The following is a 57,671-nucleotide window of genomic DNA, read 5'->3' as shown; positions in this document are numbered from 1 at the left end:
GGCGACGCTACTACGGGTGATCTGCGTTTCCAGACTATCGGTACAGCTCCTAACCGTACACTTGTGGTACAGTGGACAAACTACGATGATTATCCCAGCTCAACCGGAAGTGATGTCTATAACTTCCAGATCCGTCTTTCGGAGAGCAACCACAATGTGGATGTAGTATATGGCAACACAAGCAGTCTGCAGCTTGCAGGCTTGTTTGAGGTTGGTCTGCGCGGCACCGGTTCTGCCGACTACAATAACCGCGTTGTTTCCAATGGTCTTCACACATGGGCAACTTCAATTGCAGGCACTGCCAACAACGCAACCTGCGAAATGAACTCAACCCTTGCGCCTGCCAGCGGACAAACCTACACCTGGGCTCCTCCGGCTGCTCCGGCTGCTCCCACCACCCTTACCTTTACGGCAGTTACAGCTACTGCAATGACGCTGAACTGGGTGGATAACTCAACCAACGAAACGTCTTTCTTTGTGGAGCGTTCGCTCGACAACATTACATTCGTTCCGGCCGGTACGGTAGCCTCAACCTCATCTGCAACAACGGGTACAGGTTACACGCTTAACCAAACCGGTTTGTTCAACAACACGCTTTATTATTACCGTGTGTATGCGGTAGCCATTACGCCCTCACTGGCTGTTTCAGGCTCGCAGGCTACACTGCCGGGTACACTTTGCGGTACGTTTACCGTTGGACCCACAGGTGCCTATACCTCACTTACCGCTGCTTTTGCTGCGGTAGCTACAAACGGTGTAAGCTGTCCGCTGGTATTCGACCTTCAGGCTGCTTACGTGAGCACGGTTGAAACCTTCCCGCTTACCATTCCGTTCCTCGGCAACAGCCCGGCAAACACCATTACCGTTCGTCCGGAGCTTGGCGCCACCAACCTTTCAATCACCAGTAACGCCCTACAAACCATTAACTTCAATGGTGCCGGCAACATTGTGTTTGATGGTCGTCCTGGTTCAGTAGGCACCGTAATTCAGCTTACACTTGCCAACACGTCAACCACCGGTGCAGTTGTACAGGTAGGCGGCGATGCTTCAAACATCGGTTTGAACTATGTAAACGTGCGTTCTGTAAACACCGGTCTTGCACTGGGTGCTGTACAGTACACTGCCCCTGCAACCGTAAACGGTTCAAGCGGCCACTTCATCACCAATTGCGATTTTGCAAACGGTGCCACCAACCCGCAGCAGTTCATTTTCTCTGCAAATGGACTCGCCAACTCGTTCATTTCATCGGTAACCATCAGCAACAACCTGTTCCGCGACTGGTTTATTGCTACCGGTCAGAATGCAGCCATGAACCTTGGCGGTAACATCCGTAACTGGACAATTACCAACAACAGTTTTTACCAGACAGCTACCCGCACGTTTACCACAGGTGTGCTGCACTACGGTATTCTGATTTCAGGTACAGCTTCTGGTTCAGGCGGGCATAACATTTCCGCTAACTTTATTGGTGGTACAGCACCCAACGCCGGCGGCACAGCATGGACCTATGCAGGTGCGGCAGCAACCCGTCTGGTGGGTATTTCTGTAAACGGTAACAGCTCAGGTAACCTTACACCTACCAGCATTCAGGGCAACACCTTTACCAACATCAACCTTACCACCACAAGCGGTGCAACCACAAGTCCGGGTATCATTTGCGGTATCCAGACACTGGGTACCACACATAACCTGAACATTGGTACGGTTACTCCCAACGTAATCGGTTCTACCACTGCGGCTGGTGCCATTGTTACCTCTTGCTCTACTTCAGGTGGTTTAAACATGGGTATCAGCAACACTTCGTCAGGCGCTGTAGTAATCAGCAACAACCTGGTGGGTGGCTTTACCTGCAATACCTCACTGCCCACCATTTCCAGCAGCTTTACCGGTATTCAGAGCACCAGCGGTGCTCCGTCAACCATTTCCGGCAACACCGTGGGCAGTCTTACCGTGCCCAACAGTGTGGTTACTGCACCTAATAGCAGTACCACTGCTTCAATTGTAATGGGTATTAACAGTTCGGCATTCAACAACGTAAACATTACCAACAACACGGTAATGAACCTTACGAGCCAGTATGCCGGTACTTCAACCGGTGCTGTGGTACGTGGTATTTATTCCACCAGCGGTATCAACACCATTACCGGCAACACCGTTCGCAACCTTGCTACTCTTGCGCCCAACGCGAGCACAGGTGCCAGTGCATCTATGCAGGGTATTACACTGGCCACATTCAGCACCAGCACCAACGCGGTAAACAGCAACACGGTAAATACACTTGCCAATGGTTCAGCAACTGGTAACGTAATGGTTAGCGGTATTACCATTGCAGGTTCTACCGGCACATTTGCGAATACAGATGTTGCTTACAACAACGTAGCCGGCATGGGCGCTCCGCTCACCAGCGGCACTCCGGTTGTGTATGGTATCAGCCTTGTGGGTAACCCGACCCGTGTGTTCAACAACTTTGTGAACCTCGGAAGCGATATTACCGGTGCGGCTATTACTGCTCCGAACAGCTTTATCGGTATCAACAAAGAAACCAGTGCTACTGCTGCAGTTAACTTCAACACCGTAAACATTAACGGTGCCGGTGTAGCCGGCGGTGCAGCAAACACCATTGCTTACCGTCGTGTAACCACTGCTGTTGACGAACTTCGCAATAACATTCTGGTAAACACCCGTTCTAACGGTACTTCTACCGGTACACACTACGCAATGAGCCTGAACAACGGCACCACCTTTACCAGCGATAACAACGATTATTTCGGTAACGGTACAGGTTACCAGACCGCAGTAATTAACGCGGTAAACGTAACCGGTGTGAGCGGCATCATTCTGGCCATTGGCGGCAACGGCAGCTCTATTGCCGTAAACCCGAACTTTATTTCGGCCACCAACCTGCGCATCAACAATGCTACTGTAAGCCCGCTCGAATCGCGCGCTACCACACTTTCTTATGTGCCCAACGATATCGACCTTCAGGTGCGTCCGGGTCCCACAGCCGTAAACGGTGGTGGTACAGCCCCCGATATGGGTGCCGACGAATTTGACGGTATTCCGCTTAACGTGGATATCGGAGCCTTTGCATTCCTGCAGCCTGCTGTACCGGGATGTTATTCGCCCACACAAACCATCCGTGTGCGTGTACGTAACTATGCCAGCTCAGCCCTTAACATGGCGCTGCCCGGCAATGGTGTGACCATTAACGTGAGCGTTACCGGCCCGAACCCGCAGAGTTACACACTCGGACCGATCACCAGCGGCATTATTCCGGCCAGCGGTTTCCTTGATACCACCATTACCACCACCTATAACATGGGTGCTGTAGGTACGTATGGTTTCAGCGCAACTGCAACCACCGGTACTGAAGTACTTACCCTGAACGATGCTTTCGGCCCGCAAAACATTGTGGTTGCTGCCGGTACTGCACTCGCTTCAGGCGGAGGCCGCATTTGTCTTGGCGATCAGGGTACACTCAACGTATCCGGTTTCACCAACGGCGGTACCATCCAGTGGCAGGAATCGCCCGACAACATTACCTGGACCAACATTGTAGGTGCCACAAACACTTCACTCTCAATTATTCCGACTGACACCACCTACTACCGTGCAGTAATCTGCGGCCAGCACAACTCGGCCATTGATACACTGTTCCCGCAGTTTGTGGCTCCGCCCACCGTTGCCGGTGCAACACGTTGCGGTACAGGTCCGGTTACGCTTACCGCTACAGGCTCAGGCACCATCCGTTGGTACAACCAGCCCACCGCTGGTACACAGCTTGCCACGGGTAACACTTATACCCCCACGGTAAGCACCACCACCACCTTCTATGCTGAAAATGCAACCGGTACACCGCCAACCACCATCACCACCACATTTGCTGCGGGTAATGGTTCATCAGGTAACGTGTTCCGTGTTTCGGCTATCAACACCATTACCATTACCGGTATGGACGGTCACATGACCTCGGGTACTGCTACATGGGAAATCTGGGGTCGCCCGGGTGACTACACCCTGATCCCCGGTTCTACCACAAGCAACGTGGGCTGGACACTGCTCGGAACTGCTTCCAACGTAGTAGCTGCAGGTCTTGGTGTACCCACTCCGCTGCCCATCACGCTTAACGTAACCATTCCTAGCGGTACCGACTACTCGTTCATTGTAACCACTACAGGTCCCACACTGAACTATACCAACGGTACTGCAGTAGGTAACCCGCTCTTTACCAACGGTGACATGATTGTTCGTGAAGGACATGGTGGCAGCTACTTTGGCTATACCATCACCACCCGTAACTGGAACGGTCGTATCCGTTATTCTTCGGGCTGCGCCAGCACACCGCGTACACCGGTTATTGCTACCGTAACACCAGCACCGACCATTGCGGCTTCTACCTCTAACACCATTTGCGGAACCGGTTCAACCACCCTTACCGTAGCAAGCAGCAATGCTAGTTATGATTACACCTGGACACCTGCCACTGCGCTTAACGTAACTGCAGGTGACACTGTAATTTCAACACCTGCCAACACCACTACCTATGTAGTTCAGGCTACCGACACCGCCAGCGGCTGTATCACTTTTGATACCATCCAGGCTGTAGTAGCTCCTGCTGTTGTGGGCAATGCTTCTGTAAGCAACGACACCATTTGCGGTGGTACTCAGGTACAGCTTGATGTAACGTTCCCGCCTGCCACCTTCACCGTGGGTACACAGAACGTGCTTAACACCACCACCAGCTATCCCTCGCCGTTTGGTCAGTTCTACTGGGGTGCCAAGCACCAGATGCTGATTACCGCTGCCGAACTTACCGCAGCCGGTATGACACCTGGTTTCTATAATGCACTTGGTTTCCAGCTCCCGGCTGGTTCAAACACACCGGCACCGTCGCCTGCGCTGCAGAACTTTGAACTCAAAATTGCCAACACAACTTTGACTTCAATGACCACTGCATTCCAGATGACCGGTTTCACCAGCTACTTTACCAACGCTGCACTGAACCCGACCACCGGTATCATGACCCTGAACTTCAACTCAAACTGGTACTGGGATGGTGTTTCGAACATCATCGTGGAAACCTGCTTCAACAACAATTCATTTACGTTGAACTGGGTATTCCGTCAGTCAAGCACCTCGTATTCTTCTACAACCGTGCTTAACCAGGATGCTTCAGGTGTATGCGGTGCTTCATCAGGCTTCAGCACCTTCTTCCAGCGTCCGAACATGATCTTTACCCGTGCAAGCGGTAACAACTCATACGTTTGGTCTGGTGGTACGGTATCGAACCCGAACATTCAGAACCCGACTGCGGCTCCGTTTACCAGCAGCAGCTACATTGTGCTGATTACAGACACCCTTTCAAGCTGTACACTTACTGATACCGTTTCAGTACACGTACTGCCCACACCGATGCCGAACTTCGGAGCGGACACCGTGATCTGTTCAAACACACCGTTGCTGCTTGATGGTACGGCTGGTAACTACACTTACCTGTGGCAGGACAGCACCACCACACAGACCTATTCGGCCTCATCGTTTGGTGTGTACAACGTACTTGTTACCGACACCACCAACGGATGTACCGGTACCGATACGATTCTGATTGGTGTGAATGCGGCTCCGGCCTTCTCACTGGGTGCTGACGTAACGCTTTGCGCCGGTAACTCGGCCACGTTCTCTGGCCCGTCGAGCACAAACTACACCTATGTGTGGTCAACCAGTGCCAACACCACCAACGTGGAAAGCGTGAACACTGCAGGTAACGTAGAGCTGCTTGTAACCGATACCACCAACGGCTGCTTTGAAAGCGACACCGCTGCGGTATTTGTGAACCCGCTGCCTGCACAGACACTGGGCAACGACACAGCCTACTGCTCGGCCAGCACGCCGGTAGTGATTGCCGGTCCTTCTGGTCCGTACAGCTACCTCTGGCAAGACAGCACCGCCACACAGAACTACACTGTAACCGGCACCGGTATTTACAGCGTACTCGTTACCGACACAGCCACAACCTGTTTCAGCAACGACACCGTAGTAATTACTGTAAATGCTACCCCGGCTCCGGCTCTTGGTAACGATACCGCAATCTGCAGCGCCAATGCTCCGCTTGTGCTTGCTGCTCCTTCTGGTCCGTTTAACTACCAGTGGCAGGATAACTCAGGCAACGTTACTTATTCGGTAACCACCACAAACGCTTATTCGGTGCTTGTAACTGATTCGGTAACCGGTTGCGCTGCCAGCGATTCAATTAACATTACTGTAAATGCATCGCCGGTAGTTGCGCTTGGTAACGACACCACCTTCTGCGGAACCAGCATTGTACTGAGCGGCCCCGCAGGTAACCTGAGCTACGCCTGGACACCTGCTGCCAGCACACAAACCATTACTGCAACCACTTCTGGCAACTACGCCCTTGTAGCTACCGACACCGCAACCGGCTGTTCGGGAACCGACAACATCAACGTAGTAATCAACAGCCTGCCTGTGGTTACCGTGTCGCTGAGCTTTGACACTGCCTGTACAACCGACGGCCCCCGTCCGCTTACCGTAGCTACACCTGCTGGTGGTAACTGGAGCGGCCCCGGCACTGGTGGTGGTAACTTTAACGCCAGCACACTTACACCGGGTACTTACACCATTACCTACACCTACACCGATATTAACGGCTGTACCAATCAGGCTTCTGATCTGGTAGTTGTTGATCCCTGCGTAGGTATCGAAGAACAGGCTGTTGTATCAACAGTTACACTGTTCCCGAACCCGAACAATGGTGCATTTACGCTCTCTATGAAAGGCGTTGATTACACCGAAATGAGCATTGAAGTGCTTACCGTACAGGGCCAGATCCTGTGGTCAGACATGGCTTCAAACGTTCAGGGCGATGTAAACCGTCAGCTTGACCTCACCAACTACGCAAATGGTATTTACTATGTGCGTGTAGTGGCTGATGGCAAGACGTTCATTCAGAAAGTAGTAAAGCAGGACTAATTACTGCACAATAACATGGCAGGGCGGCACTGAGCAATCAGTGCCGCCTTGTTTTTTGGTGCAGGCAGTGTTAGCAACAGTTTGCTTAACTTTGCAGCAATGAACGAAGGCAATACACCACAAAACGAGGAAGCCGTTAATCAGCCAAACTGGTTTTCCCATCAGACTGAAAATTTCAGCAGCCTGTATTTTGGTAAGGTACCTGACCATATAGCGAAACAGCAGGATGGCGGTGCAAATGCCGCACAGATTGCCAATGCGGTAAAATTGCTTACCGATCCGGCCAGCCGGGATATTCGCCATGAAGTACTGGATGCGTTAAAACGCAATGATGCGCGTGATTTTATGGTGATGCTTGTGGAAGATAAAAGTCTGCTCAAACACCGCAAGGCATTGCTCACTGCCTGCTGGGAAACCGGACTCGATTTTTCGGCCTACCTGATTAATTTTGCAAGGCTGGTACCTGATGCTGATCTTGAGTCGTGCATTGAAATTGCCACAGTAATTGATGAAATGCACGGCCCGTTTGAAGCCGCGCAACTGAATGAAGCTAACTCGCTTCTTTTTGCAATAAACGACGAGGCTAAAAAAGCAATTCTCGAACCGGCATTGTTCCGGCTGAAATCAGCTCAGAATTAATCCTTTCATTTTCAGGCAGATAAAAAACTGTTAAGAAAAACAAGTAATAATATGTCGATACATATATTGTAATGACATAAATTTGAACTACCAAAAACAGAAAACATGAAAAAAGTTCTTCTTTCACTCTTTATCCTTGCTGGTGCAATGACCACTGGCAACGCACAAACCGAATGGAGCTGTGATAACTCGCATAGTTCTGTAATGTTTGCCATTGAGCACATGACCGTGGCAAAAACCATGGGCTGGTTCAGCGATTACGAAATCAAGATGACCACCAACAAAGCTGATTTCAGCGATGCGGTGCTTGAAGTAACCATTAAAACCGGCTCAATTAACACCGGCAATGAACAGCGCGACGGTCACTTGAAGGGTGCCGACTTTTTTGATGCCGAGAAAAATCCCACCATTACCTTCAAAAGCACTTCATTTAAAAAAGTAAAAGACAACCTGTATGAAGTGAAGGGCAATCTTACCATGAAAGGTGTAACAAAAGAGATTACGCTTGAAGCGGTATATGGCGGTGAAAAGAAAGACCCTTACGGAAACGTAAAATCAGGCTGGTCTGTCCGCACCAAAATTGACCGTACACAGTTTGGTATTGCCTGGAATGTACCGCTTGAAGGCGGCGGCACCATTTTGGGCAATATGGTGGAGATTATGTGTGATATTGAATTGATGAAAAAGAAGTAAAACATTCAGTTTTTTTCTATATCTGGTAACTGGGACATATATTTGTATGTCCCAGTTACATTTTATGAATTCTATCCACCAAACAAGTCCCGTAAATTTATACGGGCAGGCCGCTGAACAAATTGTAAGCATTGGTAGTAAACTGATTTACACTTTAAACAACGCCCTCAAACCTTACCAGATTACTTCTCAGCAATTTGCAATTCTGAAGATTCTGAACGATGCACATCCCACACCCGTATCCATAAAGCAGATACGCTCGCAGATGCCCGATAAAATGTCGGATGTATCTCGCATTGTGGAAAAGATGCGCACGAAGGGTCTTGTGAGTCGCGAAATTAACCTGGATGACCGCCGGAATGTGGATGTGACCATTTCTGACGAGGGGAAAACAATTCTCAGCCAGTCGGCTAAGGCCTATTGTGATTTTGAAAAGCATCTCAAAACATTGTCTGATCAGGAAATCACACAGTTGAGGGAGATTCTTCGGAAGCTTCAATAACCGGCTTTTCTTATTTTTTCTGAAATTATCAGGACATATACCTTGATGATATGCTTTTTATGCGCACAATAACCTGATTCAGATCATAGTGCTGAACCGTATTTTTTATTCTTTTTGGTCAAAACCTGCACATGATGACCGAGAAGGAATTAGCAGACGAGTACTGGCCTGAAGTGCTTACGCTCTTAGAGCGGGGCGAAAGCAATGATGCGATTCTTGCTTACCTGCACAAAAAAGGGGTGAGTGAATCAATTACCACCTGTCTTGTTGATCTGATCAGAAAGGAGCGTTATGCCATTCGCCGGCGCAGAGGTGTTAAGCTCATGCTTGCCGGGGCTGTAATGTTGCTGTTGGGTTTTGTAATTACGCTGGCTTTTGTGTACAACGATAAGTCGATTGATTTTGTGATGTATGGCATGACGTTGGGAGGAATTATAGTTTTCCTTTGGGGCGTGGTGGACGTATTGGGGTTTTAGAAGCAATATCATTTTCACATAAAATAGCATTTACGGGGATAAAGAGGTAAAAAAGCGGCTCGGTTGAAATAGTTATCTTTACCGCAGTTGTGAAAACACTGCATCGCTTCATTTTAAGGTCGTACCTGCCGCCGTTTCTGATGACGTTTGTCATCTCGGTGTTTGTGCTGTTTATGCAGTTTTTGTGGAAATGGGTAGATGAGCTGGTGGGCAAGGGCCTTGACACGGATGTGGTGATTGAGCTATTTTGTTATGCAGCACTCTCAACCGTGCCGCTTGCGTTGCCTATGGCCGTATTACTTTCGTCGCTCATGATGTTTGGTAACCTGGCCGAAAACTATGAACTGGCGGCGCTGAAGGCTTCAGGCATTTCGCTTTTCCGTTTATCGCGGCCGCTCATTGTGTGTACAGTTGGCATTGCAATGGGAGCCTTTCTTTTTTCCAACTACCTCCTGCCCTATACCAATCTGAAAATGCTTTCGACCCTGTTCGACATCCGGCATCAGAAACCGGCCATGAACATAAAGGAAGGTGTGTTTTATGATGATATTGACGGCTACAGCCTGCGCATCAGTAAAATTGGCAAAGACGGACAAACGCTGCGCAATGTGATGGTGTATGACCATACGGATCAGATGGGCAATACACAACTCACTATGGCCGAAACGGGCAAAATGTTTATGAGTCCCGACCAGCGTTATCTGATGATTGAGCTTTACAACGGCAACACTTACCGCGATGTATGGAACCAGCAAAATGCAGCCACGCGGAAACCGTTTATGCGCATGCACTTCAAAACGCAGCAGGCCCGGCTTGATTTATCGGGGTTTGAGATGCAGAAAACGGATGAAGATCTTTTTAAAGACAATCATCAGATGCTGAACGGCCAGCAACTTCTCTCCTATATTGACACGATGAAAATGGAGATGAATGAAGACCGGGTAAAGTTTTACAACAACCTGAGTAACGGCTACATGAGCCGCACCAAAAAATATTTCAAGCTGAACGATAGTTTAAAGACCATACCGGCACAGGGAAATTTCCTGAATGAGTTTACGCGGCAGGAACGGCAAAAGGTTTTTGAAGTAGCATTAAACACGGCGCGCAACAGCAAAAGTGCCTGCGAATCGAAAATAAATGAACTTGAGGGAGAGCACAATTCAATTACCCGTTTCAGGATTGAATTCTGGCGCAAGTTTACCCTGTCTGTGGCCTGCCTGATTATGTTTTTTATTGGTGCACCGCTTGGCGCCATTATCCGCAAGGGCGGACTGGGCATGCCAGTGGTGATTTCGGTGGGTTGTTTTATTTTGTTCTGGGTGCTGAGTATTACGGGCGAAAAGCTTTCTAAGGAAGGCACTGTTCCTCCGCAGTGGGGTATGTGGCTGGGCTGTGCGGTATTTATGCCTTTGGGAATCTGGCTTACGCGCAAGGCGACTGCCGATTCACCGCTGTTTGAAAGCGAAAACTACCAGAAGCTGTTCAGCCGTATTGGCAAACTTATTCCGCGCCGTAAAAAAACACTGCAGACTGAAGCGAGACCGGCCAATCCGTTTACGCAGGACGACGGAACCGACGAAAACTAAGCCGCTTTTTGCAAAGCCACTCCACTCATGCGCATCCTTCAACTTTGCCTTAAACCACCGCTGCCTGCTGTTGACGGCGGCTGTGTAGCTATGCAAAGCATTACGGAAGGGCTGCTGGAAGCCGGCCACCAGGTGAAGATTCTTACATTGCATACCCATAAGCATCCGTTTCAGCCCGATGCCATTCCGCCGGCTTTTCGCGAAGCCACCGCTATTGAAGCTGTTTTTGCAGATACGCGGGTGAAGCCGTTTTCGCTGCTGCTCAGCTTAGCGGGGCGCAGTTCATACAACCTCAGTCGTTTTGATGTGCCGGCTTTTCATACCAAACTTACCGCGCTGCTTGCGAAGGATGAGTTTGATGTGATCCATCTTGAAAGTTTGTACATGACGCCGTACATCGCCACCATCAGGCAGCACAGCAAAGTGCCGGTAGTGGTGCGCACACACAACGCCGAACATCAGCTCTGGCAGCGGCAGGCCGCCGAAAACCGGTCGTGGCTGAAACGGCTTATATTTAATCGTATTGCTGCACAGCTGAAAAAAGCCGAGCAGCATTATCTGGCTCAGGCCGACGGCCTTGCGGCCATTGCCCAAACTGATGCACAACTGCTTAGCCGCCTGCTGCACGAGCGCATACCGGTTGAATACATTCCTTTTGCACTCAATCTGCCCGCGCCCGACACGTCCATAAAAAAACAGCCCTTTACGCTTGCGCACATCGGCGCTATGGACTGGGCGCCCACAGCCGAGGGTGTGCGCTGGCTTTGCCGCGAAGTGTGGCCGCTGATTTATGAAATAAATCCTGAAGCGCGGCTGCTGCTGGCCGGCAGGCACCTGCGCGAAGACGATTTGCAATGGAGCGGACCCGGCATTGTGGTACTTGGCGAGGTGGAAAATGCACACCGGTTTATTCAGCAGGCTGCTGTAGTGGCTGTGCCTGCCCGCAGTGGCAGCGGTGTACGCATTAAACTGGCCGAAGCACTGGCGCTGGGCGCTGCCGTAGTAAGCACAACTACCGGCGCCGAAGGCATTCCGGTACACGAACACGAGCACGTACTGCTGGCCGACGATGCACGGGCCTTTGCACATGCCGTAATCCGCCTGTTTGAACACCCCGAAACTGCCGGAAAACTTGGCGAAAATGCACGTAATCTGGCTGCCGAAACGCTCAACAGGCATCGCGCAACCGAAAAATTATGTGATTTTTACACCCGCATTACCCGGCACTGATGAAACTGTTTGTCATTACATCGCGCATTCCGTGGCCGCTCGAAAAGGGCGACAAACTGCGTATGTATCATCAGCTACGCTTACTGGCACAGGAACATGAAATTATTCTTTGCGCACTGAACGACGGCAAACTGCACCCCGATGCCGATGCCGAACTACGTAAATTCTGCAAACACATTCATTACATCCATTATTCGAAACTCACGCTGGGCTTAAATCTTGTGCGCACACTTTTCGGAAAACTACCTTTTCAGGTGGGATATTTCTGGCACCGGAAAGCGCAAAAATTAGTGGACAGTTTCATTACATTCTACAAACCTGATCTGATTTACTGCCAGCTTATTCGTACCAGCGAGTATGCACGCAAACATAAACGTGTGCCGAAAGTATTGGATTATATGGATGTATTTTCCAAAGGTACCGAGCGGCGGATGGAAAAAGTAGCGCCGTGGAAACGCTGGATTTTTAAGATGGAATGGATGCGTTTGCTGAACTACGAACGCGACGTTTTTACTGATTTTGACGGCCATCTTATTATTTCCGATCAGGACAGGCATTTGTTACCCGTAGCGGATCAGCAGCGGATTGAAGTGATACAGAACGGGGTGGATATGAATTTTTTTCACCCGATGGAAGTACCCAAAACGTACGACATACTTTTTAACGGCAACATGAGCTATCCGCCCAATGTGGAAAGCGCACAGTATCTGGTACAGAAAATTCTTCCGCTCGTGCATGCCCGCAGGCCCGGTGTAAATGTGCTTATTTCAGGCGCCACTCCTTCTGCTGCGGTGCTGGCGTTGAAAAGTACACATGTAACTGTAACCGGCTGGGTTGATGATGTGCGAACAGGTTTTGCGCAAAGCCGTATGCTGGTAGCACCCATGCAGTCGAGCATTGGCCTGCAAAACAAATTGCTTGAAGCAATGGCCATGCGTATGCCCTGCCTTACTACTACGCTCTCCAACAATGCGCTCAAAGCCGAAGCCGGGCACCAGATTATTGTAGCCGATACACCCGAAGCATTTGCCGAAGCAATTCTTACCCTGCTTGATCATACCGATAAAGCCAATGTACTTGCACAGGCCGGTTATGAATTTGTGAAGCAGCAATTTAGCTGGGAAGGCAGTATCCGTAAACTGAACGCGGTATTTGAAGCTGCCGTAAATTCGAAAAAATGAGAACTGCCGCCTTGCTTTTTTCAACCTGCTTTGCACTTTTGTTTTATCAATGTAAGCCACAAACTGCCGCTGCAAAGCCACAAAAAGCAAACGCCGGATACATTCTTACCGATACATTAAAGGTTGCCGAACGAAGCTATTTTCAATATACGCTCCCACAAAACTATTCTTTCGATTTTACAGTTTCACGCCCGGCAATGAAAGATACCTCCGTGCTGTTGTGTGTGGCCGCAGCGTTTACAAGGCAGGACAATGGCGGCATTGACGGACTTTATGCTGTAAACGGAAATGTACAAGGCCATGTAAATAAGCGACTGGGCGGAGGCTGTTTGCTGCTGCCCGGTTCGGGTGTGGTAATTGAAGGCACACGTGATGGTAGTTTGCTTTCGCAAGGCTGGATTGACACCAACATCACAGCTAAAAAAGCGGCTTATTTCCAGCAGCTTCAGCTCGTACGCAATGCACAGGCGTTGCGTTATGGCAAAGACATGTCCTTGTTTCAACGCCGTGCGCTGGTCACATTTGCCAGTAAACCGGCGGCTGTGGTGGAAAGCGCAGGCGCTGTTACACTACAGCAATTTGCCGATGATCTGCTGATGCTTGGGGCGGTTGATGCGCTTTATCTCGACATGGGCGGCTGGGACGAAGGCTGGATAAGAAACAGCCAGGGAAAGTGTGCGCGCATCGGCTTAATGTGTTCACAAACAAACCGGCAAAGCAACTGGCTGGTGATTGTGCGCAAACAGCCTCAAACCTCCTCCAAAAACCCGAACTGATTTTCTGGCAGAGCGGCATCACAGAACGCAATTCTCTTTCAAGCGTTCAGACTGTTCGCGTTTACTGCCGGCTGATGCCGAACGTATTTTTTTCGGTCTTACCCGTTTAGCAAAGCCAGTAAAAACAACTGTGTTTCCGCGGTAAACGATCGGGTAAAAACCCGATGTGTAAACTTCATCAAGAAAACGCGTAGGGAATTCTACGTCAGCCAAGCCCAAAGCTCCTGCACAATAAATTCATTATCAATCACCTAAATCAATCTGATAATTCGAAAACTACCGGGAGTGTTTATCTGCATAACTAATCTGTACTTGCATCAACCAAAATACCAGTCCCCTGATGTTCACACGCTCATTTTCCACACGTTATGTGGCGGTGCTGTTCAGTATGCTGATCAGCGCATTCAGCATCGTGCTTTTATCGTTTTCCACGCCAGCGGGCAGCTATCGTTTCCTGAATCCGGAAGTGGTGACAGATCTTACGCCTTACACCAAGGCGCTGGAAGTGGCCGACATGGACCGCTACCGCTACATGGATGAGCGGAATACACTTTTGTTTGAGGGCGGACTGAAGGTGGAATTGCTGTCGGCCAACGAAATGACTGCGCTGGGCATGCCGGTGCGTATGGAACGGGTGCGCACGGCCAAGCCGGGGTTTGATACCGGATCGGTTTTTAAACTTACTGCCGACGGCGTGCTTGTGGAAGTAATGACTAAAACCAAAGTGAAATGAAGAAACTGCTTACACTTCTGGTTCTTATTCAGACCGCATTTTTGCATGCACAGGTAGCCAACGACGACTGTTTTGGCGCACAGAACCTGGGCTCACTTGGCACGCCGGCGCCCTGCCCCAGCGGCCTGGGCGCGGTAATGACGGTGAACAACCTCACCAACGTAAACTCAGTTACCGAACAGCCTTACACCACACTCATAAACTGCCAGCCCACAAACAACACGCCCATGGCTTCACCCGCCACCGATGTGTGGTATGCGGTTACGGTTACAGGCAATGAACTTATCATCAACATAAACGGAAACATAAGCACGCCTAACGTGGCCGTGTATCAGGGCAACTGTGCCGGACTTGTGGGGCGCGGCTGTGCCATTGGTTCGGGCGGCACACTTTCGGCCAGCTTTGATCAGATGGTGCCGGGCAATACTTACTACATCCAGATCAGTGGCGGCACTCCCGCCGATCAGGGTACGTTTACCATGACCCTGCAAAACAACAACAGCTGCGACGATTGTTTGCTGGCCTCCAACCTTACTGTAAACCCCGCACCGGTAAACGGAACCTATCAGGGTGGCACTACGGTAACGTTTTGCTATACCATTACACAGTGGGATCAGCAAAACACCAACTGGCTGCATGCCGTTATTCCCACTTTTGGAAACGGCTGGGATCTGAGCACCCTTACCAACCTGCAGCCCGCCAACACCTGCGACAACGGCCCCGGCGTGTGGCAATGGTTCAACAACGTAAACACGCCCAACGGAAACGGCATTATGAGCGGCTTTTTCTTCGACGGCGATGTGGTACAGGGAGGCCCCAACGGCAATCCGGCAGATAACTTTGGCGACAACTGTGACGGACAGGTAAACTGGCAATTCTGCTGGACAATCACCGCCAAAGACTGTCCGCCCGGAAACACCGGCGACGACCTGGGCATTATCATTAACACCTTCGGCGACGGCGAAACAGGCAACTGGACCAACATAGCCTGCGTAGGCGATCCGGTGTATCAGTTTAATGCCTCGCTTTCGTGCTGTATGCAGCCACTCATGCAAATGACGGCGGTTGACTGCTACGGAAACAGCAACGGTTCCGTTACTGCCACCGCGCAGGGAGTGGGGCCTTTTGATTATGTGTGGACCGATGCCGGCAATACCGTACTGCTTACTCAAAACGGCATACCCGGCCCGAGCACACTCAACACCCTGCCCGCAGGCGTTTATACTGTTCAGGTTACCGATAACAACGACGGCTGCGTTACCACCCAATCCATTACCGTAACACAGCCCACCGCGCTGCAACTGCTGGTTGGCTCCACTTCCGCATCCTGCAACCAGAACGACGGCACGGCCACGGTAACACCACAGGGCGGAACCGGGCCGTATGATTTTATCTGGACAGATGCCGCCAACGTAACCATTCAAACGGCCAACAATCTTAATGGCGCCAACACCGCCAACAACCTCGCTGCGGGATCATACAGCTGTCAGGTTACCGATGCCAACGGTTGTGTAGCCAACGTGAATATTCCGGTGGCCGGCAACAACGGCAACATAAACGTGGCTTTCGTCACCACTGATGCCTCATGCTTTGGCATTTGCGATGCGTCGGCCACTGCCACACCCGCAGGCGGCACGGCGCCTTACGATTTTTCGTGGACCGATGCAAATAACGTAGTGATAGGTACGGCTACAAACCAGAACACACATGCACTCAATGCCTTGTGCGGAGGCACCTACACCCTGCTGGTTACTGATGCAAACGGCTGCACCGATACACAGAACGTGCAGGTGAATGAGCCTCCTCAGGTAACGGCACTGCTTACCGCCGCGCCGCAAACCATTTGTATTGGCCAAACCACCACACTCACCGGCACACCGGGCGGCGGCAGCGGCGGCCCCTACACCTTCAACTGGTCGCCGGTGGTAACCGGCAGTGGTGCTGTAGTAACCGATACGCCCAATGCCACCACAACCTACACACTTGTGGTGCGAGACATTAACGGCTGTGCTGCGGCTCCGGTAACCATTACCGTTACCGTATATCCTCCGCTCAGCGCACAGCTTTCGGCCAATCCGGCTGCAGTATGTGTGGGGCAGCCATCCACACTTACTGCGGTGCCCGGCGGCGGCAACGGCGGGCCTTATACCTACACCTGGCTACCCGCCGGAACCGGTGGCAACTCCGCTACGGCAACAGTGAATCCGGCGGTAACTACTACCTACACCGTAATTGTTGACGACGGCTGCACCACACCTACGGCCAGCGCCACGGTTACGGTAACGGTTAATCCGCCGCCAACCGTAAGCTTTACAGGCACACCGCTCAACGGCTGCGCTCCGCTTCAGGTGGTATTTACAAACACATCAACCGCAGCCAACAACCCGAATTGCTTCTGGGATTTCGGCGACGGCTTCACCTCCGCAAACTGTAATCCTACCCATATTTACACCGCAACCGGATGTTTCGATGTCACACTTACTTACACCGACGACAATGGCTGCCAGGCCACTACCGTAATGCCCGGTTATGTGTGTGCCAATCCCAGTGCCGTGGCCGATTTCAGTTTCTCGCCCGTAAATACCACCGTGCTTAATCCAACGGTAAATTTCACCGACCTCTCCACGGGTGCCACCACATGGACCTGGGACTTTGATCAGCTGGGCAGTTCAACCGACCAGAATCCGGTATTCACTTTCCCAAGCGAAGTGGCAGGCTGTTATGATGTACAGCTCATTGCAAACAACACCTACAACTGTCCGGATACTTCGGTGCAGGAAGTATGTGTGCTGCCCGAATTCATTATTTATTTCCCCAACGCCTTTACCCCGAATGCAGATGGTGAAAATGAATTCTTTACCGGATACGGAATCGGGATAGCCACATTTGAACTGTATATTTTCGACCGCTGGGGAAATATGATTTATTTCACGGATGATATGAACCAGGGTTGGGACGGCCGGGTGAAGGGGCAGCCCGACATTTGCATGCAGGATGTGTATGTGTGGAAATGTAAGGTGGTGGATGTGCTCGGACAAAAGCACGCATACATTGGTCATGTAACGCTGATACGTTAACGTGAAACAGATCTAAAAGATAAGATCCTGTTTTAAATCGGGGCATCGTGCTAAGTTTGGCACGATTTTGCTACCATTGCAGTAAATACCACATGTTATGAAACGCTTTTACGCTTTTGCCACTGCTGCACTTTTTGCAGTTGCCATTAACGGATGTAAACCCAAAGCCGCAGTGAGCACCGCTCCTCCGGTTCCGGCTACGCCTGTAGCCACCAATACGCCCACACCGCTTCCGCCTGATACCGACAGCATAGATATGGAAAACGACTCGTTTTTTGTACACGGCCCTGCACGCACCGGAGCTGGCGGCACTACAACCACTACAACTACTACAACTACGGGTACCACCACCGGCACTTCTACGTCAACCGGCACAACCCAAACCACACCGGCTGCAGAAAACTATCGTCTGGTCGTATTATTTATCAGTAAGGGAAGCGGAATAAATGAAAAAGCCCGTCAGGAATTTGAAGCCTGGCTGAAAAACCAGAGCAAGCCCGTGAAATGGGAAAATACACGCTGGGGCCGCGAGGGTGAACAGAGTTACTGTTTAAAACTCGATGAGTTTTCAACATCGCGTGAACAGGACAAATTTGTACAGGATGCGCGTATAGCATTGTCTGGCAAAGACTTAGTCTTAATTCAGGAAAACGTACCCTGTAAAGGCAAACGTTAGTGCTATAAGTTAATGGCTCCGGTAAAGGAGTTATACTTACCTTTGTGCCGATTTTTTCATTATTTCTTCATCCGCGGGTAACGCCGATACTGGTTTCAATTACCCGCAAAAAGAAAATGTTCAAATGAACGAATTCGGTTTCAAAGCCAAAACTGCTTCACTTGCCCACATCGGTTTGAGCAATGTAGGAGCTGCTTACTGGAATCTTACCCCGGCCGAGCTGGTGGAAGATACCCTCCTTCGCGACGAAGGAGTACTTACTGACAACGGTGCGCTTGCCATTGATACCGGCGAGTTTACCGGCCGCTCTCCCAAAGACAAGTTTATTGTGCTGGACGACATCACCAAAGATTCGATTTGGTGGAGTGACGTGAACATTAAGTTCGATGCCGGTAAATTTGATGCACTTTACAACCGTGTAGCCGCTTATCTGGCCGGGAAAGAAGTGTATGTGCGTGATGCTTACGCCTGCGCCGATCCGGCCTACCGCCTCAACATCCGCGTTGTGACTGAGTTCCCCTGGTCGAACCTGTTTGCCAACAACCTTTTCCTGCGCCCCACTGCCGAAGAAATTGCGGCTTTTGCGCCCGACTGGCACATTGTATGCGCACCGGGTTTCAAAGCCGACCCGGCCATTGACGGTACCCGCCAGCACAACTTCGCCATTCTGAACATGACCCGCAAGGTTATTCTCATTGGCGGCACCGGCTACACCGGCGAAATCAAAAAAGGCATTTTCACACTGCTCAACTACATCCTGCCCCATGAGCGCGGTGTACTGAGCATGCACTGCTCGGCCAACGAAGGCGAAAACGGCGACACCGCCATTTTCTTCGGTCTTTCCGGCACCGGCAAAACCACCCTCAGCGCCGATCCTAAACGCAAACTCATCGGCGACGATGAGCACGGCTGGGCTGAAAACAGCGTGTTTAACTTTGAAGGCGGATGCTACGCAAAATGCATCGACCTGACCAAAGAAAAAGAGCCGGAAATCTGGAACGCCATCAAATTTGGCGCGCTGGTTGAAAATATCGAATTCCACGAAGGCACCCGCTCGGTTGACTACACGAACACCTCCAAAACGGAGAATACCCGCGTAGCTTATCCGATTCACCACATCGACAATGCCAAAGAACCCTCAATGGGTGCGGCTCCGAAGAATATTTTCTTCCTCACTGCCGATGCGTTTGGCGTACTGCCTCCCATTTCAAAACTCACCACCGAGCAGGCCATGTACCACTTCATTTCGGGCTATACCGCAAAGGTAGCCGGCACCGAAATGGGAATTACCGAACCGCAAACCACCTTCTCGGCCTGCTTTGGGAAGGCATTTTTGCCCCTGCACCCCGGCAAATACGCCGAACTCCTGGGCAAAAAACTCAACGCAAACCCGGATGTAAACGTGTGGCTGGTAAACACCGGCTGGACAGGTGGCGCTTACGGAACCGGAAGCCGCATTAAACTGGCCTACACCCGCGCACTCATCACCGCAGCCCTCGAAGGAAAACTCGACGGCGTTGAATTTGGCGAAACTCCCTTCTTCAAACTCCGTTTCCCCAAAGCATGCCCCGGCGTTCCCTCCGAAATTCTTGAGCCCCGCAATACCTGGACCGATAAGGCTGCTTTCGATGCGCAGGCATCTGATCTGGCCGCCAAATTCGTCAAGAATTTCGAGCAGTATGCTTCAGGCGTTTCAAGCGATGTACTGAGTGCAGCCCCCCTCGTGGCTGCCGTAAATGCCTAACATTCAACAGTACAACATCAAATATAAAGCCATTACCCGATACCGGGTAATGGCTTTTTTGTACACTTGTACTCATGCAAAACCCTGATTTTGATATTATTTTTAATATTTATCAGGAAAAAATTATAACTTACTGCTCAGCCTTTCGTAAAAGTCCCCTGATAGCTGAATCGACCCATGAAATTAGCCCTGCGTGCCCCCGTTTGGGCATTGTTACTTAGTGTAACAATGCTGTTTGCCTTTGTACCTGCTCCTCCTGTGGTTTTGGAAGAAGTAATCGTGCAGGTGCCTTCAACCACAAATAAAAACGTAACGGATATCCGGACACGTCTTACCGCTATTCCGGGCGTGTATGTGAACGGATATTGTGAAGATCTTCAGATTTACCTGATCCGGGTTGATCGTGCCCTGCAACCGGGTAACAGCTTTCTGGAAACCGTTTTTCACGATCACTATCAGTTTTCCTACTATATAAAAGAAAGCTGTACAATAGCCCAGGTGAGAACCATGTGCGGCATGCCTGCCGAAGGCACTGATCCGGCTCAAAATCCTCAATAACAAAACGGCATGAAAAAGAACTACGCCATTCCTTTCCTGCTGTTTTTGCTTTTTGTCCCCTTCATTGCAAAAACACAAACCACAATTGTGAACCCCGCCGGCGACGGTGGATTTGAATCAGGTCCCACACTTGCCTTAAATAACTGGACGGTTGTACAATCAACCGGTGGTACACACAACCGCTGGTTTGTGGGCAATGCCACATTCAATAGTGGCACACGTTCCTGTTATATCTCAAACAACAATGGCGTGGCTAATGCCTACACGGTTACCGATGGCCGTGTACAGCATTTCTACCGCGATATTACCATACCCGCCGGCGAAAGCAACGTGACGCTCACCTTCAACTGGAAAGGCGAAGGGCAGTCAGGACAGGATTATCTGCGTGTATTTTTGGCGCCTACCTCAGTTACGCCGGTAGTTGGCACTCAAATGAATACAATTTATCAGATTGGTGCTACACTCAGCAACCAGCCTGCCTGGCAAACCTTTACCGCCACATTGCCCTGTAACATTGCAGGAACCACCCAACGCCTTATTTTCAGCTTCCGCTGCAACACCAGTACCGGCACACAGCCTCCGCCTGCGGTGGACAATATTTCGGTGGTATCTTCTGTGCCGCCGGTGTGTAATACAATAATTGGTGCCTTTACCAATGTGGCCACACTTCCTTACAGTTCAGGAGCCGGCACTACCTGCGGCGCCGGCGATCAGATAAACGCAACAACTACTTCCGCAACCTGCGCCGGTACAACCTACTCGGCCGGCGAAGATCAGGTATGGCGTTTTGTGCCTTTAACAAGCGGGGCAATAAACATTAATCTCAACGCCAACACATCAGGCGGCAGTCTTTCGCTTTATACGGGCTGCGCGGTGGGCACCAGCTGCGTTTCCGGAACCTGCGTGGCCTCCACGTTTGGCGGAGGCTTATCGCTGAATGCCTGCGTAACTGCAGGTACTGAATACTGGCTTGTGCTCGACGGTACGAGTAGTCCGGGCTGTTTTGCCTATTCAAACCTCACCATTTCGGCCCCCTATTCAAGCTGTATTACAGCACTTGGCACTGGGGTGATAAACGTGGGCGCACTTCCCTATACTTCTACTGGCCGCACCACCTGCGGAAGAATGAATGATATACGCGCCAACAACGTCTCATCCGTTTGTGGTTCGGCAGCTTCTTACGATGGCGAAGATGAAGTGTTTTATTTCACCGCCCCTTCTTCAGGAATTGTTCAGATTTCAATCACTTCAACCGGTTCATATACCAGTGTAATGGTCTATGATAACTGCCCGATTAATCTTCCCGGCGGCTGTATTACTTCTACAGCAACCTGTGTGGCGTTTCAGCAAAACTCATCGGGCAACAAAGGACTTTGCATCAATGCGGTGGCCGGCACCACGTATTTTGTGGTGGTTGACTCAGACTTTCCGCCGCTTTGCAACAATTACGACATCAGCATCAGTGCACCGCAGGCCACGCTGGCCGGTTCGGTATGTTCAAATGCGCCTGCAATTACATTGCCCTATACAGCTACCAACCACACTACCGCCTGCTATGGCAACGATTATACCTCGGCCAGCACGGGTTCCTGCAATTCGGTGTATGAATCGGGCGAAGACCGGATTTATGCGCTTACCGTAACCGGCTCAACCTGTATTGGTGTGGAAGTAACCAATGCCAGCACAGCCAACATTGCCGCATTTGTGTACAATGGCTGTCCGGGTGTGGCAGGCACAACCTGTTTGGGTGGTTATGGAGCGGCCACCACATTCAACGGTGCATTTACGCTGCCTGCGGCCGGCACCTATTACATCAGCATTGATACCTGGGCCGCTCCGAGCAATGCCACATATAACTTATCCATTACCGATTACGGAACAGGGCCTGTAAATGACCTCCCCTGCAGTGCCGATGTGCTTGCGCTGAATGTAAACCTTGCGGGCGACAACACCTGTTCGGGCTCTGCATCTGAGCCGGCTGCACCGGGATGCTGGACAAACGGCAGCATTAATACGGTTTGGTATTCAGTAGTAGCGCCTGCGTCGGGGCAGTTACGCATACGAACCACCAATGGCACGCTTCTCAATACACAAATTGCACTTTACAGCGGCACCTGTGGCTCGCTTACCGAAATTGCCTGCAACGACGATGCTCCTTCCTGCGGTGCTTCATCCTACACCAATTCTGAAATTACGGCACTGGGACTTACAGCCGGCGCTACCTACTACATTGCTGTAGATGGCTTAAATAACCTTACCGGTACGTTTAACATTATGGCGGTGGACGGTGCGGTAGGTTTCCCGGCTGCGGCGGGTTCAGACTGTTCGTTGCCTAACCCGGTGTGTGCATCAGTTATTCCGATTGGTAACCCCGGTTATCAGGCCTACGGCAATACCTGCGATTTTTCAGGCGCCGGTATTTGTCTGGCCGATGGCGAACGAGGATCTGTTTGGTACACCATTCCGATTAATGCAGCCGGTGTACTGGAGTTTGACATTGTACCCAACGACTGGCTGGGAGCGCCCAGCACGGCATCAACCGACTATGACTTTGCCATGTGGAAAGTAGCGGGCGCAGGCGCCACCAACTGTGCCGGTATTGCCGCCGGAGTACTGCCCGTAGCCTGTGATTTTGATCCGCTGGGCGTTACCGGATGCTTTGGAACCGGTAATTCGCCACCCTCCTATCCCGGTTTTAATGCTTCCTACCACCCCAATATTACCGTGGTTGCCGGCGATGTGTATTTGCTTGTAATCAGTAACTACACCAACTCCACATCCGGTTTTACACTGTATATCAGTGCCGGATCGCCGGTAAACTATACGGTGCCTACCTCGGTAACCTGGACAGGCGGCAACAACACTACAGCCTGGGCACCCACCGCCAACTGGGGTGGTTGTGCAGCGCCAAACTGCGGCGTGGATGCGGTGATTACTCCTTCTGCAGCAGTGCAGCCTGTGCTTCCGGCCGGTACATACAATGTGCGCGATCTGACCATTAATGCAGGCGCTACGCTTACGCTCAATTCGGGTGCGACACTCAATATCTGCGGCAACTTTATAAACAACGGCACGCTGAATGCGCATCCCAATTCAACCATCATTTTCAATAATGGATCAGTTGTACAGAATATTTCAGGATCGCTGGTGGGCACTAACAAAGTGGGCAACCTCACCATTAATAAAACGGGAGGTTCGGTAATTCTGAATGCGGCTATTGATATTGGCGGCAACTTTACCACCTCAAACGCTACAAGTGTGTTTAATACAACCGGACAACACATTAAGCTGGCGGGTAATTTCAGCAACAACAACGGCAGCACAACCTTTACCAACACAGGTACAACCGGCATTCTTGAATTTATCGGTACCGCTTCGCAAACGTATAATCAAGGTTCATCCACACTTACATTAAACAATGTGGTAATGGATAATACCGGTGCCGGTGTAACACTTTCCACCAATATGGTGCTCGGTACATCGGGCACGCTTACGCTTACCAACGGCCGCATTATTACCGGTGTGCGGGAAGTACAGGTAACCAACGGCGCAACCACCGCCTGCACAGCAGGTAATGCAGGCAGCTACGTGGCCGGCAATTTGCGCCGCACGCTTTCAGGCGCAGCAGGTTCATACGATTTGCCGGTGGGGCATATCACACAGGGCTATCAGCTTGCAAATATTACGTTCACCACGGCTACAACCATTCCCCAGCTTGTGGCACGTTTTGATCCGTGGACCGTTGTGCCCAACGGCCCGGTATCAAGCGAGTGTTTGATTGCAAACTACAATGTACTGCCTGCGCTGAACAATGGTTACTGGACCATCAATGCATCGGCCACACCCACATCGGGTACATACAATGTTACGTTGTACAGCACCGGATTCAGCAATTCGGCAGGCGCTGCCGGCTGGACGGTAATGAAATCAGCTGTGGTGGCTGGCCCCTGGGCTTTGCAGGGCTCATGTGTAACCACAAGTACGGCTTCGCAAACCTCGCGTACAGGACTGAACGGATTTTCAGTGTTCTCCGTAGCACAAACCAATACACCGCTGCCGATTGAACTTCTGTATTTCCGTGGTGTGAATGAAGGCGATCACAACGTACTGCGCTGGGCCACCGCTTCGGAAGAAGGTAACGACTATTTCACCATTGAACGTTCAACAGATGGTGTAAACTTCGTGGAAATAGGCCGTGTGGACGGAGCGGGCAACAGCACACAATTGCTCAACTATTTGTTTGTTGACAATTACCCGGCCATTGGCGAAAACTACTACCGCCTCAAACAAACCGATTTCAACGGAGCTTATGCCTACGCACCTGTTGAGCTGGTGTATTATTATCCGGGAAGTGTGTATCTGGATAACCTGCATCCAAACCCCACTACGGGAGCAATACAGTTCGACTTTGTGTCGCCCGAATCGACCACGCTGCACATTACTGCTACTGATCTTTCAGGGCGTATTGTGCTTAACGAACACAAGGACATTGAGAGCGGGCGTACACTCGTTTCCACCGCCCTGAACGGATGTGGTGCCGGCGTGTACCTGCTGCGTGTAACCGATCAACGGAAAGGATATACGTTCACCGCACGTATCGTACACGAATAATTTCCGCGTTTACTTCATTTTTCATCCGGCGAAGAATAATCGGTCTTTGTCGGACAAATAAACGCATTCATAACGTAACTGATTTTGGCTGGTTAGATCAGAATTAATTCTATTAAATATTTAATAGAAATTACGGAAACATTAACCAGCACGTATGAAAATCATCTCCTGCTTTTCGCCGGCTGCACTGGCCGGATTTTGTATTGTATGTATTAGTTTGTTTTCCCTTTCGGCCACACCACCGGCGTTAAGCGAACTGGTGGTTGAAACGCCACGGGTGAATGAAAAAAATCAGTTGCAGGTGCAAACAGCGCTGGCATCAAGTCCTGGTGTGTTTGTAAACGGCTATTGCGAAGAACGCAAAATGTTTCTGCTGCTTATTAACCGCACCCAACAGCCCGACAATCTGTTTCTCGACCAGCTCATGCACCGTTTCCAGCTTGAGTATCATGTAAAGGAATCATGCACCATTGCACAGGTGCGCGAGCTGTGCGGCATGCGTACAGGCAACGAATCAACCAATTCACCACAATAATTGATGCGTATGACAAAAAAACTACTCTGTTCAATTATTGCATGTGCAGCGTTTACCGGTATTCAGGCACAAACCACACTCATTAATCCGGCCGGCGACGGCGGCTTTGAAAGCGGAAATACATTTGCGGCCAATAACTGGCAGGAAGCTCAAAACGGCGGCGGTGCTGCAAACAAATGGTATGTAGGCACGGCAGTAGCCAACAGCGGCACACGATCGGCCTATATTTCAAACAACGGCGGCACCGGCAATGTGTATAACATAAATCAGGCGCGCACACAACACTTTTACCGCGACATTACCTTTCCGGCAGGCCAGCCGAACATCACGCTGAGTTTCAACTGGCGCGGCGTAGGCGAATCATGCTGCGATTATATGGAAGTGTTTCTGGTGCCCACCACCACCACGCCCGCCGCAGGAACCGAACTCACCACCGGGCAGCTTGGCACCACCTACAATTCACAAGCCACCTGGCAAAGCGCCTCCATTTCGCTGCCCTGCACCGGTATTGCCGGCACTACGCAGCGTCTGGTATTCAGTTTCAACTGCGATGGTTCTATTGGTACAAACCCGCCATCGGCTGTAGATAATATCTCGCTTGTATCATCCGCCACGGCAGCTAGTTGCGCCAGTTTAATGGGCACCGGTTTTACCACCGTGGCTTCGCTTCCCTATGCCTCGGGCGCCGGAACCACCTGCGGTTCGGTAAACAATGTGGATGGAAGCAATACCGTAGTTTGCGGTAACTCGTTTTACATGAGCAGCGAAGATCAGGTGTGGGCATTTACACCAACGGTCAGCGGTTTAATCAATATTGGTCTTAACTCTTCTACGTTTGATGCCGGTATGTATCTGTACGACGGATGCCCCAACATTTGCAGCAGCAGCAACTGTGTAGCCTCCACCAGCGGCAGTGATGCCACGCTTTCCACCTGTGTAACTTCCGGCACTACCTATTATCTTGTGCTGGATGGTTCGTCGTGTTATGCCTACAACAACCTCACTATTTCTGCGCCTGCCACCAACTGTGTGGCGGCTTTGGGTACAGGTGCCGTGAGTATTTCGCTGCCCTACACCTCTACCGGCCGTACCACCTGCGGTAAAATCAACAATATTCTCAGCACCAATGTATCGTCGGTGTGCGGTTCCGGTTTTTACTACACCGGCGAAGATGAAGTGTTTTATTTCACCGCTGCATCCACCGGGCAGGTCACGCTCAATCTCACATCATCAGGCTCATTCACGGCCGTAATGGTGTATGATGGTTGTCCGATAAACGTGCCGCCCTGCATTACCTCCACCGCAGCCTGTGTGGCCAATGCGCAAAGTTCAACCGGCAACAAGAGTTTGTGCTTCAATGTTACATCGGGCGTTACCTATTACGTGGTGGTTGATTCTGAGTCGTCGCCGTTTTGTAATCCTTACGACATCAGCATCTCAGCACCTTCAGCCGCTGCGGCAGGCACCCTGTGCAGCAATGCACCAACCGTTACACTTCCCTACACCGCTACCGGGCACACCACCGCGTGCTACGGCAACGACTACACCAATGCCAGCACCGGCTCCTGCGCCACGCTCTACGAATCGGGCGAAGACCGTGTATATGCGGTTACCCTGAGCGGTGCGGCCTGCTTAGGCATTACCCTGAGCAACGCCAGCACCTCCAACATCGGTTTTCAGGTGTATAATGGCTGCCCGGGCAACGTGGGCACCACCTGCGTAGGCTCGGCCGGCGGCAGCAACCCGCTTTCCGCTTCCGTTACCGTGCCTGCGGCCGGAACCTATTACATTGTGGTAGATACCTGGGCATCGCCCAGCTCCGCCACCTACGATATAAACATTGTAAACAACGGCAGCGGCCCCGCCAACGACTTACCCTGCAACGCACAATCGCTTCCGCTCAACGTAAACCTGAGTGGCGACAACACCTGCTCCGGCAGTGTGTCTGAACCCGCCGCAGCCAGCTGCTGGACCACCGGCACCATTAACTCCGTGTGGTATTCAGTGGTGTGTCCGGCTTCGGGGCAGCTGCGCATCCGCACCGGCATCGGCTCGCTCACCAATACGCAGATTGCACTTTACAGCGGCACCTGCGCCTCGCTTACCCAGGTGGCCTGCAACGACGATGCGCCTGTGTGCGGTACTTCGTCGTACAGCAATTCCGAAATAACCGCCACCGGCTTAACCGCAGGCGCCACCTACTTCATTCGTGTGGACGGCGCCAACTCGCTCACCGGCACGTTTGATATTATGGCGGTAAACGGCGCAGTAGGTTTTCCGGCTGCCGTGGGGCAGGATTGCTCGGCGCCCAACCCCGTGTGCAACGCCACCATTGCCATTGGTAACCCCGGTTATCAGGCCTACGGCAATATCTGCGATTTCACAGGCGCATCCATCTGCCTTGCCTCCGGCGAACGCGGCTCGGCATGGTATTCCATTCCGATTAATGCCAACGGCACACTTACCTTCGACATTGTGCCCAACGACTGGCCCGGCGCACCCAGCACCGCCGCCACCGACTACGATTTTGCCGTGTGGAAAATTGCCGGCGCTGGCGCTACCAACTGTGCCGGTATTGCCGCCGGTGCAGTGCCCATACGCTGCAACTACAGCGGATTGGGGGTTACCGGCCTCAACAGCACCGTAACCAATACCGCACCTGCAGCCTATCCCGGCTTCAACTTTGCCTACGAGCAGCAGCTGGCCGTGAACAATGGCGATGTGTATTTGCTTTGCGTAAGTAACTTCTCCAACTCCACCTCCGGCTTTACGCTCAACTTCTCGGCCACATCGCCCATCAACTACACCGCTGCGGGCAACTCGGTTACGTGGACCGGCGGCACCAACAGTGCGTGGGTGCCCACCGGCAACTGGGGCGGCTGCAACTCGCCCACCTGCGGCATTGATGCGGTAATTTCGCCCTCGTCGGTTACACAACCCATTCTCACCGCAGGTACATACAACGTAAAAAACCTCACCATCAATCCCGGCGCCACACTTACCCTGCAGGCCGGCGCCACACTCAACATCTGCGGCGATTTTACCAACTTCGGTTCACTCGTGTGCAGTCCGCTTTCTACCATTGTGTTCAACAACGGTTCGGTGGTGCAAAACATTACCGGCTCGTTTGTGGGAGCCGATAAAGTGGGCAACCTCACCATTACCAAAACCGGCGGACAGGTAATATTGAATGCAGCCATTGATATTGGCGGCAATTTTACCACCACCAACAACACCAGTGTATTCAACACCACGGGCAACTACGTGCGGGTAGCCGGCAACTTCACCAACAGCAACGGCAGCAGCACCTACACCAACACCGGCACCACCGGCACGCTTGAGTTTAACGGCACCGCCGCGCAAACGTATAATCAAGGCACAAGCACACTCACGCTTAACAATGTGCTTATGAACCACACCGGCACGGGTGTAACGCTGGCCACCAATATGGTGCTGGGCACATCGGGCACACTTACACTTACTAACGGCCGCATTGTTACTGCCGCCAACGAAGTGCAGGTAACCAACACCGCTTCGGCAGCCTGCACGGCGGGCAATACAAACAGTTTTGTGGCCGGCAACCTGCGCCGCTGGCTTTCGGGCGCGGCGGTGGCTTACAACCTGCCCGTGGGCACGGTGCTGCAGGGCTACCAGCGCGCACAAATTACGTTTACCACCACCACCACCATTCCGCAGCTCATTGCAAGGTTTGATCCGTGGGCGGTGTTGCCCAACGGCCCTGCCGCCAGCGAATGCCCCAACGCCACCTACAATGCGCTGCAGGCGCTCAACAACGGTTACTGGACCATCAATGCCTCGGCCAATGCCACTTCGGGCAATTATGATGTCACGCTGTTCAGCACCAGTTACAGCAACACGGCGGGCGCTTCGGGGTGGACGGTAATGAAAGCCGCCAACATAGCCAGCGCCTGGGGTTTGCAGGGCACGTGTGTAGCCACCAGCACCGCTGCGCAAACCAGCCGCACGGGCTTAAACGGCTTCTCGGTATTTGCCGTGGCGCAGTCGCAAACGCCGCTGCCGGTTGAACTTATTTCCTTTACCGGCACCAGCGAAAACGAGCACAACGTGCTGCGCTGGACTACTGCCACCGAGCAGAACAACGATTACTTCGTGCTCGAACGCTCAACCGACGGGCAGTTCTTCCAGCCTATTGCTACCATTGACGGGGCCGGAAACAGCACACAGCCGCTGCATTATGTGCAGGTTGACGCTTTCCCGAAACAGGGCGAAAACTACTACCGCTTAAAGCAGGTTGATTTTAACGGCACCTACACCTACTCGCCGGTGGTGCTCATCAACTACCAGCCCGGCAGCGTGTTTGTGGACAATCTGCATCCCAATCCCACCAACGGCACACTCATTTTCGACTTCGTATCGCCGCAAAGCAATACCATTTCTATTACGGTAACTGACCTTGCCGGCCGCGTGGTGCATCAGGAAATGCGCGAAACCGATGCCGGCCGCATGCAAATAAACACGCAGCTTACGGGCTGTGCAGCGGGTGTGTATCTGCTTAAAATTGAAGACCGCCGCAGCGGGTTCAGCTACTCCGCCAAACTCATTCACGAGTAAATTGATTAATGTTGAAGTAAACACCTGCTGTGCAGCAATGCCGGCAGGTGTTTTTTTTGAGGGGGTATGTTAGTGTCATATACATTAAATTCACCATGAAGCTAGATCAGAAAGAGATCTGCCTAAAAATGACAATTTATTACTCCTTTAATATAAATATTAGCACAAATCTTGATCTAAATAAAACACTTAATATATTTACAATATATAAATAAACACCAGAAAGACGCAATCATACAAAAACAGAAAACAATGTCAATGTCAAAAAATCTAAAAGAGAAGCAATATGTTGCATTTTTAGATGTCTTAGGATTTAAAGAAATGTTACGCAAAAAAGATACAGACCTTAGGTTTGATAAGTATTTCGAAGTAATTACTAAAACTCTAAAAAAAGTAAAATCGAGTAAAGAAAATGTTCGCGGTCAATTAGTGAGTGATTCAGTTATTCTTGCCAGTGAGTTAAGCATAGAAGGATTAAGAGAGCTATTAACTGCAGTTCAAACAATACAATGCGACTGTGCAAGGGAAAATATTTGGATTAGAGGAGCAGTAACTTTAGGTGACATTCATTTTGATACTGAACTAAATATTGTTGTAGGAAATGGACTTAGTGATGCTTATATTTTAGAATCACAGGAAAAATATCCTAGAGTAATTATTGACCCAAGAATCATTGCATCATATGATAGTAATCCTTCCCACCAAACCAAAGAATATTTTATATTACAATATAACTATGATAGCATTTACCCCGGCGCAGTTGATAGACCAAATCGTTTAATATATCAATATCCCACCGACTTTACGATCATAAATAATGATGCAATTTTTATTTCATTTGCAGAACGAATAGCCCTTAAAAATATCGATGATTTAGAATATATATATACTAATATTAAAAATGAATTATACAGTGGAACTCAAAACTATGCAAAATATCTTTGGCTTAAAAATTACCTTACACAAACACTATTTTCTCATAGTAACTTCTATGGGAATAGCGAACCTAAAGACCGTGAAAAAGCTCATTACTATGCTAATAAATTTGATACTCTATAGATAGACACTGAAATAAATAATATTCTTTACTCCACTTGTCATTACTTAGTTCTACGAGTTTTTAATTTTTTGTATTGATCAACCAAATGATATAAATATGTTATCAAAGCGTCAAAAAAGTCAATGGCGTCTCTCGCATCTTGCTTGTTAATTATTTTGTCGTGTGAGTGGGCTCCGTCATTTCCAATAAGTCGCAATTCGTTTGACCAGTTATAAAATGTTTCTTCTAAAATATGGTTGTCTTTTAGTTTTTTTAATTTGTCTGCGAGGTTGCCCTTTGTCTCGCCTTTGTCAGTGCATATCGCTTCAATTCCTTTTCGGCACATTATTACACAAGCTTCATATGCTTGAGCCCTAAAACATTTCTGGGCTTCTTTGTATGGATTAATAACAATATCAGGTGCGTTTTTTAATGCGAAGTTGTCTGTCAATGGGTAAAGTTGAAATTTGTCATTTACCCAAGAATGCTCTTCAATATTTTGAAAATCTTCTTGTGATAAAAACGGACTGTTGCAATTCAAGCACTTTCCTAATATTACGGCTGTCCCTTGGTTTTCTAATTCGTCTGTGTATATAATATTCAAAGCATAACTGAAAAGAATTCCAGTCTCAACTATCGAATTACAAGTCGGGCAGTAATTTGGTACTTTATATTGTATTTCAGGTTCGATCATTTTCTTTCTATTTGTTGTCGATGTGATATGATTTAGAATTAGTAGTAAGGTTTTGCCGTTTGGCGTTCGTGCAGTATTTCGAAGCACTTCACAGTCAAAGCAGCAGAAACTTAGAAAGAAGCAAAAGCTTCATTTAACCACTGTACCCACCATTGAGCCAAACGCCTGTTAGCAATAGTTGTTTTATAATTTTCCCAAAGTTTACTAAACTTCACTATTTTACTGAATAGCTATTTCAAATCTTGAATAATACTCGATACCGTCTCATTTAATTGTCTTAAGTGTGCTATCTGATTTGCAATTTCCGATTTGTCGCTATTCGTCAATCGAGCCTTTTGTTCTTGGATAGTTAAAAGGTAATCTCCCACGTATGTGTCGAAACTTTTCCTTGCGTTCTTAATCTGAGCTTTTATACTGTTTTCAAGTAACTTATTCGTCACTCCCTTCGCATTTTGATGCCTGTCATCAATTACTTTTTTCCAAAACAATTCTAAGGAGGTCTTGCTTATTCTATTCTCCTCAAAGTATTGAGTTTCATAAGTAGTAAAAGTGTCGTATCCCCCCAGATAACAATTCTTTCTTTCGTTGTAAACCTTTTCTTTTTTTGCAACACGAACTCCTTTCCAGTCGCTTTGTACAAATCTATCAATGAGCTCATCTGCCTTTATTAGGGTTCTGTCAAAATCTGGCTCGTCTAAGCGAACCTCTGTTTGTTCAAATTCCACTTTAAGTCCTTTTTTTAATGTGCTCTCGAACTCTTTTGCTAATGTATTTATCGTTTGCTTCAGCGATTCAAAAAGTGCTTTCTGCTTTGAGGCTAATTTATTCTCTAATTCCCGTCTGAATATTCCGAATGAATTAATTAACTCCTCATTAATTTCCTTGTTAAGCGCACGAATTGATTCCTCAACATCATATTTCGAACTGGAATCAACGGAGTCTTGTACCTCGCGCAATTTATTTCCAACTCTCTTTACCCAATTTGGCATCATTCTACCCCAAAACGATTGCTTTTCTTCAACCTTTTCAATATTGAAAGCTGAGTCAATTTGATCTGTGATGCTTTTTTCAAAGTTTCGAAATTCTATTTCATTCCATTCCTTGATTTCCGTTTCAAATTTATCCGCTTCGTCCTGGATACTTTGTTGTTTTTTTTTTGCTGCCTCAATTTTTGATTCAAGGTCAGTAATTTCTTCAATTGTTCTGCTAAGAACTCCTTCAGCAGTGATAATAAATTTATTCTTGAATTCCTTCATTAAATGTTTCAAGCTGTCCTGCAGACCTTCGACAAATATCCTACTTCGATTATCGAAAATGTGATTCAGAATTCTGCTTTCAACTTCAAGAATGTTACTGGCGGCTAATATTTCTCTTGCTACTTCTTTGTATTCCGATTCATCCTTTTGGTTTGCTTTAAATCCAAAGGCCATTCTACCAAAGTCCTTTTTCGCTTCACTGGTCGCATTCTCAAAAAGAATTAATCTAGATAATAATGCACGGTTAGCGGATATTGTAAAAATGTGCTGCTTTAAAACATTCGGCATTTTCGTTTTAACGATGTCAAATACATAATCAACTACTTTATCTGGTGGCAAACTATTCCTGTTTTCCTCATCAATTTTGTTAATTATAAAAAACAACCTGTCTGATATTTTATCCAGAATGTCACTTCGCATCTCAGTTAACTTTGCAAACACCTTATCCTCGTCTGTTGTTTTCAATTTGGTGTAATCCAGCAAATAGATTATTGCGCTGATTTTATCAATAAGCTCCAAATTGGATTCGTCAATTGTTTTTCCAATTGTAATTTCAGTAAGTGCTTCACCAAAGCCAGGTGTGTCTAATATTTCAAACTTAATATCAGTCATTTCCTTATCCTCAAGTGCCCTGAAAGAAGCAAACAAATTAAATTGAACCTCTTGCATTCCCTTATCTCTCTTTTCTTCATTGGTCAATTCGATTTGCTTCCTAATCTTTTCTACACCATCAATTTTGCTTTTCCCAAAAGTAAGATACCCGTCTTTATGTCTTGAATGATTAATCCTAACGGGGACAGAAGTTGCCGCAACATTCGAAACGGGCAAAAACTCATTGCCGAGTAACGAATTTAAAAAGGTGGATTTCCCCGATTTTAAAATTGCCATTACAGCAATTTGAAATGTTTGTTGGGTGCATTGATTTTGAAAGTGCCTTATTTTTCCAAGAATTTCCTCAGCCTTAATTTTTCTCTCTTTGATTTCCTTTTCTATAATCTTTATTGCACTATCAAATAGTTTTTTGGTCTCTGAGATTCGCTTGGCGTAATCCTTTTCCTGCTTATGGTCAGGTCGTGGATTTTTTCCATACAGTGCTTCAATTAATTGTTCAAATTTTGCCCCTTCATGAATTTCTGGAGTTAGCGTATTCATATTGTTGAGTATGGCAATAAAACCAGCAATAATTTCACGGTACTTAGAAAATAAATTGATGTCGTTTTGTACTGGAATAAGATTGGCCTGCGATTTAGTTTTTTTCAACTCCTTTTCTAATTTTTCCTTTTCCTTCTCCCAATACTTAGCGTACTTAAGAATCCCTTTTGAGTTATAAATGTCAGCATCATCCAACACAACTGGAAATATCCGTTCATATACATTGCCTTTCTCAACTATACATTGCACTTCGTGCATGCAATGTTTTGACTTAAGAAACTTATCACTAATGACAATAACAATTTTTCCATTTCGTCCCAGTCGTTGTTCAAATTCCTTTATGTTTCCCTTGTACTTTAAATCTTTTTTATCAATTTTAACGCTGAAATGACCTTTCAATTTTTTCTCAATAGAGTTAACAATTGTTGAGTGCCCCTTATTGCCTGTAGGGGATTTAATCCATGCATATGAAATATATATTTCCTCTTTCATTTTGTTGCATTTTTTTGGGCTTAAACCAATTTTACTGATATCATGGTTTGTCATATAATTGTTGCTAACGGGAAACGGCTTGGCGATGTGGCGGATTTTTAGCAATAAAGTTCAATAGAATTAATGCTGTTGAACCTTGCACAAATGTTTCATAGAAGCACTTCAGCCGCCATATTGCCAAACCGATGTTGCCTGCTGCCCTATTTATTTGTCATAATGAAAAAGCATTATTTCTAATTGTACTGGTTTTTGATTGTCTTGTGGTAAATGAAACAAGTAACTAAAAGAAGTCTCACCACGATGTCCGACTAATTTAGAAAAGTAAGGATGTTCGTTAATTTCTTTTTTTACTGTCTCAATTACATTTGAAAAGTCTTTATTTTTCACAAACATTATCAAGGCTGTTTTTGAGTCTCTCCAAGTTAAGTATCTGTCAAATAGTTGTGAAATTGCTTTTTGAAATTCGTTTATTCCGTGCCAAAACTTACATTCTGCTACAAATAAATTACTTCCATCATTAGCGTATTTCAAAAGTATATCTGTTTTACCACTTCTATTAAATGTTTCACCACTTGCAGTAGTTCCATCATATCTTGTTTCTAATACGAACAAAAATTGGTCTCTTAAACCCTCTTCGTCTTTGTTTTGATATAAAGTTGGTTTCTTCTCCATATTCTTTCCAGAATCGTAGATCACTTTTAAGATGTCATCATACATTTCTTTGCTCATCATTGGCTCTGATGAAAATTCTTTTTTTGGACTTACTGTTGGTTGTGGTATAACTTTTTTCTTTATTGTTGGTGCAGTAAATACTGATGAAGTATTTGTATTTACTTTTACATTGATTGCAGCAAAAAAATCATTCTCTTGCTGAAATTTTCTTTTGTGTTCTTGAAATGTTGAAGTTGCAAGTCCTTTAATTGAATTATTCCAACTACTAACTAAGTTATTTACATTTTGAAGATTTGCAAAGGCTCTGTTTTCAAAATCTCTTTTAGCATTATTAAATTCTCCTGGGTCTTTTCTATAAAGTTTAAAACTAAACGATACTGTTGAGTTTTGTTCATTTATTGAAATTTCAGTTGTAGTCATTGTCCAAGTGTCAGGTCTAACCTTAAATAATTCAGACGAACCTGAAAATTTGTAACTAATTGTAAAAGTATAAACATCAGTTTGATATTTTTCTCTCCACATTCTGTCTTCTACCCATTCTTTTGAAACAGTTGGTTCGTTGATACTTGGATTTTCCCTGTCAACCGTTAATGGTTCAATACTATATTTTTCAATTAAATACTCTATAAATTCATTTTCATCAACCCCCAAAATGTATTCTTTGCCTTTATTTGTTATCTCACTTACAATGCTATTTGATTTTTCTTGTCTGTAAGTGTAGCTGTCTATTTCATAGAAAGCCTTAATTGTATTTCTATATCCAAACATAAATTCTGTCTTTGCTATTAGGATCTGTTAGGGTTGCAGGCAACTCCTAAATATACGCAATTACCCCGCAAAAACACAACTAACTACAAAATACATTAACTCATTATTTATAAACACATTACATTATCAACTATTTAATATACGCATTATGCGTAAAACCTATATCCCGGTGACAACTACCCAAAATACGCGTCCCCAAACACCCCACTTAAAGAATTACATCACTCCCCCAAAAAAACACCCGGCTGAATTACTACACCACAAAACCACACCAAACACTCCAACCCCAAAAACAGCCGAACCCCAAAAAACACCCAATTGCATTACAACACCACAAAACCACTCCAAACACTTCCCCCCCAAAAAAAACAGCCTAACCCCAAAAAAAACACCCGGCTGCATTACAACACACAAAAAACCACTCCAAACATTCCCCCCAAAAAAAACAGCCGGCTGCATTATTACACACACCCCAAAAAAAACAGCCGGACAAAGTCCGGCTGCATTATACATTTAGCATTCAAAATTGAACATTCCGCGTTAGCGGCTATAATTCGGCGCCTCCCGCGTAATCATCACATCGTGCGGATGGCTTTCCTTGATACCGGCTGCAGTGATGCGGATAAACTGCGCTTTTTGCAGTGTGGCAATGTCTTTGGCGCCGCAGTAGCCCATGCCGGCACGCAGGCCGCCGATGAGCTGGTACATGATTTCGGAAAGCTGGCCTTTGTAGGGTACGCGGCCGGAAATGCCTTCGGGCACCAGTTTCTTAATATCGTCCTCTACATCCTGGAAGTAGCGGTCTTTGGAGCCTTTCTGCATGGCTTCGAGCGAGCCCATGCCGCGGTACGACTTGAATTTGCGGCCTTCGTAAATGATGGTTTCGCCGGGCGATTCCTCTACACCGGCAAACAGCGAACCGGCCATGATGGTGCTGGCTCCGGCAGCAAGGGCTTTCGGAATATCGCCGGTGAAACGGATGCCGCCGTCGGCAATTACGGGAATGCCTGATTTTTTGAGGGCTTCGGCCACCATCATTACGGCAGTAAGCTGCGGCACGCCTACACCGGCAATTACGCGCGTGGTGCAGATGGAACCGGGCCCGATGCCCACTTTTACGGCATCAGCCCCGGCTTTTACCAGCGCGAGGCCGGCTTCGGCAGTGGCTACGTTGCCTACAATAATGTCGGTGTTGGGATAGGCCTTCTTTACGCGCTTGAGCATGTCAATCACCCCTTTGGAGTGGCCGTGCGCAGTGTCGATGATGATGGCATCCACGCCGGCTTTTACCAGCGCATCCACACGCTCCATGGTATCGGCAGTAACGCCTACACCGGCGGCTACGCGCAGGCGGCCCAGCGCGTCTTTGCAGGCATTGGGACGCTCTTTTATTTTGATAATGTCTTTGTAGGTAATGAGGCCAACCAGCTTGTTGTTTTTGTCAACCACGGGCAGCTTTTCAATCTTGTACTGCTGCAGAATCTGCTCGGCTTTTTTGAGGTCGGTGCCCTGGCGGGTGGTGATGATGTTTTTGGAAGTCATTACCTCGCGCACGGGGCGTTTCATGACTTTCTCGAAACGCAGGTCGCGGTTGGTGACAATGCCGGTGAGGATGCCTTTGTCGTTGACCACCGGAATGCCGCCGATTTTGTTTTCCTTCATCAGCGCCAGTGCGTCGCCAATGGTGGCGGCTTCCGACATGATAACGGGGTCCATAATCATACCGCTTTCCGAGCGTTTTACCCGGCGCACATGATCGGCCTGGGCGGTGATGCTCATGTTTTTGTGAATTACACCGATACCGCCTTCGCGGGCAATGGCAATGGCGAGTTCGTACTCGGTCACCGTATCCATTGCAGCGGAAACGATGGGCGCATTGAGTGTAATGTTTCGGGAGAATTTAGAACGGATATCAACTTCACGGGGCAGCACTTCTGAATATGCCGGCACCAGCAGCACATCATCATAGGTAAGACCTTCTGCAAGAAATTTGGGAGCAACAGCCATAAGAACGGTTTGAATTTTAGCGTTTCGGTTAAAATTCGTGCAAAGGTATGCAATTATGGCGAAAATTGTTTGGCTGAGGCGGAATTACTTCTTCACAACCGGCTCAGCTGCGCAGCCAGCTTTTTACACGGGGCATTTTGCCCGGCTCTGCCGGTTCAATTATTCCCATCCACTGCAGCAGCGGCGCACCGAGGTAGTGCCCGCTCTGAAACTGTTCGCGCAGCCAGGCGGCCTCGCCCTTGTAGCCGGTATCGTGAAACAACACCTCGTCGGGAATACCAATATGCCTTGCTGCCAGCCACGACCACAGCAGCACGGCCATTTCCTCGCCCTGCTTGTTCTGGTCAAGTTCCAGCACATTGTTGTGCAGCCCGGCCCGCTCATGCGGCAAACTTACAGCCACGTGCCCGGCCTCGTGCAAAAGGTCGCCGGGATACAGTAATTGTTCAGGATTATAGACAATAACGCCGTTTTTGATCAAAATAGCAGACAAAAACGTGTTTTCGGGCACCTCGCCTTGGCGGGTTTCCAGGCCTATTTCGTGCAAAAAACGGGTAATGGTGGCTAACTGCGCTTCTTTTGTACCGGCGGTGGTTTCCATCGGCTCAAGTTAACGAATTAACGTAACTGTACCTTTCTGGTCCACAAAATCGCCGGAAGCGGCGCGGAAGGTTACCGTCCACACATACACGCCCGGCTGGCATTTATCGCCGAGGTAACGTCCGTCCCAGCCTTCGGTTTTCACATTGGTGCGGTAAATAATTTCGCCCCAGCGGTTAAACACCGTAAAGTCGTATTCCTCCACATCCACAAAACCGAGCGAGGGCATAAACAAGTCGTTCAGGCCGTTGCCGTTGGGTGTAAAGGCGTTGGGCACATACACCAGCGGCTTTTGCACCACTTCGGCCAGGTTGGAGTAACTGGTATCGGTGTAGCCGAAGGGATTTACAGGTGTTTCCACGGCTTCAATCAGGTAGGTGAAACGTCCGCGCTGCGGAATGTAGGTTTCAACCTGATCTACGTAGGTGTAGGTCATTGTACCGGTATGCGGCACAAAGGTTACAGGCACGGGCGCAAGCACACCGTCAACTGCGCGGTAAACGTTGTAGCCCAGCACCGGCGAAGCCCAGGCTTCATACGGGTTCCAGATGAGGGTATTGGTAATTTCGTTGTTGGCGGTGGCCTGAAGCAGAATGGTGCGGCCAAGGTTTGACGTGTACGCATCGTTGCCGCAACTGTCAACCGCCACCATTTTGTACCAGTAGCTTTTCACACTGGTTTCGGCGGTGTTGTCGGTAAAGCTGATTTGCGGTGTGGTGGCCGAAAAAGGTACGTTGCCAAGCGGCGCCCACGGGCCGGTTTGTGTTTCTGAGCGATACACATCATAGCGGATCACGTCGGCCGTTACATCCACAAAGGCGCGCACTTCAACGGTGTTCGGCGCATTTACGGTAGCCACACGCAGGTATTCAAACGCCGGCAGCTGGGGCACGTTGGCAAAAAGACAAAACTCCTGCGAGGTGGACGTAATTAACCCCGTGGCATCAACCGCCTGCACATAATAGCAGTAGGTCGAAAACTGGGTGAGGCCGCTGTGTGTAAAGGTGGTGATGTTTCCGGCCACTGTGCCGGCCTGCTGAAGCGGCCCGCCGTTTTCGGTAAACCAGATTTCATACGCGGCCACACCGCCGGTCATGTTGTTGTAGGCATTCCACGAAAGCACACTGGCCACGTTGCACACATCAAGTATGCCGGTAAGGAACAGCGTGTTGTGCTGACTGCTGAACACGGTTACGTTGCTGCAGCTGTCAACCGCCGCCACGGCGTAGAGTTCGCTTTGCTGGTCGGCGTTGGAAATGGTGTTGGTGTATGACGTGTTGTTGTAGCCATACACGGTATCAATGGCCGTCCAGATGTTGTTGATGAACTGGAAAATGATGTAGGCCGTTACGTCGGTTGAGGTGGAAGGCTGCCAGCCCAGCACGGCATTACCGGCCGCATTTACCGACACGCTGTCGAGCACGGGCACGGCAGGCACAATGGCATCCTGCGCCAGCACGCCGTCCACATTGGATACAGACACACAGCCCAGCGAATCGCCTATTTCGATGCGGTAATTTACGTTGGCGTTGCAATACGGAATACTGTCGGTGTAGTTGAGCGACTGGGTGGAATCAATAAGTGTCCACACACCGGCGGGATATTCCTTGTAAATGCGGAACCAGCCAAACTGCGAAACCGGGGGCGGTGTGCTGATGTTGTTCCAGTTGAGTGTAGCGGTAAGGTTATTGTTGTTTACCACCTGCAGGTAAATGGAGCTGAGTGTATCCTGCGGAGGCAGCATAACCGCACCACCGCATCCCGAACGGGTTTGCACGTAGTAATACACCGGCGCACTGTTGGCGTTGGCACCGGCGTGGGTGTAGCTGGTCTGGTTGTAATTGAAAATAGAATCAATAACCGTAAACGGCCCGCTGGCATTGGCGGAGCTGTAAATGTGGTAGCTGTTGAAGGTGTTGGCCGTATCAAGCGGCTGCTCCCACGTAAGCGTAACCCCGCCGGCAGCATCCACCGCCAGGCAATGCACCTCCGGCGATTGCACCACCGGCAAGTTGAGCACGGTAATGGAAATGGTGGCAATGTTTTGGGCCGGTGCCGGACAAAAATCATCGGCCGTGCGGATTACAAAATTGTAGGTGTTCGACTGCACAAAACACTGGTTGGTGTAGGATACGTGGTTGCAGTCGGTTTGCCAGGTAAAGGTGGTTTGCGTACCCAATGCCCCCGACACGGGCGGAGGCGGATTAAGCGTGGCGCAGGGCGGATTTAAACAGCCGGAAGCCGCATTGGTAAAGCCGGTGCCAAACTGCAGGCCGGTGGCGGTCATGGTTACCGTTTGCGGTGCGCCGTTGGGTAAAAACTCAAAATCGCTTCCGGTGAGTGTAAAGGTAACAAGCTGCCCGGCCGTTACCGTATCGGCATACAAGGTAAAGAGGCCGGTAACGGGATCCTGAAACGGTGCATTCACATCGGGCGGCGTATTGGTGCCGCAGGGTAAAAGCACCACCTGAATTTCGCGGAAAATTTCGGCTACAAGCTGTCCGCATTTCCACGCCTGCACTTTAATGCAGGTAACAAACGCGCCTTGTGTAAAGGAAGTGTAAGAAACTTCGCCGGTAAACGGATCGAGTGTGGCGGGCACGTTGTTCGGATCGAGGTTGGTGCCGGGAAGCGGGCTGGTCATACTGAAACCGGCCACAAACGGAATAAACGGCGGATCCACACCGGGGTTGTAGGCGGCGGGCGGAAACGTGGTAAACTGATCAAGCGGCTCGGCCCAGGCGTAGGAAAGTGAGTCGAGCTCCACATCCACTGCATTGTGGTTGTAGGTAAACGGATAACCGGTGCAGATAATTGACTTGGGACTTTCGAGAAATTTCGGTGAGTTATCGTAGCACGGATTCATGTTCTGCGCATTGTAGGCATACATAATGGCGCGCAGCGTGAACCCCGCACCGCCGGGATTCTGCAAATTCACAATGGCATTGTTGCGGCAGCAGTCGTCGTAAGTAAACACCCAGCCCTGCGGGGGCGGTGTACCATTCATAAAAATGGGTGCCGACTGATAAATGTATTCTTCCACCGCGCCCGGAATGGGTGTGGTTGACGCAGAAGCTGCAGCACAGGTAATGGTAGGCCCCGCGCCGTTGCACACGGGCGAAATATCCTGCTGCGAAACCAGTGTGAGGTTGATTACCGTAATGGCCGGATTGTTAAATACATCGAGCGCAGCCGCCGGCGGAGCCGTAACACCGTTGCAATCACGGTAAAGTTTCATCTGAAACACAAACTGCCCGGTACCCAGACATTCCCACGTAATTTCGCCACCCATCAGGTGCGAAGCTTTTGCCTGCGGAAGCAGGAAAAAGGCGGGTAAGAGGAAAAGCAGGAGTCGCTTTATTCCTATTTGCATCATAAATCGTGTTATCAATGTGTTGTGAGCCAACACAAAGATAGGATTCTGAGGATGCAAAGCAAGCCTTTGCGCGGCTTGTGTACTAAGGAGTGTTAAATCCTATGATTTAGGGAAATTAATCAATGATTTAATAAAATATACCCCAAAAATAAACTTGCACATTAAAATTACATAAATTTCATGAAACCAAACCTCTAAACTCATGAAACTACTGACAAAACTCCTAATTGCTGCTGGTGTTTTTCTATCAATTAACTCATCTGCACAATCTGACTCTAAATTTATGATATCGATGATTAATAAGGAGATAGCGATCACTAAAGCCCCACTCAAATCGACCGAAGTAATCTGCAAATACTATATTGACAGTATTCCAATTGGAGATACACTAGAAGTTGACATCGTAGCTAATATCAATAATAGTTCTCTGCCTGCAACAGACTATGAAATTCTTCACAACAAACAAACACTTACTTCAAAAAACAACGGGGACACCATACTTTTTCTTGTAACAATTTTTCCTGACAGTATTCCTGACAAGCAAAGAACACTTTTAATAGATTTAGTAGTATTCAAGAACAAAAAAAACATCTCTTCTCTTAATCTATCAAAAGATAGAATGACATCTATCACAACAAAAAAAAGTGAGTCCATAAATCAATATAACTACTTGGCGTATGTAGGAACAAATTTTGATCTGGTAGATGGGATACAAGCGAAAAATTTATTTTTTGCTACAAATATTTTTGTCCCTAACTCCCATGAAAATGGTTTTAAAAGTGGCTTCTTTTTAAACTTATATGGAAATAGAAATATTACATCAGTTGATACGCTCAAAGACGTAATTCGTCCTTATCAAGCTGTAAAAATAAATGACACTACATCGGTTTTTTCTTATGAGCAAACAGATGCCATCACTAAATTTTCATCAGAAAATATTGGTGCATATTTTTCACCACTGATAAACATTAATCACAAAAAATTTAAGATAAAATCCTTGAGTTCTTCTTCTAACTTAGTTCAACTATATTTCTCGCCATCAGCAGAATTTATCTGGCAAAGAATTGCAAAAAACACAGAATATCTTATTGGCGACTCTGCGTATTCGCAAACAAGAACAGTATCCTCACAATTTCCGCAAATATTAAATTACCCAAGAAGTTTTAACTCTAAATCTAATCAGTTTAAATTCAACAAGGGGCTTGGTTTGTATATTAATCATCAAAACAAAAACATAACAGTATCTATCTATTTTGCTGCCGGTTGGACTACAATTTATACTCCAGAATCAAGTAAAATTAACAATCAAACATACAAGTCCACTAATGATTATTTCTTTTCTGGCAGAGCATGGATTACTGAAGCATCTACTGGCATTACAATTCAAGCTGAAATTACGAATACATTGAAATCTCCAATGCCACAATATGTCGTAACATTATCAAAAGCAATAAATTTTTCAAGTCTGAGTACTTTATTTGCCCCTTTAAGTAAAATATAGTATTTATTCAATACCATTAATACACGTTAAGATTGTGATCTGATAAATTAACAAAAGACTTATTAACTATAAGAACAATATTATATCAACGAATCGCATCTAGGAAAAAAACAGTTCATAAGGACGTGATGCAAACTATATGCACACGTCCTTAATTTATTTCCGCATGCCCGCCACCACTTCCGTCATTTGCTCAGGATTGAGGTAACGCTGCGCCAGCTGCTGCAGCTGCGGCGCGGTGATGCTTTGCACGGTGTGCAGGAAGCGCGAGTAGTAGTCGTAACCAAGCTCGTAGCCGAGCAGGCCTTTGAGGCGGTCGGCCAGCGCGAAGGGGCCGTCGGTGCTGCGCAGGAACACGCCGGTCATGTAGTTGCGCACCAGCTCAAGCTCATCGGCCGGAATTTCGTGCTGACGGAGTTTGTCTATTTCGGTGCGGATTTCGTGCAGGGTGGCGTTGGTTACGTCAACCCCTACTTCGGTAGAAATGACAAAGTAGCCGGCGTGCTGCATGGATACGATGCCGGAGCCGATGCCGTAGGTATAGCCTTTGTCCTCGCGGATATTGGCCATGAGGCGCGAGCCGAAATAGCCGCCCAGCACGGTGTTGAGCACCTGCATGGCGTGGTAGTCGGCATGGGTTTTATTAAACAGCATGCAGCCGGTGCGGATGGCCGATTGCAGGGCGTCGGGCTTTTCGAGGGTGTGTATGCGTGCGGCATGTGTGGCCGGCGCGGGCATTATGAGGGTGTGCTGCGGTTTTTCGCCCACGGGCAGGGCGCCAAAGGCTTTTTCCAGTTCGCCGGTTACGGCATCGGTTACTTTGCCGGCGGCAATAATGGTGCAGGCTGCGGGCGTGTAGTGGCTGCGGTGAAAGTTCACCAGCTGCTCACGGCCGAGGCGGTCGAAATCTGCGAGTTCGGCTTTGGCGCCGTAGGGATGCGCGGAGCCGAACAAAAATTCGGCAAAGCCGCGGCGGGCCATGTTGCCCACTTTGGCGGCATCCACCACAAATTTCTGGCGGCGGTTGCTGAGGTACACGTCAAACTCGGCCGCCGGAAACACCGGCTCAAACAGCATGGCACGCACCAGCGGCAGCACCGCGGGCAAATGCCGGTTGAGGCTGTACAGCGTAAACGAAGCCACATCGTGCGTGGTTTCCGACTCGATGAACGCGCCGTAGTAATCAAGCTCTTCGGCCAGTTCCTCGGCGCTGCGGCCGGCTATGCCTTCGTCGAGCATATCGTTTACGGCGGTAGCTACCAGCGGCTGCGGCTGCATGCGGATGCCGGCGGCAAACTGCCATTCAATTTTCACTACTTCCTGTGTGCCCGCATCGAGACGGAACACCGGAATGCCGTTGCTGAGTTTTACTTCTGAAGCCTGCAGCAAATGCACGTCTTTTACAGGCTGAAAGGCCGGAGCCAAAGTGCGGTCTATTGACATGGTATCTGCTTAAATCAGGCGTGAGTATTGGCGCGGTAATGCAAAGCCGAGCAATTGGTGCGGCGCAGCACTTCGGCAGCCGACTGTTTGATGTGCGCAGCAGTAACGCGGCTGTAGTTATCTACTTCGGTATTTACACGGGCCGCATCGCCCAGCAGTTCGAAGTAAGCAAGGTTCATGGCTTTGTCGAGCACACCCATTTCGGCAAACTGCAGCGACGATTCCACTTTGTTTTTCACCTTGTCTAATTCGCGTTCGCTTACGGCTTCGGTGCTCAGCTTTTCGAGTTCGGCAAACACCGCAGCCTCACCGGCATCGGTACTCACGCCCTCGTTTAGTTTGCCCGACACCACAAACAAGCCCTTGTCGAGATCGCCCATTACATATGCACTTATTTCGCTGAACAGCTGCTGCTCTTTTACAAGGCGGTTGTACAAACGCGAGGAATTGCCGCGCGAGAGGATGTCGGAAATAAGATCCATGGCGTAGTAGCCTTCGCTGCGGCGGTCGGTCATGTGAAAGGCCATGTACAACGCATCGTAGGGCACATCGCGCGTTACTTCTAGGCGGCGGTATTCGTTTTGTGCGGGCTCGGCGGGGAGGTTGCGCGGGGGCTTGGTGCCTTGCGCAATGGGCTGAAACCACTTTTCTGCCAGGGCTTTTACCTGCTCCGTATGCACATCGCCGGCCACCACCAGAATGGCGTTTGCCGGGTTGTAATGTTTGGCGAAAAATGCTTTCACATCGCTCATCTGCGCCTGCTCGATATGGGCAATTTCCTTACCAATGGTGGCCCATTTGTAGGGATGCACCTTGTAGGCCAGCGGGCGCAGCAGCAGCCACACATCGCCGTAAGGCTGGTTGAGGTAACGCTGCTTGAATTCTTCAATTACCACATTGCGCTGCACTTCCAGACTTTTTTCCGAAAACGCCAGACTCAGCATGCGGTCGGACTCGAGCCAGAAACCGGTTTCGAGGTTTTGCGCCGGAAGGGTGAGGTAATAGTTGGTAATATCGTTTGAGGTGAAAGCGTTGTTTTCGCCCCCTACACGCTGCAAAGGCTCGTCGTAGCTCGGAATATTTACCGAGCCGCCAAACATGAGGTGTTCAAACAGGTGTGCAAAGCCGGTGAGGTGTTCTTCCTCATCGCGCGCGCCCACATCGTACAGAATATTTATACAGGCCAGCGGCGTGGCATTATCGCGGTGTACAAGTACACGCAGGCCGTTGGTAAGGGTAAAACGGTCGAATTGAATCATATTGAGTATTGCCGGCAGGCAAATACAGATTGCCTGAACCGGTTGCAAAGTTACTTTGATTTTCGGGGGGAGTAATGCACGGGCATTACTTTAATTTAAGCATTATCACCGGAATCCACTTTCGCCTTCCCTCCCATCATCAGCAACAACACCACACCCAGCAATCCGTCAGAAATTCCCCCGCTCAGCATCATCCATTTTCCTTCGCCCTGCACGTAAAGCATTACCCAGAACGCAGCGGCCAGCAGTTTTCCCAAACCACCAATAAGCAGCACGCCCCGGTTGGCCGCCGGATTCATGGCAGCCATGAAATAACCGATGCCCATGATGAACACAAAGCCCCAGAAAATCTGGTGATACATGGGCACAAACGGAAAGGTAAGATCCGCATCGGGCTGACGCTGGAAAAACTGGCTGAAGAAAAATGCGGGCGATACGAATGCGATGATTGACGCAATAATATTGAGTGCCGCCATAGTAAGCAGCAGCTGGCGCTGGTAACGGAAAATGAAATTCACAGGTGTGAGATTTGCGGGAAGTGAATAAAAACTTATTCGAATGAAAGAATGGTTTTGCGGATGATAGCCACGCATTCCCGAAGTTGTTCTTCGGTAATGACCAGCGGCGGGGCAAAGCGGATAATATCGCCGTGCGTGGGCTTGGCGAGCAGTCCGTTTTCTTTCAGGCGAAGGCATACTTCCCAGGCGGTGATGCCGTTTTGCGGTTCAATCACAATGGCGTTGAGCAGGCCTTTACCGCGCACGGCAGTGATGCGTTTGGAGGGAATGGCGCGGAGTTCGGTGCGGAGAATTTCGCCGAGACGTTCGGCGTTTTCGGCCAGGTTTTCGTCTTTAAGTACCTGCAGGGCTTCCATGGCCACGCGGCAGGCCAGCGGGTTGCCGCCGTAGGTAGAGCCGTGTTCGCCGGGCTTTATGGTGAGCATTACTTCGTCGTTGGCGAGCACGGCCGAAACGGGCAGGATGCCGCCGCTGAGTGCTTTGCCGAGCACAAGCAGATCAGGCTTTACGTTTTCGTGGTCGCAGGCCAGCATTTTGCCGGTGCGGCAGAGGCCGGTCTGCACCTCGTCGGCAATCATGAGCACGTTGTATTTAGTACAAAGCTCACGCACGCCGCGCAGGTAACCTTCGTGCGGCACCACCACGCCGGCTTCGCCCTGAATAGGCTCAAACATAAAGCCGGCCACATGCGGATCGCTCAGTGCCTGCTCCAGTGCATCGAGATTGTTGTAGGGCACAATTACATAGCCCGGCAGGTAAGGGCCGAAATTGGTGTAGCTGTCGGGGTCGGTAGAAGACGAAATGGCGGCCAGCGTGCGGCCCCAGAAGTTGCCTTCCACAAACACCATTTTGGCCTGATTGGCCGGAATGCCTTTTTTCACATAGCCCCAGCGGCGGGCCAGTTTAAGTGCGGTTTCGCCGCCTTCCACGCCGGTGTTCATGGGCAGCACCTTGTCGTAGCCGAAATAGCGGGTAATGTACCGCTCGTATTCGCCCAGCACATCGTTGTAGAATGCGCGCGAGGTGAGCGTAATTTTTTGTGCCTGTGTGGTAAGCGCAGCCACAATGCGCGGGTGGCAGTGGCCCTGATTCACAGCTGAGTACGCCGAGAGAAAATCGTAATACTGCTTGCCTTCCACATCCCACACAAACACACCTTCGCCACGGTCGAGCACGGCCGGAATGGGGTGATAGTTGTGTGCGCCGTAGCGGTCTTCAAGGTTCATCAGTTCTTCGGAGCGGGTCATGGCAGTTGTTGTGGCAGACATATGACGTAAGTTAAAGGCCGGATGGCCATTTTCAGGCCTGTTTCGGCCTTTTGATGTATGCAAAGGTAGCGAAAACCGCCTGCACGGTAAAAAACCGTTTTTAATTGCCTGGCGTGACTAACCGAAACACTGGTTTCGCTAACTGGCCCCAGTCCCAACGAGCAGGAATTCCCATCTTAGATATGGTTCAATTGATTGTCTGATTACACACACAACCCGCCTCCTGCTGCCGGATAATCTCAACTCCGATCTGTCAGCAGCCGGCATAAGGCCGTAGCTAACCCCTTCGGCCCTAAAAAAAAGAAACAGTACGGGGGCGTTCTGTTTCTTTCTGAGCGACGCGAACTTTGTTCGGGTCGCTTTTTTAATTCAGCAACGCCGAAATCACCGTACCAATAAGCATGAGATAGGCCCAGTAGCACAGGGCCGAAGCAACAAAGAAATGCAGGGCAAAACAGCCGCCATGCAGCAGGCGGTTGCGGGCCAGCAGGCGCACCGCCAGAATAAGCAGAATAAGTGAATGCACGGCTGCGGCCACAAAACCAATGAGATTGGCCCAGGCATAGCCACTTGCCACCTTTAGGCCGGTAAAGTGGAAAAAGCAAAGCAGCAGCACTACAGCCAGCACTGCGGTAAGCAACACATGCCAGAGCCAGAGTCTGACAAAAAAACTACGAAACCCGGGTTCAGAGGTTGACATTTGCAACAAGGTAGGTGTTTGAAACGGAGCATGCAAACAACCTGCCACAACCCGTTTATTCCACCACCAGCTTATAGCCTACCCCGCGCAGGTTAATGAACTTAATGCGGTCGTCGTTTTTGAAATAACGGCGCAGTTTGGTAATTACTACATCCATATTGCGGCTGGTGTACACGGTATTCATGCCCCAGATGTCTTCCAGCACACGGTCTTTTTCCACAACCTGATTAATGGTTTCGGCCAGATATTGCAGCAGTTTGGCTTCTTTAAAGGAAATGGTTACGCTTTCGTTGCCAAAGCTCAGTGTCTGTGCCACCGAATCGAACACGTAATTACCAATCTGGTAGCGGGTTTTACCGGTACTGCGGCTAATGGTGCGCAGCAATACCTGAAGGCGTGCCAGCAGTTCATCAATCGAAAACGGTTTTTTCATGTAATCGTTTGCCCCGGCCTCAAAGCCCTTAAGCACATCGGCCGTTTGCGATTTGGCACTGAGAAAAAGCAGCGGAATAAACTCGTTTTTCTTTCGTATTTCGGTAGCTACTTCATAGCCGCTCATACCCTCCATCATAATATCAAGCACGGCGATATCAGGAATAAACTTATCAAAAACAGACAGTGCTTCAGCACCGTTGTGCGCTGTCATTACCTGAAAGCCTTTGGTTTCAAGCGTGTCCTTAATAATCATAGACAGCATGTCTTCGTCTTCAACCAATAGTAATTTGTGCATAAAGAGGAAATTGAAGTTGAACATCGGTACCACATACACCGTCGCTGGTGAGTGATACACTTCCTTTGTGTAATTCGGCAATTGTTTTTACATAATGCAAGCCCAGTCCGTAACCTTTTGATTTCTGATGCCCTTCGAGCGGAACCTGGAAAAACTTCTCAAATACATCTTTATGATGTTTGGGAGGAATGCCCTGTCCGTTATCGCGCACACTAAGAAACACCCGCTTGTTACGGGTTTCCATACTCAGCCATACCCTTACCTGTTTCAGTCCGCCATGTTTCACCGCATTATCAATAAGTGTATTGATGATGTTGGTGAGGTGAAATTTGTCGCCTTTTATGATCAGGGCTTTGGCTGGTAATTCTATTTCCAGCACAAGCTGGTCGCGATGCGAATCGCTCCAGGCCGAAACGATTTCACGAAGCAGGGTGTTCATATTCACTTGTTCGAGCTGAAGCTGGAAATTTTCTTCTTCAATGGCGTATGTCTGCAAACTTTTATCCAGCAGCGTATTTATCCGCTCGGCCTGCACGCGGGTCATGCGCAGGTACTGCAGGGTTTTTTCCTTGTTATCGAGAATGGAATATTTCTGCAAAGCTTCGGTAGCCGCAAGAATAACGGCTACAGGTGTTTTAATTTCGTGATTCACGTTATTGATAATCGTGTACTTCAGCATGGTCAGTTCCTGATTGCTTTTCAGAAAGCGGACAATCAGAATGTACATGATTACGGCAATGAAAATGATAATGATGAACAGGAAAAATTCTTCCACCACCAGTCCGTATAAATACCGGTTCATATTATTGATACGGAGCACCAGAAACACATTACTTCTCAGTAAAACAGGTGAAGTGTAGGTATAGCTGTTTTCGGTGAAAAAAGTCCCGCGCGAACTCGCCTTGTTGATGCTTTGCAGATATTCACTTTCCTTACCCGGATCAGTAGAATGCACAATACCCGAACCGTCTGCTTGTGACTCGATCATGAACAGGGAGAAGTTTACATTGACCTTTCTGTATTCGAAATAATCATAGAACAAAAACTTGAGAATATCTTCTTCTTCCCTGAAACCGTAGGGCGTAAGTGCAGCGGTATCAGCCATGGGGCCAACCAGTTTGAGATTTTCTTCGGTGGCTTCGGTAAGGCTGATCATATCAAGCCCGAAATCGTTGAACAGGCCGGATGTATTACGGTCGAAAAGTTCAATGCTGGCGGTGGTGGATTTGCCGCTGTTCCAGATAATCCGATACGACTGCCATTGTTTAATTGTGGCCGGCACAAACGAGGAAGGGAGTTTTTTGCCGTTAATTACAGGCTGAATGAGCGCGCGCTGCCAGCGGTTGTCTTTCACCGAATGCCTGAGTGAATTGTCGGGAATGGAAATATTGCACAGGTGAAACTGAAAAATGTAGTCTTTATCCGGCTCCACCCTTACTTTCTGCCGCCACACCACTTTGTTGCTGTCTTCGGGCCCGTCAACCAGAAATAATTTACCCTCTTTATCCATCGGTTCGCCATACCAGTTCCAGTGCAGTTCATGCACATCAGTCACCACACCCGCGGTTCCTCCGCGGTGCGGCATACTGATAAGCGATTTATTCTGTTCATAGCTGTTTATTTCCGAATCAAACTCTGCGCGGTTGTTGCTGAACGAGCCATTGCGGATAAGATTCGTTTCGTCGTTCCAGGTATGGCGGCTGTCCTGCAGAGGTAAATAATAACTCATGGCCTCATTAAAATTGCCATAGTTACTCATAATCGGTTCGTACTGATCCACCACATCGGAAAGTGATACCCTGAGCAGACTTTGAAGCGTGCGTTTTTCCTTGCCATATTTAAATACAATGCTCAGGAACACCAGCGAAATAATTATAAGCAACATGAGCAGCACAAGCAGGCTGATTAAGCGGGGGCTGTTTCTTGTAACGGGTGCTGACATTGCTTTGAACGCTATCCGAAAGATGCAAAAACTAATGAAAAGTAGGTAACGTTTCTTTACGAGAACAATATATATCTTGCAATTAGCAATATTTAGCAGAGCTTATACATGTTTTTTACCGAAACACAAGATAGTTTCGCAAAAAATGCTTGTCACTATTAATGTGATGTAAGGTTGAAATACGTGAATGAAGGCAGCAGGGCATTTCTGTTGTACTTTTGCAGCCTTATGAAACGTAAAGAATTTCCGGTTTACGAGAAAGTCGAAATAACTGCTGCGGCAGCCGAGGGCAAATCGCTGGCGAGGATTGACAATCTGGTTGTGTTTGTGAGTAATGCCGTGCCCGGCGATGTGGCCGATATACGTATAACGCGCAAGCACCGCCGCTTTATTGAAGGCGAGGCCATACATTTTCACCAGCTTTCCGACAAGCGTACACAACCGGCATGCGGGCATTTCGGGCTTTGCGGCGGTTGCAAATGGCAGCATCTTGATTATGCGTGGCAATTGCATTACAAACAGCAACAGGTTACCGATGCGCTTACCCGCATTGGCAAAATAGAATTACCGGGCATTATGCCCATTCTGGGCTCGGCGGCTACTTACAATTACCGCAACCGGCTCGACTACAGTTTTTCAAACAAACGCTGGCTTACTGCCGAGGAAATTGGCAATGGTACCGAATTTATCGACCGTAATGCATTGGGCTTTCACATACCCGGCACGTTTGATAAAGTGCTCGACCTGAACCAGTGCCACCTGCAAACTGCGCCCAGCGACGAAATCCGTGCCTTTGTGCGCCGCTATGCCCAGCAGCACAAGCTTTCGTTTTTCGACATCCGCAACAAAGGCGGTTTGCTGCGCGGCCTCACCGTGCGCACGGCCTCTACCGGCGAAATCATGGTCATTTTCCAGTTTTACTTTGATGAACCGGAACTTACACATCCGCTCATGCAGGCACTGGCCGATGCGTTCCCGCAAATCACCTCGCTGATGTGGATTACCAACGGCAAAGCAAACGACACGTTTCACGATTTGCCGGTAAACACCTTCTACGGCCGCGATCATATTTTCGAGGCCATGGAAAACCTCCGCTTTAAAATCGGGCCCAAGTCGTTTTACCAGACCAACTCGGCGCAGGCATACGAACTTTACAAAGTAACACGCAGTTTTGCCGCGCTCACCGGCAGCGAAAATGTGTACGATTTATATACCGGCACCGGCACCATTGCCCTGTTTACCGCCGCTCAGGCCAAAAAAGTAACCGGCGTGGAACTTGTGCCCGCCGCCATTGAAGATGCCAAACAAAATGCCGCCATGAACGGCATTCAAAACGCACACTTCTTTGCGGCCGACATGAAAGACATGTTCACACCGGGTTTTCTGCACACGCACGGCCGCCCCGATGTAATTATTACCGATCCGCCCCGCGCCGGTATGCACGAAGATGTGGTGCGCTGCATTGCCTCAAGCGAAGCCGCACGTGTGGTGTACGTAAGCTGCAACCCCGCCTCACAGGCCCGCGATCTGGAAATGCTCAATGAAACCTACCGCGTAGAAAAAGTACAGCCGGTAGATATGTTTCCGCAAACACATCACGTGGAGAATGTGGTGCTGCTTGAAAAACGTTAGAGGCTCTTAACACCGCACTTTACACCGGTTCTGAGCTGTAATCTTTGCCATCATCCTTTTCCTTTAACCATAAAAAAACGCTACCCGAAACAGGCAGCGTTTTTTGTAATTACAAGAAAACATCACACAGCAGCAGCACCCAGTCTTACGCGTGTTTGCGCAATGAGGTATCTGAACAAACGTAACCGCAAGTCAAAACGCCATTTCACAAGTCGCGGCTGTTCGAGGTGTTCGCTGATCATGATGAAGGTGACAATCAGCATGGCTGCGTTGTGTCCCTGTGGAAGAAGCATCGGAAAAAGCATCAATGCCCAACCCGCTCCCACGCACCACACCCCGTGTACAAGACCATACTGAAAAGCATCGCGCAGGGCTGCCCCGCCAAAAGCAGATAACGGCCGGTGATCATGCCCCTGATTGAGAAAATATTGTTTCCAGGGCGAAAACTGCCATACAAGCCCCGGCAACAGTACAACCAATGCAGGCATAAACGACATCGGAAACCAGAGGTTGAGCAATGTAATGGCCACAACCATGAACAAACCAACCAGCATCCAGGTAGCGAGGTATCCAAGTACAAAGAGCATACAGGTAATAAAACGCATGCGTTTTAAACTGGTGGCGAAAAGCTGCTGCACAGGCAGTGTAAGCTTGGGCAGCATCATGGCCACCACCATCAGTCCCCAACCCAGAAGCTGATCCGACACAGGATTCATTTCAAGCAGCATTTCAAGCGATGCCGCTGAAGGGCCCGAAGCCGAAACATGGCAATGCTCCATGGTCATGATGCCACCCGGATTAAACAGGAGTATCACCCAAACCAGCAGGCTTATGCCAATAAGCAGCAGATTAATGAGCAGTTTGTGTTTTGCTGAAATCCGCATGGCACTACTTGTTGGAAACGCGATATACACCGATGCGGTCAATGGTCACGGGCGCAGCTCCTTGCAGGACATTGCCGTCCGGCATGATCTTCACATCAAGACTGTCGGAAAGCGCATCGTTGAGATGCAGCTCGTCCACAATGGCTGAAATGTTGAGTTTAACCGTAAGCCCGGCTCCTGCATGGTGCCCGTCTTTCATGGTTGCCTTGCGGATACCGAAAAGTGTAAAGTAACCGGCGTTCAGGTTGTTTACCGTAACTGAGTATATGTTGGCATCGGCTGTGCCTTTGATACCTTCAAGCAGCAGATAAACATCATCCGGCAAACTTGTTTCGGCGGCTTCTTTCAGGCTTTTCAGTACATTGCCGCGTACCGGTGCATCGAGACGGATTTTTGCTTCTGCCCCTGCAGCACCAAGATTGATTTTGCCGGAAGAGGCGCCAAACAATTCGGGAGTATCATCGTTTTGCATGGGAATGATGTTTTTCTCCGTTAATGATTGTGTTAAGGTAAACAATCGTTCGGTCATCTGATTTTTTCCGGCAGGCAGCGTGAGGTCCTGATAAGTATAATCAAGCTGGCTGATTGAATTAACCATTGATGGATAATACAGCCATGCCGTACCATCGGGGTTGGGCATGTAAAACTGGCGGCCGGCGCTTGCACTGGGGCCGTTGAGCCAGTTGCTGTCGGTCGGATTCTGATTGCCGGCATTGTTCCAGGCAGCCCAGAGGCGGTCGATGTTGGAATGATGCAGGTAGAAAATCGGATCCAGACCGGCCAGACCGGGATCGGCCATAAGTCCGTAGTAAGGCGTGGTGGTGCTGTTTCCGCCAATCTGATTGTGTACGATGTTGTGCGGATTGGACTCGAGATTGCCTGTGCTGCTGCCAAAGTGTTCAAATCCGGTTACACCGCCGCCATACTGGTTGGTGTAGGTAGTATTGCTCTGACAGCTCTGGTTTACCGGTGGTGCTGCAATTACCACCTTGCCGGTGCCGCTAAGTCCGTAGCGCGCCGTTACATACAGCGGGTTGGCAGTATTGTCGGGAAGTTTCGGGCTTGAGAACGCAGGCGGCATGGTGAGCTGCTGCGTATTGCTGTCGAGATAATTCCAGTAAGGCAGCGCCCAGTCAGAGGGCCCGCCCAGCTGCTGGATAATGATGCTGAGAATATTTTCGAGCGCGTAAAGGTACCCACGGTGCCAGGGCGGAAAATACCATCCGGCATGCTGGCACTGATCCCAATACTGCGCCATTACCGATGCTCCGGGCAGTGGTGTGATGGGCACTGCGGGTACTGGCGGAATCTTCCCCCAGTTCGGATAATCTGTTGGCGGCGGGCCTGATCCGTCATTATCTACAATGTACTGGCCATGAATGGCTGCATAAAACCACCAGCTGGTCGGGTCGCTAAGCGCACGCGACATCATTACACCCACACCTTTTGCATACCAAAGCAAATCGCTGTTGTCGAATGAACCACCGTTGTTCCAGGCATTGTTGCGGGTAAGTACTGCCTCGCTCACAGTTACCGAACGGATAAACAACTGCGTGCTTGCGGTGGCATCAAGCGAAACCGTAATGGTATTGTTTCCCGCTTTAAGCAGCGACGGCGGAATCGTCCATACAACCGGATGAAAATTAACGTTGTGGTCGCTGTAACCGCTTATAAACGGAAATCCGTTTACGTGAATTGAAATCGGATTGTTTGTAACACCGTTACTGATTGCGGCACACACATTCATCCCCCAAGATACACGGCAAGCCGAGCTCAGGTTGAGATTGAACTGCATAAAGCCGCCATTCTGCAGCAGCGACCATGTAGTGTAATCAGCCCGATAACCGGCTCCCTGATAAAGCGGAAGCGACAGATTAGCGGTTTGCGAAGGATTGGGCACAGAGAAATCAATTGTTTGCAGGGGTAAAACCTGAGTTCCCATTTGATAGTTGTTTAATCACTCCTACTCGATAGGCTTTTCGGATTCGGCCTTCCATTAAATAAACTGAATGGAATCAGTATAATTTATTGAATATTGAATGAACAATACTTTACTCACAAGTATATAATAAATAAAACAGATTTTATCAATAAAACAACCGGATAAACGAAAATTTAAACATACTTTACGTAGAAATACCTGTATAAAAATTAACTATCAACAGAAATAGTTTGTCGCCTTATTTCAATAACAAGCCAATAAACATAATCCTCATTAACAAACAGATACGGGATAATATCCTGCAAACTTCCAATCAACAAACGAAGGGTACTTCGTTTCATCTGTACAACTTCATCTTCATTCTCCGGTTCTGCTTCTAGATTATCCGACAACAACTATTTGTTGTCAATTAAATAGTCTATTTATGAATTAAAGTCAATATGAAAATACGTTACCGGTGCTGCATTCATTTTATGATTATGATGCTGCAGCCGATGTGATAGCTGTAACTTCACAAACGCTGTGTCAATTATCAGTTCAATGCTTTTTACAATGGAATTGTAAGGCGGGAGCTTCACTCCCGAAAGCATAACATTACCCGGCGCAGAAAAAACAGCCGGCAGCTATACCGTACAGGAAAAAACAACAGAAAATACGATAAAACATAATCCAGCAGCATAATGCACTCGTCAGATCTGATGTTTTTTCAGGCTATTTTCATTTATTTTGAATAATGAGTTTATTCATTCTCTATTTTTCCGGAAAATAAACTGACCAGTTATGAAAAAACTCCTTCTTGCCGCCACTGTCTGCGCATTTGCTGTATCATGCAAAGTAACCACACCCGTAACCGCCACCAGCAACCCGGTAGGCACAAAAGTGGGCACATCTACCGCCCGCCGTGTATTTGGTTTCTGGGTTCAAAGTGATGCTTCAATTGCCACAGCAGCTAAAAACGGCGGCATTACCAAAATTTCTACGGTTGATATGACGCGCCGGAACGGTATAATTATTTACAAGATTGAAACACGTGTTACCGGCGAATGAGCCAGTATGCAGGTATTTTCTTTGCAAAATCAAAAAGAGACTGATCCGCTAAACAGATCAGTCTCTTTTTGGCTGATACGTTCCGCATACTGAAAATTACGGGTGATTGCTGCCTTCATCGGGGCGCACCGAAATTTTCCCATGTTCTA

At 48.9% G+C, this 57,671-nt stretch carries 36 protein-coding genes and 1 pseudogene (2 of these 37 cut by a window edge); 21 read left to right on the top strand and 16 right to left on the bottom strand.

Features of this window, described 5'->3' with window-relative positions; all coding sequences use genetic code 11:
- From IM638_13680 to IM638_13595, 18 genes and pseudogenes are all read left to right on the top strand, one after another.
- Positions 1-6,990, top strand: the 3' portion of a protein-coding gene (locus tag IM638_13680) for a T9SS type A sorting domain-containing protein (protein ID MCA6364085.1). The gene continues 372 nt to the left of window position 1, outside the view; the window shows 6,990 of its 7,362 coding nt (coding positions 373-7,362); the start codon falls outside the window, past its left edge; it ends in the stop codon at positions 6,988-6,990.
- A gap of 99 nt (positions 6,991-7,089) precedes the next feature.
- Positions 7,090-7,629 carry a hypothetical protein gene (locus IM638_13675; GenBank protein MCA6364084.1) on the top strand — a complete coding sequence of 180 codons (540 nt, stop codon included), beginning with the start codon at positions 7,090-7,092 and terminating at the stop codon, positions 7,627-7,629.
- Between the two features lie 105 nt (positions 7,630-7,734).
- Positions 7,735-8,322, top strand: a complete 588-nt coding sequence (locus tag IM638_13670; GenBank protein ID MCA6364083.1) for a polyisoprenoid-binding protein — start codon at positions 7,735-7,737, stop codon at positions 8,320-8,322.
- 64 nt (positions 8,323-8,386) lie between these two features.
- On the top strand, positions 8,387-8,824 hold the full coding sequence (locus tag IM638_13665) for a MarR family transcriptional regulator (protein ID MCA6364082.1): 438 nt from the start codon (positions 8,387-8,389) through the stop codon (positions 8,822-8,824).
- Between the two features lie 131 nt (positions 8,825-8,955).
- The gene (locus IM638_13660; protein ID MCA6364081.1) at positions 8,956-9,300 is read left to right on the top strand and encodes a hypothetical protein; all 345 of its coding nucleotides are present in this window, start codon (positions 8,956-8,958) and stop codon (positions 9,298-9,300) included.
- 89 nt (positions 9,301-9,389) lie between these two features.
- Entirely contained in the window at positions 9,390-10,886 is a 1,497-nt protein-coding gene (locus tag IM638_13655) for an LptF/LptG family permease (protein MCA6364080.1), read from the top strand.
- A gap of 27 nt (positions 10,887-10,913) precedes the next feature.
- Entirely contained in the window at positions 10,914-12,116 is a 1,203-nt protein-coding gene (locus IM638_13650) for a glycosyltransferase (protein MCA6364079.1), read from the top strand.
- A complete protein-coding gene (locus IM638_13645) occupies positions 12,116-13,297 on the top strand; it encodes a glycosyltransferase (GenBank protein ID MCA6364078.1) in 1,182 nt (393 codons plus the stop codon). The genes IM638_13650 and IM638_13645 overlap by 1 nt, the downstream gene beginning before the upstream one ends.
- Complete coding sequence (locus IM638_13640; GenBank protein ID MCA6364077.1) at positions 13,294-14,073, top strand: hypothetical protein; 780 nt, start codon at positions 13,294-13,296, stop codon at positions 14,071-14,073. Before IM638_13645 ends, IM638_13640 begins: the two co-directional genes overlap by 4 nt.
- A 340-nt stretch (positions 14,074-14,413) precedes the next feature.
- A complete protein-coding gene (locus IM638_13635; protein MCA6364076.1) occupies positions 14,414-14,806 on the top strand; it encodes a hypothetical protein in 393 nt (130 codons plus the stop codon).
- Positions 14,803-17,883: a gliding motility-associated C-terminal domain-containing protein gene (locus tag IM638_13630; GenBank protein MCA6364075.1), complete on the top strand. Its 3,081-nt coding sequence runs from the start codon at positions 14,803-14,805 to the stop codon at positions 17,881-17,883. The genes IM638_13635 and IM638_13630 overlap by 4 nt, the downstream gene beginning before the upstream one ends.
- 310 nt (positions 17,884-18,193) lie before the next feature.
- Positions 18,194-18,274 (top strand): annotated as a pseudogene (locus tag IM638_13625) (oligopeptide transporter substrate-binding protein).
- A gap of 409 nt (positions 18,275-18,683) precedes the next feature.
- Positions 18,684-20,303, top strand: coding sequence for a phosphoenolpyruvate carboxykinase (ATP) (gene pckA, locus IM638_13620; GenBank protein MCA6364074.1), 1,620 nt, complete (start codon positions 18,684-18,686; stop codon positions 20,301-20,303).
- A gap of 177 nt (positions 20,304-20,480) precedes the next feature.
- The gene (locus IM638_13615) at positions 20,481-20,861 is read left to right on the top strand and encodes a hypothetical protein (GenBank protein MCA6364073.1); all 381 of its coding nucleotides are present in this window, start codon (positions 20,481-20,483) and stop codon (positions 20,859-20,861) included.
- Between the two features lie 9 nt (positions 20,862-20,870).
- Entirely contained in the window at positions 20,871-25,472 is a 4,602-nt protein-coding gene (locus tag IM638_13610) for a pre-peptidase C-terminal domain-containing protein (protein ID MCA6364072.1), read from the top strand.
- A gap of 154 nt (positions 25,473-25,626) precedes the next feature.
- The gene (locus tag IM638_13605) at positions 25,627-26,007 is read left to right on the top strand and encodes a hypothetical protein (GenBank protein MCA6364071.1); all 381 of its coding nucleotides are present in this window, start codon (positions 25,627-25,629) and stop codon (positions 26,005-26,007) included.
- Positions 26,008-26,016: 9 nt separating this feature from the next.
- Positions 26,017-30,600 (top strand): T9SS type A sorting domain-containing protein, encoded by a 4,584-nt coding sequence (locus tag IM638_13600; protein MCA6364070.1) that lies wholly within the window; start codon positions 26,017-26,019, stop codon positions 30,598-30,600.
- 258 nt (positions 30,601-30,858) lie between these two features.
- On the top strand, positions 30,859-31,659 hold the full coding sequence (locus IM638_13595; protein MCA6364069.1) for a hypothetical protein: 801 nt from the start codon (positions 30,859-30,861) through the stop codon (positions 31,657-31,659).
- A gap of 41 nt (positions 31,660-31,700) precedes the next feature.
- Here the strand turns inward: IM638_13595 and IM638_13590 are convergent, their stop codons facing one another.
- From IM638_13590 to IM638_13565, 6 genes are all read right to left on the bottom strand, one after another.
- Positions 31,701-32,333: a DUF4145 domain-containing protein gene (locus tag IM638_13590; protein ID MCA6364068.1), complete on the bottom strand. Its 633-nt coding sequence runs from the start codon at positions 32,331-32,333 to the stop codon at positions 31,701-31,703.
- Between the two features lie 230 nt (positions 32,334-32,563).
- Entirely contained in the window at positions 32,564-35,233 is a 2,670-nt protein-coding gene (locus IM638_13585) for a dynamin family protein (GenBank protein MCA6364067.1), read from the bottom strand.
- A gap of 204 nt (positions 35,234-35,437) precedes the next feature.
- Positions 35,438-36,673 carry a hypothetical protein gene (locus IM638_13580; GenBank protein MCA6364066.1) on the bottom strand — a complete coding sequence of 412 codons (1,236 nt, stop codon included), beginning with the start codon at positions 36,671-36,673 and terminating at the stop codon, positions 35,438-35,440.
- A 540-nt stretch (positions 36,674-37,213) separates the two neighbouring features.
- Positions 37,214-38,680 carry an IMP dehydrogenase gene (gene guaB / locus IM638_13575; GenBank protein ID MCA6364065.1) on the bottom strand — a complete coding sequence of 489 codons (1,467 nt, stop codon included), beginning with the start codon at positions 38,678-38,680 and terminating at the stop codon, positions 37,214-37,216.
- 103 nt (positions 38,681-38,783) lie between these two features.
- Positions 38,784-39,281, bottom strand: coding sequence for a hypothetical protein (locus tag IM638_13570; protein MCA6364064.1), 498 nt, complete (start codon positions 39,279-39,281; stop codon positions 38,784-38,786).
- A gap of 9 nt (positions 39,282-39,290) precedes the next feature.
- Positions 39,291-42,656 (bottom strand): gliding motility-associated C-terminal domain-containing protein, encoded by a 3,366-nt coding sequence (locus IM638_13565; GenBank protein ID MCA6364063.1) that lies wholly within the window; start codon positions 42,654-42,656, stop codon positions 39,291-39,293.
- A 202-nt stretch (positions 42,657-42,858) separates the two neighbouring features.
- On the opposite strand from IM638_13565, the gene IM638_13560 reads away from it, so the two are divergent.
- Positions 42,859-44,157 (top strand): hypothetical protein, encoded by a 1,299-nt coding sequence (locus IM638_13560; protein ID MCA6364062.1) that lies wholly within the window; start codon positions 42,859-42,861, stop codon positions 44,155-44,157.
- Between the two features lie 156 nt (positions 44,158-44,313).
- On the opposite strand, the gene IM638_13555 is transcribed toward IM638_13560, so the two are convergent.
- The 7 genes from IM638_13555 to IM638_13525 form a co-directional block, all read right to left on the bottom strand.
- On the bottom strand, positions 44,314-45,600 hold the full coding sequence (locus tag IM638_13555) for an insulinase family protein (protein ID MCA6364061.1): 1,287 nt from the start codon (positions 45,598-45,600) through the stop codon (positions 44,314-44,316).
- Between the two features lie 14 nt (positions 45,601-45,614).
- Positions 45,615-46,859, bottom strand: a complete 1,245-nt coding sequence (locus IM638_13550) for an insulinase family protein (GenBank protein ID MCA6364060.1) — start codon at positions 46,857-46,859, stop codon at positions 45,615-45,617.
- A 95-nt stretch (positions 46,860-46,954) separates the two neighbouring features.
- Positions 46,955-47,377, bottom strand: coding sequence for a hypothetical protein (locus IM638_13545; protein ID MCA6364059.1), 423 nt, complete (start codon positions 47,375-47,377; stop codon positions 46,955-46,957).
- Between the two features lie 32 nt (positions 47,378-47,409).
- Positions 47,410-48,624, bottom strand: a complete 1,215-nt coding sequence (gene rocD / locus IM638_13540; protein MCA6364058.1) for an ornithine--oxo-acid transaminase — start codon at positions 48,622-48,624, stop codon at positions 47,410-47,412.
- Between the two features lie 385 nt (positions 48,625-49,009).
- Positions 49,010-49,345 (bottom strand): hypothetical protein, encoded by a 336-nt coding sequence (locus IM638_13535; protein ID MCA6364057.1) that lies wholly within the window; start codon positions 49,343-49,345, stop codon positions 49,010-49,012.
- Between the two features lie 55 nt (positions 49,346-49,400).
- Positions 49,401-50,075 (bottom strand): response regulator transcription factor, encoded by a 675-nt coding sequence (locus IM638_13530; GenBank protein MCA6364056.1) that lies wholly within the window; start codon positions 50,073-50,075, stop codon positions 49,401-49,403.
- A complete protein-coding gene (locus IM638_13525) occupies positions 50,053-52,017 on the bottom strand; it encodes a HAMP domain-containing histidine kinase (GenBank protein MCA6364055.1) in 1,965 nt (654 codons plus the stop codon). Before IM638_13525 ends, IM638_13530 begins: the two co-directional genes overlap by 23 nt.
- A gap of 228 nt (positions 52,018-52,245) precedes the next feature.
- Here IM638_13525 and rlmD point away from each other — a divergent pair, with 228 nt between their 5' ends.
- Complete coding sequence (rlmD, locus tag IM638_13520) at positions 52,246-53,649, top strand: 23S rRNA (uracil(1939)-C(5))-methyltransferase RlmD (GenBank protein ID MCA6364054.1); 1,404 nt, start codon at positions 52,246-52,248, stop codon at positions 53,647-53,649.
- 122 nt (positions 53,650-53,771) lie between these two features.
- Here the strand turns inward: rlmD and IM638_13515 are convergent, their stop codons facing one another.
- Together IM638_13515 and IM638_13510 are read right to left on the bottom strand one after the other, a co-directional pair.
- Positions 53,772-54,533, bottom strand: coding sequence for a DUF2182 domain-containing protein (locus IM638_13515; protein MCA6364053.1), 762 nt, complete (start codon positions 54,531-54,533; stop codon positions 53,772-53,774).
- A 4-nt stretch (positions 54,534-54,537) separates the two neighbouring features.
- Positions 54,538-56,475 (bottom strand): tyrosinase family protein, encoded by a 1,938-nt coding sequence (locus IM638_13510; GenBank protein ID MCA6364052.1) that lies wholly within the window; start codon positions 56,473-56,475, stop codon positions 54,538-54,540.
- Between the two features lie 780 nt (positions 56,476-57,255).
- Between IM638_13510 and IM638_13505 the strand changes: the two genes are divergently transcribed.
- A complete protein-coding gene (locus IM638_13505; GenBank protein MCA6364051.1) occupies positions 57,256-57,522 on the top strand; it encodes a hypothetical protein in 267 nt (88 codons plus the stop codon).
- A 96-nt stretch (positions 57,523-57,618) separates the two neighbouring features.
- Here IM638_13505 and IM638_13500 read toward each other — a convergent pair whose 3' ends face one another.
- A protein-coding gene (locus tag IM638_13500) for a hypothetical protein (GenBank protein ID MCA6364050.1) crosses the window boundary here: on the bottom strand, positions 57,619-57,671 show its end. Its footprint extends 430 nt past the window's final position; 53 of the gene's 483 nt are visible here — the last part of the coding sequence; its start codon lies off the right edge, out of view; it ends in the stop codon at positions 57,619-57,621.

It is taken from the genome of Bacteroidota bacterium (assembly GCA_020402865.1).
Taxonomy (GTDB): domain Bacteria; phylum Bacteroidota; class Bacteroidia; order Palsa-965; family Palsa-965.
Note: the sequence above shows the minus strand (reverse complement) of the source record. Positions and strands in the feature narration are given on the sequence as shown.

Bases quoted from the DNA above. Each gene is read 5' to 3' on its own strand.
- IM638_13670 (MCA6364083.1), top strand. From the start codon at position 7,735: ATGAAAAAAGTTCTTCTTTCACTCTTTATCCTTGCTGGTGCAATGACC.
- IM638_13585 (MCA6364067.1), bottom strand. From the start codon at position 35,233: ATGAAAGAGGAAATATATATTTCATATGCATGGATTAAATCCCCTACA.
- IM638_13640 (MCA6364077.1), top strand. From the start codon at position 13,294: ATGAGAACTGCCGCCTTGCTTTTTTCAACCTGCTTTGCACTTTTGTTT.
- IM638_13590 (MCA6364068.1), bottom strand. From the start codon at position 32,333: ATGATCGAACCTGAAATACAATATAAAGTACCAAATTACTGCCCGACT.
- IM638_13560 (MCA6364062.1), top strand. From the start codon at position 42,859: ATGAAACTACTGACAAAACTCCTAATTGCTGCTGGTGTTTTTCTATCA.
- IM638_13600 (MCA6364070.1), top strand. From the start codon at position 26,017: ATGACAAAAAAACTACTCTGTTCAATTATTGCATGTGCAGCGTTTACC.
- IM638_13645 (MCA6364078.1), top strand. From the start codon at position 12,116: ATGAAACTGTTTGTCATTACATCGCGCATTCCGTGGCCGCTCGAAAAG.
- IM638_13635 (MCA6364076.1), top strand. From the start codon at position 14,414: ATGTTCACACGCTCATTTTCCACACGTTATGTGGCGGTGCTGTTCAGT.
- IM638_13565 (MCA6364063.1), bottom strand. From the start codon at position 42,656: ATGATGCAAATAGGAATAAAGCGACTCCTGCTTTTCCTCTTACCCGCC.
- IM638_13660 (MCA6364081.1), top strand. From the start codon at position 8,956: ATGATGACCGAGAAGGAATTAGCAGACGAGTACTGGCCTGAAGTGCTT.
- IM638_13525 (MCA6364055.1), bottom strand. From the start codon at position 52,017: ATGTCAGCACCCGTTACAAGAAACAGCCCCCGCTTAATCAGCCTGCTT.
- IM638_13675 (MCA6364084.1), top strand. From the start codon at position 7,090: ATGAACGAAGGCAATACACCACAAAACGAGGAAGCCGTTAATCAGCCA.
- IM638_13570 (MCA6364064.1), bottom strand. From the start codon at position 39,281: ATGGAAACCACCGCCGGTACAAAAGAAGCGCAGTTAGCCACCATTACC.
- IM638_13650 (MCA6364079.1), top strand. From the start codon at position 10,914: ATGCGCATCCTTCAACTTTGCCTTAAACCACCGCTGCCTGCTGTTGAC.
- IM638_13505 (MCA6364051.1), top strand. From the start codon at position 57,256: ATGAAAAAACTCCTTCTTGCCGCCACTGTCTGCGCATTTGCTGTATCA.
- IM638_13535 (MCA6364057.1), bottom strand. From the start codon at position 49,345: ATGTCAACCTCTGAACCCGGGTTTCGTAGTTTTTTTGTCAGACTCTGG.
- IM638_13510 (MCA6364052.1), bottom strand. From the start codon at position 56,475: ATGGGAACTCAGGTTTTACCCCTGCAAACAATTGATTTCTCTGTGCCC.
- pckA (MCA6364074.1), top strand. From the start codon at position 18,684: ATGAACGAATTCGGTTTCAAAGCCAAAACTGCTTCACTTGCCCACATC.
- IM638_13665 (MCA6364082.1), top strand. From the start codon at position 8,387: ATGAATTCTATCCACCAAACAAGTCCCGTAAATTTATACGGGCAGGCC.
- rlmD (MCA6364054.1), top strand. From the start codon at position 52,246: ATGAAACGTAAAGAATTTCCGGTTTACGAGAAAGTCGAAATAACTGCT.
- rocD (MCA6364058.1), bottom strand. From the start codon at position 48,624: ATGACCCGCTCCGAAGAACTGATGAACCTTGAAGACCGCTACGGCGCA.
- IM638_13630 (MCA6364075.1), top strand. From the start codon at position 14,803: ATGAAGAAACTGCTTACACTTCTGGTTCTTATTCAGACCGCATTTTTG.
- IM638_13605 (MCA6364071.1), top strand. From the start codon at position 25,627: ATGAAAATCATCTCCTGCTTTTCGCCGGCTGCACTGGCCGGATTTTGT.
- IM638_13580 (MCA6364066.1), bottom strand. From the start codon at position 36,673: ATGTTTGGATATAGAAATACAATTAAGGCTTTCTATGAAATAGACAGC.
- IM638_13550 (MCA6364060.1), bottom strand. From the start codon at position 46,859: ATGATTCAATTCGACCGTTTTACCCTTACCAACGGCCTGCGTGTACTT.
- guaB (MCA6364065.1), bottom strand. From the start codon at position 38,680: ATGGCTGTTGCTCCCAAATTTCTTGCAGAAGGTCTTACCTATGATGAT.
- IM638_13615 (MCA6364073.1), top strand. From the start codon at position 20,481: ATGAAATTAGCCCTGCGTGCCCCCGTTTGGGCATTGTTACTTAGTGTA.
- IM638_13530 (MCA6364056.1), bottom strand. From the start codon at position 50,075: ATGCACAAATTACTATTGGTTGAAGACGAAGACATGCTGTCTATGATT.
- IM638_13555 (MCA6364061.1), bottom strand. From the start codon at position 45,600: ATGTCAATAGACCGCACTTTGGCTCCGGCCTTTCAGCCTGTAAAAGAC.
- IM638_13595 (MCA6364069.1), top strand. From the start codon at position 30,859: ATGTCAAAAAATCTAAAAGAGAAGCAATATGTTGCATTTTTAGATGTC.
- IM638_13610 (MCA6364072.1), top strand. From the start codon at position 20,871: ATGAAAAAGAACTACGCCATTCCTTTCCTGCTGTTTTTGCTTTTTGTC.
- IM638_13515 (MCA6364053.1), bottom strand. From the start codon at position 54,533: ATGCGGATTTCAGCAAAACACAAACTGCTCATTAATCTGCTGCTTATT.